The 57671-nt window shown below is 61.5% G+C and carries 38 protein-coding genes and 3 tRNA genes (2 of these 41 running past the window's edge); 20 read left to right on the top strand and 21 right to left on the bottom strand.

Translation table 11 applies throughout. The features are described 5' to 3' along the window. The 6 genes from kdsB to ISP15_RS00630 form a co-directional block, all read left to right on the top strand. Positions 1 to 534, top strand: the 3' portion of a protein-coding gene (kdsB, locus tag ISP15_RS00655) for a 3-deoxy-manno-octulosonate cytidylyltransferase (protein WP_404543924.1). Its footprint begins 243 nt before the window's first position; the window shows 534 of its 777 coding nt (coding positions 244-777); its start codon lies off the left edge, out of view; its stop codon occupies positions 532 to 534. Next, on the top strand, positions 531 to 995 hold the full coding sequence (locus tag ISP15_RS00650) for a low molecular weight protein-tyrosine-phosphatase (RefSeq protein WP_404543922.1): 465 nt from the start codon (positions 531 to 533) through the stop codon (positions 993 to 995). The genes kdsB and ISP15_RS00650 overlap by 4 nt, the downstream gene beginning before the upstream one ends. Before the next feature lie 54 nt (positions 996 to 1049). Beyond that, entirely contained in the window at positions 1050 to 2876 is a 1827-nt protein-coding gene (gene uvrC, locus ISP15_RS00645; protein WP_404543920.1) for an excinuclease ABC subunit UvrC, read from the top strand. Between the two features lie 107 nt (positions 2877 to 2983). Next, a complete protein-coding gene (pgsA, locus tag ISP15_RS00640) occupies positions 2984 to 3595 on the top strand; it encodes a CDP-diacylglycerol--glycerol-3-phosphate 3-phosphatidyltransferase (protein WP_404543919.1) in 612 nt (203 codons plus the stop codon). A gap of 37 nt (positions 3596 to 3632) precedes the next feature. Further along, positions 3633 to 3708, top strand: a tRNA-Gly gene (locus tag ISP15_RS00635). 146 nt (positions 3709 to 3854) lie between these two features. Then, positions 3855 to 3930 (top strand) — tRNA-Gly (locus ISP15_RS00630). A gap of 381 nt (positions 3931 to 4311) precedes the next feature. On the opposite strand, the gene ISP15_RS00625 is transcribed toward ISP15_RS00630, so the two are convergent. After that, entirely contained in the window at positions 4312 to 5043 is a 732-nt protein-coding gene (locus ISP15_RS00625; RefSeq protein ID WP_404543916.1) for a YdcF family protein, read from the bottom strand. A gap of 340 nt (positions 5044 to 5383) precedes the next feature. Between ISP15_RS00625 and ISP15_RS00620 the strand changes: the two genes are divergently transcribed. The 10 genes from ISP15_RS00620 to ISP15_RS00575 all read left to right on the top strand — a co-directional run bounded on the left by ISP15_RS00620 (position 5384) and on the right by ISP15_RS00575 (position 16743). After that, entirely contained in the window at positions 5384 to 6007 is a 624-nt protein-coding gene (locus ISP15_RS00620; protein WP_404543914.1) for an XrtA/PEP-CTERM system exopolysaccharide export protein, read from the top strand. Positions 6008 to 6074: 67 nt separating this feature from the next. After that, positions 6075 to 7619 carry an XrtA system polysaccharide chain length determinant gene (locus ISP15_RS00615; RefSeq protein WP_404543911.1) on the top strand — a complete coding sequence of 515 codons (1545 nt, stop codon included), beginning with the start codon at positions 6075 to 6077 and terminating at the stop codon, positions 7617 to 7619. Positions 7620 to 7621: 2 nt separating this feature from the next. Then, positions 7622 to 8401, top strand: a complete 780-nt coding sequence (locus ISP15_RS00610; RefSeq protein WP_404543909.1) for a P-loop NTPase family protein — start codon at positions 7622 to 7624, stop codon at positions 8399 to 8401. A 59-nt stretch (positions 8402 to 8460) separates the two neighbouring features. Further along, complete coding sequence (locus ISP15_RS00605) at positions 8461 to 9831, top strand: outer membrane beta-barrel protein (RefSeq protein ID WP_404543907.1); 1371 nt, start codon at positions 8461 to 8463, stop codon at positions 9829 to 9831. After that, positions 9828 to 10601 (top strand): alpha/beta fold hydrolase, encoded by a 774-nt coding sequence (locus ISP15_RS00600; protein ID WP_404543905.1) that lies wholly within the window; start codon positions 9828 to 9830, stop codon positions 10599 to 10601. The genes ISP15_RS00605 and ISP15_RS00600 overlap by 4 nt, the downstream gene beginning before the upstream one ends. After that, positions 10601 to 11428 carry an alpha/beta fold hydrolase gene (locus tag ISP15_RS00595; RefSeq protein ID WP_404543903.1) on the top strand — a complete coding sequence of 276 codons (828 nt, stop codon included), beginning with the start codon at positions 10601 to 10603 and terminating at the stop codon, positions 11426 to 11428. Before ISP15_RS00600 ends, ISP15_RS00595 begins: the two co-directional genes overlap by 1 nt. Continuing rightward, positions 11425 to 12429, top strand: coding sequence for a UDP-glucose 4-epimerase GalE (gene galE, locus ISP15_RS00590; protein ID WP_404543901.1), 1005 nt, complete (start codon positions 11425 to 11427; stop codon positions 12427 to 12429). The genes ISP15_RS00595 and galE overlap by 4 nt, the downstream gene beginning before the upstream one ends. Positions 12430 to 12570: 141 nt before the next feature. After that, positions 12571 to 14214 (top strand): AGE family epimerase/isomerase, encoded by a 1644-nt coding sequence (locus ISP15_RS00585; protein ID WP_404543900.1) that lies wholly within the window; start codon positions 12571 to 12573, stop codon positions 14212 to 14214. Further along, entirely contained in the window at positions 14211 to 15758 is a 1548-nt protein-coding gene (locus ISP15_RS00580) for an oligosaccharide flippase family protein (protein ID WP_404543898.1), read from the top strand. The genes ISP15_RS00585 and ISP15_RS00580 overlap by 4 nt, the downstream gene beginning before the upstream one ends. A gap of 34 nt (positions 15759 to 15792) precedes the next feature. Continuing rightward, positions 15793 to 16743: a hypothetical protein gene (locus ISP15_RS00575; protein ID WP_404543896.1), complete on the top strand. Its 951-nt coding sequence runs from the start codon at positions 15793 to 15795 to the stop codon at positions 16741 to 16743. Positions 16744 to 16841: 98 nt separating this feature from the next. Here the strand turns inward: ISP15_RS00575 and ISP15_RS00570 are convergent, their stop codons facing one another. The 13 genes from ISP15_RS00570 to ISP15_RS00510 all read right to left on the bottom strand — a co-directional run bounded on the left by ISP15_RS00570 (position 16842) and on the right by ISP15_RS00510 (position 42619). Beyond that, the gene (locus tag ISP15_RS00570) at positions 16842 to 17603 is read right to left on the bottom strand and encodes a glycosyltransferase family 2 protein (protein ID WP_404543895.1); all 762 of its coding nucleotides are present in this window, start codon (positions 17601 to 17603) and stop codon (positions 16842 to 16844) included. After that, positions 17600 to 18796 carry a hypothetical protein gene (locus ISP15_RS00565; protein WP_404543893.1) on the bottom strand — a complete coding sequence of 399 codons (1197 nt, stop codon included), beginning with the start codon at positions 18794 to 18796 and terminating at the stop codon, positions 17600 to 17602. The genes ISP15_RS00570 and ISP15_RS00565 overlap by 4 nt, the downstream gene beginning before the upstream one ends. Beyond that, complete coding sequence (locus ISP15_RS00560; protein WP_404543890.1) at positions 18796 to 19962, bottom strand: glycosyltransferase; 1167 nt, start codon at positions 19960 to 19962, stop codon at positions 18796 to 18798. The genes ISP15_RS00565 and ISP15_RS00560 overlap by 1 nt, the downstream gene beginning before the upstream one ends. Then, positions 19959 to 20600 (bottom strand): polysaccharide deacetylase family protein, encoded by a 642-nt coding sequence (locus ISP15_RS00555; RefSeq protein ID WP_404543887.1) that lies wholly within the window; start codon positions 20598 to 20600, stop codon positions 19959 to 19961. The genes ISP15_RS00560 and ISP15_RS00555 overlap by 4 nt, the downstream gene beginning before the upstream one ends. Continuing rightward, positions 20597 to 21769, bottom strand: coding sequence for a glycosyltransferase (locus ISP15_RS00550; protein ID WP_404543885.1), 1173 nt, complete (start codon positions 21767 to 21769; stop codon positions 20597 to 20599). Before ISP15_RS00550 ends, ISP15_RS00555 begins: the two co-directional genes overlap by 4 nt. Further along, complete coding sequence (locus tag ISP15_RS00545; protein ID WP_404543882.1) at positions 21766 to 22887, bottom strand: glycosyltransferase; 1122 nt, start codon at positions 22885 to 22887, stop codon at positions 21766 to 21768. The genes ISP15_RS00550 and ISP15_RS00545 overlap by 4 nt, the downstream gene beginning before the upstream one ends. Beyond that, entirely contained in the window at positions 22884 to 24242 is a 1359-nt protein-coding gene (locus ISP15_RS00540) for a phenylacetate--CoA ligase family protein (RefSeq protein ID WP_404543880.1), read from the bottom strand. The genes ISP15_RS00545 and ISP15_RS00540 overlap by 4 nt, the downstream gene beginning before the upstream one ends. 70 nt (positions 24243 to 24312) lie before the next feature. Then, positions 24313 to 25578 carry an O-antigen ligase family protein gene (locus ISP15_RS00535; protein ID WP_404543878.1) on the bottom strand — a complete coding sequence of 422 codons (1266 nt, stop codon included), beginning with the start codon at positions 25576 to 25578 and terminating at the stop codon, positions 24313 to 24315. After that, positions 25578 to 26678: a polysaccharide deacetylase family protein gene (locus ISP15_RS00530; RefSeq protein ID WP_404543876.1), complete on the bottom strand. Its 1101-nt coding sequence runs from the start codon at positions 26676 to 26678 to the stop codon at positions 25578 to 25580. Before ISP15_RS00530 ends, ISP15_RS00535 begins: the two co-directional genes overlap by 1 nt. Positions 26679 to 26857: 179 nt before the next feature. Then, positions 26858 to 33289 carry an amino acid adenylation domain-containing protein gene (locus tag ISP15_RS00525; protein ID WP_404543874.1) on the bottom strand — a complete coding sequence of 2144 codons (6432 nt, stop codon included), beginning with the start codon at positions 33287 to 33289 and terminating at the stop codon, positions 26858 to 26860. Positions 33290 to 33299: 10 nt separating this feature from the next. Beyond that, positions 33300 to 40625, bottom strand: a complete 7326-nt coding sequence (locus ISP15_RS00520; RefSeq protein ID WP_404543873.1) for a hybrid non-ribosomal peptide synthetase/type I polyketide synthase — start codon at positions 40623 to 40625, stop codon at positions 33300 to 33302. A gap of 63 nt (positions 40626 to 40688) precedes the next feature. Continuing rightward, positions 40689 to 41606, bottom strand: a complete 918-nt coding sequence (locus ISP15_RS00515) for a cupin-like domain-containing protein (RefSeq protein WP_404543871.1) — start codon at positions 41604 to 41606, stop codon at positions 40689 to 40691. A 230-nt stretch (positions 41607 to 41836) separates the two neighbouring features. Beyond that, a complete protein-coding gene (locus ISP15_RS00510) occupies positions 41837 to 42619 on the bottom strand; it encodes a hypothetical protein (protein WP_404543869.1) in 783 nt (260 codons plus the stop codon). Positions 42620 to 42785: 166 nt separating this feature from the next. On the opposite strand from ISP15_RS00510, the gene ISP15_RS00505 reads away from it, so the two are divergent. Beyond that, positions 42786 to 43445, top strand: coding sequence for a J domain-containing protein (locus tag ISP15_RS00505; protein ID WP_404543866.1), 660 nt, complete (start codon positions 42786 to 42788; stop codon positions 43443 to 43445). A gap of 57 nt (positions 43446 to 43502) precedes the next feature. Here ISP15_RS00505 and ISP15_RS00500 read toward each other — a convergent pair whose 3' ends face one another. From ISP15_RS00500 to tviB, 4 genes are all read right to left on the bottom strand, one after another. Next, a complete protein-coding gene (locus ISP15_RS00500; protein ID WP_404543862.1) occupies positions 43503 to 44903 on the bottom strand; it encodes a TIGR03013 family XrtA/PEP-CTERM system glycosyltransferase in 1401 nt (466 codons plus the stop codon). Between the two features lie 179 nt (positions 44904 to 45082). Continuing rightward, the gene (locus tag ISP15_RS00495; protein ID WP_404543857.1) at positions 45083 to 46762 is read right to left on the bottom strand and encodes a GMC oxidoreductase; all 1680 of its coding nucleotides are present in this window, start codon (positions 46760 to 46762) and stop codon (positions 45083 to 45085) included. A 56-nt stretch (positions 46763 to 46818) separates the two neighbouring features. Next, positions 46819 to 47829, bottom strand: a complete 1011-nt coding sequence (locus ISP15_RS00490) for an NAD-dependent epimerase (RefSeq protein WP_404543855.1) — start codon at positions 47827 to 47829, stop codon at positions 46819 to 46821. Positions 47830 to 47844: 15 nt separating this feature from the next. Beyond that, positions 47845 to 49122 (bottom strand): Vi polysaccharide biosynthesis UDP-N-acetylglucosamine C-6 dehydrogenase TviB, encoded by a 1278-nt coding sequence (tviB, locus tag ISP15_RS00485; RefSeq protein WP_404543852.1) that lies wholly within the window; start codon positions 49120 to 49122, stop codon positions 47845 to 47847. A 513-nt stretch (positions 49123 to 49635) separates the two neighbouring features. On the opposite strand from tviB, the gene ISP15_RS00480 reads away from it, so the two are divergent. Next, positions 49636 to 49709 (top strand) — tRNA-Cys (locus tag ISP15_RS00480). A 229-nt stretch (positions 49710 to 49938) separates the two neighbouring features. On the opposite strand, the gene ISP15_RS00475 is transcribed toward ISP15_RS00480, so the two are convergent. After that, positions 49939 to 50295 (bottom strand): response regulator, encoded by a 357-nt coding sequence (locus ISP15_RS00475; protein WP_404543850.1) that lies wholly within the window; start codon positions 50293 to 50295, stop codon positions 49939 to 49941. A gap of 5 nt (positions 50296 to 50300) precedes the next feature. Continuing rightward, positions 50301 to 53456, bottom strand: a complete 3156-nt coding sequence (locus ISP15_RS00470; protein ID WP_404543848.1) for a CheR family methyltransferase — start codon at positions 53454 to 53456, stop codon at positions 50301 to 50303. Positions 53457 to 53975: 519 nt separating this feature from the next. Here ISP15_RS00470 and ISP15_RS00465 point away from each other — a divergent pair. After that, entirely contained in the window at positions 53976 to 54434 is a 459-nt protein-coding gene (locus ISP15_RS00465; RefSeq protein ID WP_404543846.1) for a hypothetical protein, read from the top strand. Positions 54435 to 54464: 30 nt separating this feature from the next. On the opposite strand, the gene ISP15_RS00460 is transcribed toward ISP15_RS00465, so the two are convergent. Beyond that, on the bottom strand, positions 54465 to 56111 hold the full coding sequence (locus ISP15_RS00460; protein WP_404543843.1) for an MASE1 domain-containing protein: 1647 nt from the start codon (positions 56109 to 56111) through the stop codon (positions 54465 to 54467). Between the two features lie 503 nt (positions 56112 to 56614). Between ISP15_RS00460 and ISP15_RS00455 the strand changes: the two genes are divergently transcribed. Then, positions 56615 to 57671 carry the 5' portion of a cryptochrome/photolyase family protein gene (locus ISP15_RS00455; protein WP_404543840.1) on the top strand. 359 nt of this gene lie beyond the right edge of the window, so only the first 1057 of its 1416 coding nucleotides appear in the window; its start codon is at positions 56615 to 56617; the stop codon falls past the right edge of the window.

Here is a 57671-nt window from a genome sequence, read left to right as displayed (position 1 = left end):
CGCCTGGCCGAATGCGCCGCCCACTATGGCTGGCCGGCGGACGCCATCGTGGTCAACCTGCAAGGCGATGAACCTTTCGCGCCCGTTGCGGGTATCCGTGAAGTGGCACTCGCGCTGGCTGAGGACGAAGCGCCGATGGCCACCCTGGCCACGCCAATCGCCGATGCGCATGAGTTGTTCGATCCGAACGTGGTGAAGCTGGTCCGTGCGGCGGGCGGACGAGCCCTGTACTTCAGCCGCGCGCCGCTGCCGTGGGCGCGGGATGCCTTCGCGGCAAGCCGGCAAGTGTTGCCGGAAGGTCTGCCGTTCCTGCGCCATATCGGCATTTACGCCTATCGTGCCGGGTTCCTGCAGCGGTATGCCGGACTGTCGCGAACGCCTTTGGAGCAGGCCGAATCGCTGGAGCAGTTACGGGTGCTGGAACATGGCTTCCCGATCGCCGTTAGGCTGACGCCAGAACCGTTTCCGCCGGGTATCGATACCGAGGCCGACTTGCAGCGTGCCGAAGCATGGCTGGCCTCGCAGCAACGATGATCCGCAACATCCTGTTTGTCTGCCTCGGCAACATCTGCCGTTCACCGTTGGTCGAGGCTGTGGCGCGCCAGCACCTGGCTGATGCGGACCTGGATATTGCCGTCGGTTCCTGCGGTACCGGCGGCTGGCATGCCGGCGAGCAAGCCGATCTGCGTATGCGTGCCGCGGCGGCCAAGGCGGGCTACCTGCTGGATGGTCACCGCGCGCGGCAGTTGCAGGCGGTCGACTTCCAGCGGTATGACCTGCTGCTGGCGATGGACGGCGGAAACCTGCGCCAAATGCGGCGCAGGTCCGGGGCCTCCGCCCATGCGCGTTGCGCGCTCTTCCTGGTGTGGGCCGGCATGCCGGCGCCCGCTGATTTTCCAGATCCCTATGACGGTGAGTTGGCCGGCTTTACCCGTTCCGTGACACTTGCCGAGCAAGCAGTCAATGGCCTGGTCGAGCGCCTGCGCGGTTATTGAACCTGTTGCGGGAGAACAGCATCGGAAGCGCCCAAACCGGCTAAAATCACCGGCATGCAGCCCGTTTCCCCGCAGGCCTTCGATGGCAAGGCCTTTGTCAGCACGTTGACCACTTCGCCCGGGGTCTATCGTTATTTCGACGAAGACGGCGACCTGCTTTACGTGGGCAAGGCCAGCAGCCTGAAGAAGCGGGTCGGCAGTTATTTCCTGAAACCCAGGATGGAGCCGCGCATCGCCGCGATGGTGGCGCAGATCGCGCGCTGCGAAATCACCGTCACACGTACCGAGGCCGAGGCCTTGCTGCTGGAATCCCAGCTGATCAAGGCGTTGAAACCGCGCTACAACATCCTGCTGCGCGACGATAAAAGTTATCCGTATATCTACCTGTCAGGTGGCGAACAGTACCCCCGGCTTGCCTTCCACCGCGGCGCACGCAATCAGGCTGGCCGTTATTTCGGGCCATTCCCCAGTGCCTTTGCCGTGCGCGAAAGCCTTAACCTGATGCAAAAGCTGTTCAAGGTGAGGCAATGCGAGGACAGCTACTTCCGCAACCGCTCGCGCCCGTGCCTGCAATACCAGATCGGCCGCTGCACGGGTCCGTGCGTGGAACTGATCTCCGTCGAGGAATACCGTAGCGATGTGCGGCACGCCGAGATGTTTCTGGAGGGCCGCAGCAGTGCGGTGATCGACGAACTGGCCGGCGCCATGGAGCAGGCCAGCGCGGCATTGAATTTCGAACGCGCCGCGGCACTGCGCGACCAGGTCGCGGCATTGCGCAAACTGCATGCGCAGAACCATGTGCAAGGCGCCACCGCGGATATGGACGTGATCGCCTGCCGCATCGAGTCAGGCATCGCATGCGTGAGCGTGCTGTTCTTCCGCAACGGCATTAGCCTGGGCACCCGCGATTTCTATCCGCGCCTGCCGCTGGATGCCGAACCCGCCGATGTGTTGGCGCAGTTCGTCGCGCAGTATTACCTGGACCGGCCGGTGCCGCGCGAGATCATCCTCGGCGAAAGCATTCCCGATGAGCAGCTTCTCGGCGACATGCTGGCCCAGCAGAGCGCTCACGCGGTGGAGATCAAGACGCGCGTGCGCGGCGATCGCGCCCAGTTCCTGCAGATGGCCGAACGCAATGCGCAGGCGTCGCTCACTTCGCGCATTGCCAGCCGCCAGACGCTGGGCACTCGCTTCGAGGACCTGCAAAACCTGCTGAGCCTGGACGAACCGCCGCGCCGCATCGAATGCTTCGACATCAGTCACACGCAAGGCGAAGCCACGGTGGCCTCCTGCGTGGTCTTTGGTCAGGAAGGACCGGAAAAATCGCATTACCGCCGTTTCAATATCGCCGGCATCACCCCCGGTGACGATTACGCCGCCATGCACCAGGCGCTCACCCGCCGTTTTCGCAAAGTCGCGCAAGGCGAGGGCGTGCGTCCGGACATTTTGTTGATCGATGGTGGTACGGGGCAGGTGGCGCAAGCACTTGATGTGCTGCGCGAACTGGGCATCGCGGGCATCGAGGTGGTCGGCGTGGCCAAAGGCCCGGGGCGGCGCGCAGGCGAGGAAACGCTGATCCTGGCCGGATCGAACCGCGAGATTCACCCGGGGCCGACGTCGCCGGCGTTGCACCTGGTTGCCGCGGTACGCGACGAATCGCACCGCTTCGCCATCAGCGGCCACCGCAAGCGTCGTGAAAAAGCCCGCGAGCGCAGCGTGCTGGAGGATGTGCAGGGCGTGGGTGCGCGCCGCCGTACCGCTCTGCTCAAGGCGTTTGGCGGCCTGGCAGGCGTGGAGGCCGCCGGCATCGAAGAATTGATGCAAGTGAAAGGCATTGATCGCGGGCTGGCCGAACGCATCTATGACGCGCTCCATGCGTGATCCGATGAACATTTCCCGGCAAGCGGCCGAGGCGAGCCATCCCGCCAGGATCGCGACCTGCCATTGTGTTGGTATCGTGCGACACTGAGGGAAAACGGAAAGGACTTATGCGCATCAACCTGCCGACCTGGCTGACGCTGTTCCGCGTAGCGCTGCTGCCGGTCATGGTGCTGGTGTTCTACCTGCCGTTCCGGGGGCATAACCTCACCGCCGCCGTCGTCTTTACCCTTGCCGGCATCACCGACTGGCTTGATGGCTACCTAGCCCGCCGCTTGAACATGACGTCCAAGTTCGGCGCTTTCCTGGATCCTGTCGCGGACAAGCTGATGGTGGCCGTAACGCTGTTCATGCTGGTGGCCTCGCATCGTGGCGACTGGTCCGGCATCGTGATGGCGATTACGTCGGCAATCATCGTAGGCCGGGAAATCAGCATTTCCGCGCTGCGCGAGTGGATGGCCGAGATCGGTATGCGTGCCACCGTGCGAGTGGCCTTCCTGGGCAAGCTGAAGACCGTCATGCAAATGGTGGCCTTGATCGTGCTGATCATGCAGCACGAAAAAGAGGCCGAGGCGCTGCGCCTGTATCACATCGGCGAAGCGTTGCTGGTCATTGCCGGCGTGCTGACCATCTGGTCGGGCATGCATTACCTGCGGGCCGCTTGGCCGGCCCTGCATGGCGACACCCCGGTGCTTACGCCGGAACAGGACCGGAACGCTTGACGGCTCCGTTTCACACGCTAAAATGCGCGGCTCCGATGCGGGAATAGCTCAGTTGGTAGAGCACGACCTTGCCAAGGTCGGGGTCGCGAGTTCGAGTCTCGTTTCCCGCTCCAGTTTTAGACAAGGCCCCAGGTCTCGCGCCCGGGGCCTTGTTGCATCAGTACTTCAAGCATGTTCGGCAAGTCGCTTGAATCATTGAAAAAAAGCAGTCGCAGCTATTCACATGGAAGGCGCTTCTGCTATAGTTGCACGCTCCGATGCGGGAATAGCTCAGTTGGTAGAGCACGACCTTGCCAAGGTCGGGGTCGCGAGTTCGAGTCTCGTTTCCCGCTCCATATCAGGTTCTATGGCGCGCCATCGAAGTCCATAGGTCCTTCCACTCAATGGAAAATCATTCCTTGAGTCTTCCGGTGACCTCCGCTGGAAACCAGCCCCTCCCTCCTGGGTCCGTTCGCACTATCTGCGTAACCCGCGTTAGCGTTGCGTAGCTGCCACGCGGTAGTGGGGCTGCCACACAAGCCGCGCGCTGCCACATCGCGGCCACGCAACGCCTAGCCGAAGGGCCGGATCTGTTGCCCGCCAGCCGGCATCATCACCCGGTCATGTCGCGACCCGATCCCTCGCTCTTCCTTGTCTGCGAGCAAAGCTCTCGGCGCGGGCCACGCGAAGTCGTTCCTCGAGTAATCCATCCCTCTGAGTTCCAGGGCGATATACGCTTAGGTCCAGCCGCGCATCCGGTACCACCACATGCCGACATACTCGCGCAGGCAATGGCCACTCAGTCGTAGGGCGGCTCGCCGCGGCCACCAGGGATGAGCTTGCCAGGATGGGTAGATGGGATCGTAGGCAGGGGCGGGTATCACATCGAGTCCTTGATTCGTAAATGCTGCCAAGGCGCGCGGCATGTGAATGCTGGAAGTCACCAGCAGCACGCGCTCCCGACCTTCTCGCTTGAGTATGGCCGCCGAGAACGCCGCATTCTCATGGGTATTCATACTCGCGCTCTCGGTTTGTAAGGCGTCGACCGGCACGCCTTGCCGCTCAAGTCTTCGTGCCATCCGCCGAGCCTGGTCGTCGCCGGAAAGCAGCACCATGTCGGCTCGCGCGCTGCGGAATAACTGCAAGCCGAAACCGAGCCGTGTGACTGCGCCGTATGGGTCTTCCGCATCTGGATCCAAACCTGATTGCGGTAACGTGCCGCCGCCTAAAATCACAATGGCATCGGCCTTGGAATAAGTAGACGCCTCTCGCGGCGGATAGCGATGCTCCAGCGGCGCGCGCAAACATACGGCCATGGCGGGAGTGGCGCACAACCATAGCCAACCCACGCTGGACGCCAGCAACGCAAGGCCGGAGCGATAGCGTCGTCGACATAAGAAAAATAGGCCGGCAACGGCAAGTAAGGCTGCCTGGTAGAGCGGATAAATCAATTGCTCGATCAGATCCATCGGGTTCCCGGCAATCGTTTATGAGTAATGCTGGCGACATCGCCCTGCCCATGGACGCCGCACGGCTTTATGCGGAGGTGCCGCGCCGGACAATCGTTGCATGCCGTGGTTGTCGATCTTGAGTACGGAATTCAGGGAGGCAATGCTCCCACATCTGTCTGGCGGACAAACGGCTTGGGTGCCTCGGGATGCCTGGAACGAGGCGTTACGTCAAGAAGCATGCCAAATTCCTGATTTTATAAAAATTTAACTCTTTTATTTACGTCATAAATTTATTGCTTAAACCATTTGTCAAGGGCAATAATGAGATCTGGGTCACATTTTAATGACCGGGATCGCCATGAAGAACCTGAGTCGTTCTTTTGCGCTGTGTCTATCGCTGTTGCTCGCCGCATGTGCCACAACGGGCGGCTCCAGCGCGCCGCCGAAGCTCAACGCCGATGCGCAGGCCGTAACGAGCTACCACATTGGTGTCGACGACCAATTACAGATCACCGTCTGGCATAACCCGGACCTCAGCGTGAGCGTCCCGGTGCGGCCGGACGGCATGATCACCGTGCCTCTGATCGGCGACGTGATCGCCGGTGGAAAGACACCGGACCAGGTATCTGCCGAGATCAAGGGCAAACTGCAATCCTACGTTCGCGATCCGCAGGTTGCGGTCATTCTCATTGCGCTGCGCAGCAACGAGTACCTCTCGCGCGTGCGCGTCACCGGCGCGGTACGCAGCCCTATTTCCATTCCTTATCGCCAGGGCATGACGGTGCTCGACGCGGTACTGGCAGCTGGCGGCATCACCGAGTTCGCCGCGCCCGATCGTACCGAGCTTTATCGCAAAGGCGACGGTGGGAGTACTACGTCGTACTCGGTGCACCTGGAAAAGATCCTGCAGCAAGGCGACCTTGCCAACAACTATCCAGTACAGCCGGGAGACGTGATTACGGTGCCGCAACGCGCGTTTTGATCGCGCGCTCAGTGTTTTCAATGGGGTGTTTTTGGAGTTCTTGCGTTAGGGAATGGGGTGGGGAGTCATGGGCGAAGAACTTGCATCCATAGGCGGCATGCTGCCTGCGCTGGCGACCGAAGCGCGACGGCGTCGCATGGCTTTGGGCATCGCTTTTGCCCTGATCGCGGTTGTGGCTTTAATCGCCGGCATGGCCTGGCCGAAAAAGTACCAGGCCTCCACCACCATCCTGGCTCAGGAAAGCAGCATCATTACGCCGCTGATGGAAGGCGCGGCCTCGCCGACGGCCAATACCAACCGCGCGGGTATCGCCCGCGACGTGATTTTCAGCCGCAAAGTACTCGACCAGATTCTGGTCGTCGGCGGCTGGATGGCAACGCATCCGACCCCGATCCAGCAGGACCGCCTCATCGAGGGCATTCGTGCCCGCACCACGGTGCAGGTCTCGCACGATAACCTGATCACGATCAATTATTCCGATTCCGAACCACGGCGCACTTTCGCGGTGACCCAGGCGTTCGCGCGTCTTTTCATCAGCGAAAGCCTTGCATCGAAACAACGCGAAAGCCGCGATGCTTACGAGTTCATTAATAGCCAGGTGGAAGCCTATCGGCGCAAGCTGACGGATGCCGAAGACAAGCTGAAGGCCTATCGCGACTCCAACGCCGACGCGCGGCCGGGCAGCGATGTCGACACCAATTCGCGCATCAATCAATTGCGCACGCAAATTGATAGCACGCAACTCGAGCTGGCCGAAAAGCGCTCGCAGGAAGCTGCGCTGGAAGCGCAATTGTCGGGTGAGTCGGAAGTCAATGCGGTGCATACCACGCAGGGCATCTACGACACTCAGCTCGCCGATTTGCAGAGCCAACTCGATAAGTTGCTGCTCACCTATACCGATCAATATCCCGATGTGATCCGTATCCGGCATCAGATGCAGGACCTGCGGCAGCAGATTGCCCAGACCGATCAACGCAAGCAGGCGGCCCAGGCAGCCGGTACGCCGATACCTTTGGACAACGCAGTGCAAATGAATCCGCTCTACCAGCAGTTGAAGATCCAGCTTGCGGCCACCGAGGGCGACGCTGCGGCTGCCTCCGCACGGATCAGCGCCAGCGAGTCGATGCTCGATGCGGAACTGGAGCGCAGCAAACGCATCGGCAATTCGGAAAACGTGACCGCTGAGTTGACGCGCGACTATGACGTCAATCGCGACGTATACCAGGATCTATTGAAGCGTCGCGAGAACGCGCGCGTATCGATGAACCTCGATGCAGAACAACGCGGCCTGACGTTTCTTATACAGAATCCCGCTGTGATGCCGCTGGTGCCGTCAGGTTTGCGCTTCATGCATTTCGGCATAGCCGGCCTGGCATTGGCGATCGCCATCCCGTTCGGATTGTTGTTCGCTTTGGTGCGTTTCGATCCGCGGGTGCGTTCAGTCGAACAGTTGGAGCGTGCGATCGGTTTCAATGTATTGGCAACGATCCCATTCTATCCGACCCCGCGCGACCGTCGGCGCGAACGGTTGAATACCATGATACTGGTGTTGATCGTGGCCGGAGTCATGGTGTTTTACCTGATTCTTTTCTGGATCCGGCAAAAGAGCTGAGCATGAGCACCCACGACGACAGAATTTTTACCGAGCGCCGCGATGAGGTGATCGACGCCGCCATGCGCCGCGTCGAAGAGCGCCCCTCCGCCGGCCATTCGATTGCGCTGATGACTGAAGGCAGCCATGCACTGGCGCCGCTGCAGCTGGAACAGCGCCGGTTGATTCATCGCGAGGATTCGGTACGCCTGCAGTCCGATGCGTTTCGCGAGATTCGCACGCGACTGCTAGGGCTCGCGGACAACCAGAACTTCATCACCTTGGTGGCATCGGTCAGTCCGCACTCGGGCGGCAGCTTTGTTGCACGTAATCTGGCGGCGGCGTTCGCCTTCGATGAAACCAAGACCAGCCTGCTGATCGACTGCAATTTACGCTACCCGAGCCAGCACAGGGCGCTGGGAGTGGATCCGGCAAAAGGCGGCCTGATCGATTTCCTCGAGCATCCCGTTCGCGGCATCAAGTCGATCATTTATCAAACCGGAATTCCGCGTCTTCGCTTGGTTCCGGCAGGTACCTCCCGCGAAAACGGCGGTGAATTCTTCTCTTCGTTTCGCATGCGCGCAATGCTCGACTCGCTGCGCTGCCGATACACCGACCGTTATCTGTTTCTTGATGGTCCGGCCATCAAAGGTTCTCCAGACGCACGCATTTTGTCTGACCTGGCCGACTTTGTGGTGGTGGTAGTGGGATATGGGCGCGATACGGCGGCCGCCGTCAATCAGGCGGTCGCCAATTTCGAGCCAAGCAAGTTGGCAGGGGTGGTGTTCAATCAGTCGGTATAGGACGAAACGCGACTGCGCTTCAGGGCGATTCAACGCAATTCATCCAACGGGGAGGGGAAATGCCCGCATCCATCACGCTCGCTCGCGCAGTGACGCTTGCGCTTGTCGTTGCGCCGGTTGCGGCATGGGCCTCGCAGTTCGACTACTCGATCTACGGAAGCGTCGAACATAGCGACAACATCACCCTGACCGACAGCAGTCCCATCAGCCAGAACGTCTTCAGTCCGGGCATCAATTTCAGCTACGCGCAACTGGGTTCGGTGTTTCAGGCCAATGTAACCGGAACGCTGCAGTACAACGATTACCTCGGCCATCAATTTTCGGATCAGACGCAGACCGAACTGGCGGCTCAAGCCAATTGGACGATGTTGCCCAAGCGGCTGGATTTTACCGTCGAGGATTACGCCGGCGTCGAACCGGTCGATTCGCTGGCCAGTAATTCACCGGAAAACCAGCAGCAGACCAACGTGCTATCGCTGGGCCCGACCTTGCATTTGCAGTTCGGCGATATCATGCGCGCACAAATCGAACTTCATTATCTCAACAGCTACGCCTCCAAGGTCCAGGACTTCAATTCGAGCCGCGGCATGGCGGCATTCCGCCTGTATCGCGACCTCAACCCGACCGATACGGTTTCGCTGAATATCGAATCGCAGCGGGTGAAGTTCAACAACAGCGTCGCCACCGAATTGATCGATGGTGTCGACGATAACGTGGCGACTCCCAATTATACCCGTGACCAGATCTACGGACGGTACGCCAGCACGCTCGTGCATTTCGATGCCGATGTGCTGGTGGGATGGTCGAAGATTGATTTCGACCGGGCGCCCGGCGATTCCAAGCCTTTGGCCAGGGCCACCCTGGGATGGCAATTTACCTCGCGCAATGCGTTATCCGTCACCGGCGCCTATGAGTTTTCCGATGCCGCGCAAGACATGCTCTTGCAGCCCGGCCAGAGCATCGTCAACGCGCTGAGCGAAAACCCGACCGACTTCATCGACAACCCCGGTGGCGGCATCAGCACCGGCAACCTGGTGATCGATTCGGAGGTTTACCTGGAAAAAAGCCTGCAGGCGACCTACACCTATCACACTGAGCGCCTTCAGCTGTCGGTTGCGCCGATTTACGACAAGCTCTCGTATTTGAATGACCCTACTTTCGATCAGTCCACGCGCGGCGGCACGGTCAGCCTGGACTACCACCTGCGTCCGAATACCACGCTTACCGGATTCGTCAACGGACAAAGGCAGAGTTACGTGTCGCTGCAGCGAACCGATAAAACGTATCGCTACGGCGCCGACCTGGGCCATCAATTTACCCCGCACTGGAGCTGGCACGTTTCGTATATTCGCCAGCTGCGCAATAGCAATGCGATCGCCCAGAGCTATCACGAGAACGAAGTCTATTTCAGCGTGGTGTTCCGGCGATGAATATGCGTGCCCGGGCAGACATGCCGTTCCATTTTGGACCAGAGCGCGAATTGTTCGGCATGTTCCATGCAGCCGGCTCGCCGGCACAAAAGGCGGTCGTGCTTTGCCCGCCGCTGGGGCAGGATCAAATACGCTGCCATCGCCTGTATCGGCAACTGGCTCAGGTGCTCGCGGACGAAGGTGTTGCCGTGCTGCGCTTCGATTATTACGGCACGGGCGACTCAGCCGGTGACAGCGTGGACGTGGACTGGGAGCGCTGCAAGGTCGATACCGCCATCGCCGCCAGCGAATTACGCATGCGCGCCGGCATTGATCGGGTGTTCGCGTTTGGTGCGCGGCTGGGCGGGAGCATCGCATTGGCGTCGGCCGTGCAAGCGCGCCTTGCCGGCGTCGTGGCATGGGATCCGGTACTCGACGGCCGCGCTTACGTATCGCAGCTCGATGCCATGCAGTCCGCATTGTACAGCGACGAACAGCGCTTCATGGTGCCACGCAAGGCCACGGACGTCGCCACGCAATGGCTCGGATTTTCGATCAGCGACACCCTTCGCCGGCAGCTCACGAACATGCATATCGAAAGGCCGACCGTACCGACGCTGCTGCTCGATTCGCTTTTGCCCGAGGTGCCGCGATATTCAAGTGGTTTCATGGCCATGGCCAGGTCGTTGCAGCCGCCCACGCCCTGGGACGATATGCGGCGGCTCGAGGTGGCGGTTCTTTCGCATCCGCTCATTCAGGCCGTCACTCGCCATATGCGGGAGGTCGCGTGATGCAGGAGCAAGCCTTCCGTTTTGGTCGCGCGCGGCATCTGATCGGGATCGCTGGGCTGCCGGCTTCGACCGCGCCGGCAGCTGTTGGCGTGATCGTGCTCAATGCGGGGTTGGTGCACCGGATCGGGCCGTTTCGATTGCATGTGGAGTTGACGCGCCGGTTGAATGCGCACGGTTATCCGACCTTGCGTTTCGATCTTTCCACCATTGGCGACAGCGCTTCCAGCGGGGAGTCGCATACCCGCAAGCAGCAGATCTGTGCCGACGTCGGCGATGCGATGAATTTGCTCGGCGAGCAAGCTGCATGCAAACGCTTCGTACTGATAGGCCTGTGTTCGGGTTCGCAATGCGCGCACATGGTGGCTTGCGTCGACGACAAGGTGGCCGGCGCCGTTTTTCTCGACGGTTATGCATACCGAACCGTCGGTTATCGACTGCGTTATTACTTGCCGCGCCTGCTGGACGCGCAGCGTTGGCTGCGGGTCTTATCGCGTGGCCGTCGGGTACCGCAGGGCGGAAGCGGCGAGCCGGCCTTTACCGTGGCGCCTTTGCCGCAGGCGGTCGTGCGCGCCGATTTTGCCGGCATGCTCGATCGCGGACTCAAACTGTGTTTGATCTATAGCGGCGGCATCAGCCGTTATTTCAACCACGCGCGCCAGTTCCGCGAATGCTTCGGTCGCGTCATCACCCATCCCCATGTCAGTACCCGTTTTCTGAAAGAAGCCGATCACACTTACATCCTCACCGGCGATCGCAACCGCTTGCTCGAAAGCATCGAGCGCTGGCTTTCCCAAAGCTTTCCCGTCACCTCGGGTGCCAACCTATGAATACCGTTCTGGTCACCGGCGGCGCCGGCTATATCGGAAGTCATGTTGTCCAGCAATTGGTGGCGCGTGGCGAACGGGTGGTCGTTATCGACAATCTCAGCACCGGCTTTCGCGAAGCCGTGCGAGGCGCCGAGCTGGTGGTCGGTAACGTCGGTGACCTTGGCCTGGTCTGGCATGTGATGGCTGCGCACCAGGTGGAAGCAGTCATGCACTTCGCGGCGCATACCGTGGTGCCTGAGTCGATGTGCGATCCACTTAAATATTACGGCAACAACACGTGCAATACGCGCAACTTGCTTACCTGCTGCGCCGAGGCAGGCATAAAAAAATTCATTTTCTCGTCCACCGCGGCGGTCTACGGCGCGACCGATAACGGCATTGCCGTCGAGGATACGCCGACCCGGCCGATCAACCCGTATGGCACGTCAAAACTGATGTCCGAAACCATGCTGCGCGACCATAGCGCCACCGGCGCCATGCGGCATGTGATTCTTCGCTACTTCAACGTGGCCGGCTGCGATCCGCAAGGACGCATCGGCCATTCCACGCCCAACGCAACATTGCTGATCAAGGTATGCTGCGAACACGCCGTGGGAATCCGCGATAGCGTGTCCATCTTCGGTACCGACTACGACACGCCGGACGGCACAGGCATTCGCGACTATATCCATGTCGAAGATTTGGCTTCCGCGCATCTGCGAGCCCTCGATCACCTGCGGGGCGGCGGCGAATCGTTGACGCTGAACTGCGGTTACGGGCATGGCTACAGTGTGCGCGAGGTCATCAATGCGATCGTTCGGGCGGGCGGAAGGCCACTGAACGTCATCGAGCTGCCGCGTCGCGAGGGCGACATACCCATGCTGATCGCCTGTAGCGACCGGCTCAAGCGTGTGTTCGATTGGCAACCTCATTACGACGATCTGGATTTTATCGTCGGCACCGCGTTGCGCTGGGAACAGCAGCTTCTATGCAAACGTGTTCCGCTCTCATCGGTGGCATGAATGGGTGCAAGATGGTTTAACGGTGGCCTCGTGGCATGCCTGCCATGGCTGCGCTCGAGTGGCAGGCGAGTGATGACTGGGTATGCCTGGCGCGGCTTCGCCATGGCCTTGGGCAGCTTGGTCGCCTTTGGGATGGGCGGCATGCCGCCCTCCGCCCATGCGCTGCACGCACCAGCCGTGGCGCATGTTGCGCCAGCGAAAAATGCGGTGCCCGCGGATGCCACGCCGGACCAGCGCATCGTCGTGCATCGGAATGCAGGCAAGGATGCGGACGTGTTAGTTTCCGTCGGTATCCCATTTCCACCGGCGGCATTACGCGATACGCGCTTGCTGCGCATCCTTGACGCAAGCGGCGCGGAAGTGCCAGCGGCGGTGCAGACGACGCTGCTGTGGTACGCCAAGGACGGCAGCGTGCGCGCGGTTCGCGTTCAATTTCACGCTCATCTTGGCGACGACAGCCAGATATTCTATTTCTCGGTGGGCAAGCCGCGCCAACGCGATCTCCCTGGATGGCCCTACGCCAATGGCCTGGTGACCGGTGAACAAGGTTTGAAAGTGGCCGCCGCTCTAGCGACATTGAGTCCGGTATGGCTGTGCCATTCGCTGATCGCCGGCCCCCAGTTTCCGGCGCCGCCCAATGAGGCTTACGCCAATTACGTCGCCACGCAGTTTCAATGGGCACGGCCGCTGCCGGTGAACGATCCGACGGCGTGGCTGTTCGACCGACCTTCCACGCTGTTCAAGGCATACGTTCGCACCGGCCGCTTCGATTATCTGCAAGCGGCCGACCTCAGTTATCACTTTTATATGAAGTACATCCGTCGCGATGGCTGGCCGGTAAGTCCGTTTTGCGCCGGCGGATGGACCTATAACCAAAAGCCCTGCGACGTGAAATATGTCTATGTCGAGCCGATCCTGCTCTCGCTTGCGCTCACTGGCGATGACAGCGAGCACGACCTGGACACCGTCGACAAGATGATGACGCTGTGGGAGAACGGTGGCTGGAGCAATCGGCCGGGACCCTACGCCAGCCCGTCGCAACATTTCACCGAACGCATGGCCGGCCTGGGCCTGCTTGAAACAGTCAGTGCTTATGAATTGACCGGCGATCGCCGCTATCTGAAACGTGTCAACGATCGCATCGGCTGGCTGTACGACCATCAGCGCAACAACCCTGATGGACTCGGCAACGATGGCTCCTGGCGCAATAGCTGGAACCTCCACGAGGACGATGCGTGGAACCCCTCGACGGACGTGCGCGGCACATCGCCCTGGATGACGGAAAATATCATCGATGGCCTGTGGCATACGTGGCTGGTCACCGGCGATCCGCGTATTCCTCCCATGATCACCGCGTTTGGCCGTTACCTCGAGCAATATGGCTGGATCAAACCCGACCTGCTGCACTTCGAGCACGACTGGCGCAATCCATGTTCCGGTCCCGACGGTCAAATCGCCTGGTATTGGTCATCGGCGCATGTCAGCACGAAAGTGCTATCGCACATCGAAGAGTCGGATGGCTGGTATAGCGATGCACATACGGTCGAGATTGCGCTGCCGGTGGCCGCGGCCTATTACTTCGAGCAAGATCCCAAGCAAAGCACGGCGCTGAAGCATCGGCTCGAGGCGTTGGCCTCGTCTTACAACATCGAGTGCGCAAAATCGGCCGATACCTTGCGGCGATTCAACTGGAATAATCGCGGCAGCGGTGTCGTCGCGTGGTTGATTCGCCAGCCGGCCGGCAGCGGCGCGGCGCCAGCGCTGGCCAGGAGCGTGACGCCATGAAGCAGCGGATGGCTGTATTGCGAAGCGTTACCCTGGTATCGGCCGCTACGTATGTCGAGTACGCGCTGGGACTGGTCGTCAGCATCTGGATCGCGCGCACACTGGGCCCGGCGGACTTCGGTCGCTACGCTTTCACCGTATGGCTGTGCAGCTGGTTGATGACCTGCAGCAACCATGCGTTGACGACGTCGTCGACCAAGTTCATCGCCGAGGCGGATGGGGCGGGGCGGCCCGATATAGCGTCGCATATCGCCCATCGCCTGAGCCGATACCAGCACTTGAGTTCGTTTATCGTCGTGCTGCTGTTTGTCGCCGGGACCCTGGTCATCCGGCCGGTCGAATGGCGGCAATCGCTATTGCCGGTAACCCTGCTGGTGATTGTCGCCGTGGTCGCCAAGGCTAATTACGCCATGCTCGTGGCGATCGAGAAGGGGCAGGAAAGTTTCGAGCCGGTATCCATTGCGACGGTGCTTTCCGGAGTGATCGGCGTGGGACTTATTGGTGCGGCCACCGCGGTGCACGCCGGCATGGTGACTTTTTTCGCGCTGTTCGCAGTGGCCTGCCTGATGCTGAACTTGATCAACCGGCTCGCATTCCACCGTTATTGCCGGCCGTTTTCGGCGGGGCCGATTCCCGAGGACATCCGCAAGCGCCTTTCCCGTCACCTGCGCCTGACCGCAGCGCTGGTGCTATTGATTTCACTCAAATCGAGCACGATCGAGGTGTTCCTGCTCAACACCTATGCGACGTCCACGGCCGTCGGCTTCTTCGCGATTGCCGCCACGCTGACGCGGGGTGCTGTCGAACTGCTGTCAGTCGGGCTGACCACCACCTTGTTGCCATACATGGCCAAATCGTTCGGCAAGAATGGAACCGGGCAGGCTGCCCGGTTGCTCACCGAGGCGACCCGGTTTTATTGGGCCACTGGCCTGGTGATCGCCGGCCTCGGCCTGGTGACGACGCCGGAGATCGTCAGGTTGATGTATGGAAATCGATACGTGGACGCGATACCCGTGATCGAAACGACGCTCGTTCTCGCCGGATTGCTGCTGATCGGCAACAGCATCGCGGCATTCCAGATCGTGGTCGACCGCCAGGACGATCGCGTGCGTATCTCGGTACTTGCACTGATCGTCAACGCCGTGCTCGGCGTCGCGCTGGTTCCGTTCTTTGGTTTGGCAGGTGCAGTGCTTACCTACGCAGGAACGCGGTTCGCGGAATTGGGTCTTGCTATTTTCTACCTGCGCCGCGCGACGAGCGGAGGCTTGCCCATTGCGCAGATGGCGCGCCTGTTCGGTATCGCAACCGCAGCAACGGCATCAGCATGGCTGTGTGTTGCGATGATTCCCAGTCGTTTCGGCTTCCTCGCGGGGGGCATGGTGTTCTTGGCGATTTTCGTGCCGGCCAGCTTCCTCGTGCGCTATTGGAGCGACGACGACTATCGGTTGATGACGATGATCACCGATCGTCTTGGGCCACCCGGCCGCACGCTTATGCGCGGCTTGAGCATCCTGCATGGTCCGGCAGCCAAGGCACCCTCATGATGCCTTCGATAGCCATCGATGCGGAGGACGCTTGATGTATTGGAAGGCCAAGGCAACGCTACAAAATGCGGTGTCCCGATTGCCGTCGGAGTCATCTTATGCGGCCTACTATTGGCTTCAACGCCATTTCGGCGGATTGCGCAACATCGATCCGATGGCGCGGCTACGGGCCGGGGTCGAGACCTGGAGGCAGATCGAGAAACTGGGGCGCGAACCTGCCGACAAGATATTTTTCGAGGTAGGAACGGGCCGCGTTCCGATGACGCCACTGGCCTATTGGCTGATGGGCGCAAAAACGGTCATTACCATCGATCTGAACCCATACCTGAAAGCGGAATTGACCAGGGAATGCTTGCAGTACATCGCCGACCACGCCGAAGAAACACAGGCATTGTTCGGGGCGTTGTTGAATAGCAAACGGTTCGATGCCTTGCTATACCTTCAGCGTCAGGATGATTTTCGTTTGCAAAATTTGCTTGACCTATGCCAGATCAAATACATCGCGCCGGGCGATGCGGCGCGAACCGGATTGAACCAGGCCAGCATCGATTTCCATACTTCGTTCAATGTTTTCGAACACATCCCGGGCCACGTATTGCTCGCGATTCTTGCCGAAGGCAATCGCATCATCAGCGATTCGGGAATGTTCGTTCACCGAGTGGATTACTCCGATCATTTTTCGCACTCGGATATGCGCATATCGCCGATCAATTTTTTGCAGTACTCCGATGCCAGGTGGGATCGCTACGCCGGCAATCGCTACATGTACATGAATCGGTTGCGCCATGATGATTTTTTGGCGTTGTTCGAATCGGCGGGGCAGAGCATCCTCGCCACGGAGCCAATGGTTGATGTGGCATCCCTTGAGTTGTTGCGCAGGGGGAAGTTGAATATCGATCCGCGGTTTGGCGCCAAGGCGGTGGAAGTTTTAGCGACGACGGATTCGTGGATTATTTCCGCGAAGGCGGAAGCGGCTTTGGACTAGCTCCTCCGGCGGCGCTGCGTCGGAAGCTGAGGTACGTGCATATTGGCCAGGTTTTTGCGACCTGGCGCCACGGCCGCCGCATGGCAAGCACACGCGGGTCAGGCACGAACCCCGCGGCGCTTGATTATCGCATGCCGTGCATACCGGGCCATGCACACCGCCGATCGCATCATCCCCAGCTTCTCGATATGGCGGTAAATGGCCCACTGCCAGGATGCGGCCCGTAATTTATTGGCCGATAGCGAACGTTCGCGCACCAGATACCAGGCCAGCGGTTCGGCAGAGTCCACCCGCACGGCTTTGCCGGCGCGGCGCACCTGCTCCAGCCAGAACACATAATCCTCATGACCGATGCGCCGAAACGGCACGTCGCCAAGGCGCCGGGCATACATGCCGGTCAGCGTGCCGATGAAATTGCTGGCGAGCATGTCGCGCCAATCGACCTGCGCCGGCGGCGTCACTTTGCTCAGCACGCGGCCATTCTCGGCGACGCGCCAATACGAGGCATAGCTGATCAAGGCGCCGCTTTCGCGCATGCTGTTCAATTGGCGTTCGAGTTTGGCCGGATGCCACCAGTCGTCGGCATCGAGAAACGAGATGTAATCGCCGATCGCGGCCGCAATGCCCGTGTTGCGGGCAGCGGCGACGCCGCCGTTGGCCGGTTGCCGCAAGACGTGCACGCGCGCATCGAGCGCGGCATACGCCTCGAGCATGCCTGGCGATCGATCGCTCGAGCCGTCATCGACGACGATCAATTCCAAAAGAGCGTGGCTTTGCGCGAGCACCGAATCGATGGCCCGCGACAACCATGCTTCGGCGTTGTAGACCGGCATGATGACGCTGACCAGATCGTCGCTCATGCCGCCACATCGCGCGGGCTGTGCTTCGGTGGCGATAGCACGCCGGGCGGCGGCAGTTCGTAGTCGCGGTAATCGTGCGGATTACCGCTCAGTCCCGCTTCGGCGGCCTTGATGATGTTGTAGACCTCGCGTGCGGTGACATAATGCAGGACGTAACGTCTGCCGTCGTTATAGGCGTGCTCCAGATGACGGTGCATGCGGTGCGCGGCATCGCCGAGCAGCGTGTCCATGTCGCGCTCTTGCGTGCCATGCGTGTGTACCTTGACGAACACCCATTCCGGACGTCCTTCGACATGTATGCCCGTGTCGACCCAATTGTCGATCCGTTCCGGTGTTGGCGGGCATGCCCGGCGCACGTCGGCATTTTCGATGCGCGGCACGATGCCGAAGCGCCGGTTGCGCCAATTCAGTCCAAGTGGCCCTTGTACGATCAAGAGATCGCCACTGGGCTTGCCGCCGACGCGAACCGGTTGGCCCGTATCGTGGGACTTGGGTTTCCCTGGATCGTCCGTCGCGTAGTAGATGGCGTTGACCATGCGCGTCTGGGTTTCGCTCGGTGCCGAGGGCAGGGTGAAGTCGGCGTAGCAGCCAAGCTCGCGCAGCAGGACCAGCTCGTTATTGAGGCCGCACCAGCGCCCGTCAGCGCGCGAGTTGTCCAGGCACCAGTTGCCATGGATGAAGCCGAAGCGCAATTGGCCGGTGTTCGGATCGCGTGGCAACGCATTGTGCCGTTCATGCAGCAACCTGTTGAAGCGTTCGATGGTGGCTTTGAAATGCTCGGGCGTATCGTTGTCGTGATGCAGGTGAATCTCGATTTCGCCGTAACCCTCCGCACATAGCGATGCCAGCTTGTGCAAGTGTTCCTCGCGATATTCCTCTTCGGGATAGAAGAAGGTGTGCTGCGGTGGCCGTCCGTCGGCGTCTCGATGCGCGTCGGCAAGTTGGCGGTAATCGCGGCACCAGCGGTCGACCCTGGCGCGTTGCGTCGCGAGATCGACCTTGCCCCAGGCCGGTTCAAAATGATCGACGAAGCAGAACATCACGTGGACCGGCTTATCGGTTACGCGTGGCGGACGGCGCCGGAGATAGCTCCCCAGCCAGACTTGCATGTGGCGCGCGCGAATCGCCAGCGTCGTGGCGATCGCCAGCGTCAGCAGCAAGGCGAATGCGAGCAGCAGCGCCATCGTCCACATCAACGCGATCCTCCTGTGGGAAGAAGGGTGAGCAATTGTTCCGCGTTGTTGCGCCACTGGCGTTCGCGCTCGATATAACGGCGCGCAGCGGCCCCCACGCGCCGGCGCTCGTCTTCTTGCATCGCCAGATCTAGCACGCGCTGCACGCATGTTGTCGTCTCCCCGCGCGGAAACAGCCAGCCAGTATCGCCATCGCCAATCACCTCGGCGACGGGTGCGTAATCGGGCGCGACCACGGCGACACCCATGCCCATCAGCTCGAATAGCTTCATCGGCGAGCCGTAGTGATTGGAGTTGGGCAACACGGCGTAATCCATGCAGGCGATCCAGCTGGCGATATCGTCGTGCGCGACGCGGCCGGGCAGCAATACGCGGTCGGACAGGCCGCGGTCGGCAACAAGGGCGCGCACTGCCGGCAACGTCAGCCCATCCCCGACAAAGACCAGCGCAAGCTGCGGTACTTCGGCCAGGCGCGCGGCAATCGCCTCGACAAACTGGTCGACGCCGTGCCAATGCGCGAAGACACCGATATGGCCACATACAATGCGATCGGCCAGCCCGCGTTCGGCGCGCAGCCTGGCGACGTCGAAACGCGAAGGATCGAAGCGCGCCAGGTCGACGGCATTGGGCGAGATCACCGATGGCGCGATCCGGCCGTAAGCAGCTTGTGCCTGATCGCGAAAATAGCTCGATATGAACACCAGCCCGGTACAGTGACGCAGGCACCAGCCTTCGATACGCCGCGCCAGGTTCTTGAAGCGCAACGGGCGCACCCGCTCGACCAGCGCTGAATCGTTGATCTCCAGCACCAGCGGAATACCATGCCGCCGCGCCAGCCAGACCGTCGCGAAGAGAAAGAGCGAATAGCGTTCGTAGATCAACTGCGGTTTTTGCCGGCGGATTGCTGTGCCGGCGCGGAACAGCGTAACCACGTTGTAGCCGAGTTCGAAACATTCGAACAACGCGCCAGGCAAGCGGGTGATTGCCGCGGCAAGCCGGCCGCGCCTTGCATTGGCGTGCGTGGCCGATTCGTGTTCGGGATCGGCGCCCGGGAAAGACATGATCGATACATCGTGTCCCAAGGCCCGCAAAGCGTGCACGATGCCGCGGATGTGTACGCCTTCAACGTGGCGCCCGCGCGTGCGATGGTGATAAAGGATTCTCATCGCACGTCCTGCGACAGCGCGCGAAAGCTATGCCCGTTGAGCAACCATTCCGGCAGCAGCACGCTGAGCGCGTCATGGGCGCGCTTGCTGTCGTCATGCATCAGCACTATGTCGCCAGGCAGCGGTGGATCGGCGCGCAGCCTGGCCACCATTTCATGGGTGGGTCGATCCTGATAATCGAGGCTGTCGTAAGACCAATAGACAAAGCTGCGTCGATGCATGGCGAAATAGCACAAAATATCCGCGCCCACGTATCCGTGCGGCGGCCGCATCCGATGTTGCAGACGTCCGTCGAAGGCACTGAGCAATGCGTCGGTGCTATGGATCTCGCTGATTTTCTTGCGGGTCGTCATGTGTTTGAACGACCAGTGGCTATAGGAATGATTGCCCAGCATATGGCCGTCGGCCACGATGCGTTCGACCAGTTGCGGATGGCGCTCGATCTTTTGCCCCACCAGGAAAAAGCTGGCCTTCACGCCGTGCTTTGCCAGCAGGTCCAGCAGCGGCGGCGTGTATGTCGGATCGGGACCGTCATCGAAGGTGAGATAGCGTGCGAGACCATCGCGGGAGCCATTGGTCTGCACCAGGGCATCCGGGAGGAAGCTCAGCAATTGGTTTTTCCTGGGTCTCATATTCATGCGGATGCACCCATCGATACCGCTGCCCCGGTGGCGGCGGCGCACAAAATGGCATCCAGGTGGCGAATATTGTCCTCCCAGCGGAAACCGCGGGCATGCGTGGCGATCCGGGTGCGATTCCAGCGCCGTGCGCTGGCTTCGATGAGCGCGGCGGATAGTGCCTGCCGTTGATGGGGCGGTACCAGAATGCCGGCGTATTCGGGCACGACCTCCGGAATGCCGCCTACGTGGCTGGCTACCACCGGCGTGCCGCAGGCCATCGCCTCGAGCACTACGTTCGGCACGCCTTCGTTATGGCTGGGCAGGCAAACCAGGTCGGCGGCGCGAAACCAGTCGCCCAGTTCGGCATGGACCACCGCGCCGGCCATCTCGACATGATCCAGGCACCCTAGTGCCTTGGCGCGCGCGAGCAAGGCGGCGCGCGCGGCGCCCGTGCCGACATAGACCAGTCGTGCCAACGGCTGTGCGGCGAGCAGCGCCGGAAAGGCTTCGAGCAGATCGAGGCAGCCCTTGGATGCCTTCAGGTTGCCTACGAACAACAGCATTGGGCTATAGGTGGAAAAGCCGAGCCGCGCTCGCGAGCGGAGGCGCTCTTCGGGCGAAAATATCGAAGTATCGACACCGTTATAGAGCACATGTACGTTCGATGGATGCGCACCCAGTGCGATGGCTTTCGCCGCTAACGCCCGGCTGACCGCGACGACGCCGGCGGCACCGGTCAGCGCCGAGCGGATCTGGGGGCGGCGCAGCATATGGTTGGCCTGCACGTTGAGATCGTTGCCGTGCACCTTGAGCACGTAGGGGATGCCCAGCCGGCGCGCCAGCCAACCCGCGGCAGCGCCATCGGGATAGGCCCAGCTGACGAGCATGCAATCGTAGCCGGCTTTTCGTATCCGGCTTCCGCATTGCCACCACAGCGACAGCAGCCAGCAGAGCGCATGCAGCGAGCGCCCGATGCCAGGTGGAAACACAAAGACGAAGTGGCCGGTATGCAGATGGCCGGCGTCCACCTGGCCGCGCGGGTCGCCGAGCCGCTCGCGAAAGTCGACCGCGGTGATGACATCCACCTCGTGCAATTGCCCCAGGCGCTCGAATTGCTGGCGGTTGAATGCGCCGCGCAAGGGATCCCAGGGCGTGGGGAACAAGTTTGTCAGGATCAGCACTTTCATGGCTTTTGCCATTCCTTTGAGCCGTCATAAAGTTGGGCGTAGCGCATTGCCATCGTTTCCAGCGAACCGTGCTGCTCGACCCATGCGCGCGCCACCTGGCCCAGGGCCATCGCCTGCTGCGGGTTCCGCAACAAGCCAAGCATGGCCTCCGCTAGCGCTGCTGGATTTCCCGCCGGCACCAGGCGGCCGGTGATACCGTCGCGCACAATCTCGCCGTTGCCGCCAACGCTGGTGGCGACAATGGGGAGCGCCACGGCGCTCGCCTCCAGCAACGCCATCGAATAGCCCTCGCTCAGCGATGAGAGCACGAACATGTCCAGGCCCTGCAATAATTCGTGCACATCATTGCGATCGCCCAGGAAATGCACGCTGCCGGCCACGCCTTGGTCGGTGGCGCTGTGTTCCAGCGATGCGCGAAGCTCGCCGTCGCCGACCAACACCAGGGCCGTATCGGCATGCTGCTCATGCACCAGCTTGAAGGCGCGCAGGAGGCTGAGCTGGTCCTTGGTCCAGTTCAACCGTCCCACGGTGCCAACGATCCGGGTTTGCCCAGGCAGGTTCAGCCGGCACGCCAGTCGATCGTGCATGGCTGCCGAAGCGGGTTGGAACGCTTCCACACGAATGCCGTTGGGTACTACACGCGCCTTGGCGGACGGGACGATACCGCGTTTGACCGCATCGCTGCGCGCGGCTTCGCAGACGGTAACCACCGCGTCTGTACGTGCCAACGCGCGCCGGTACAGCCACTCTCTCCGGCGCGCGCGGCGGTTGACGCCCATGCCGTGACGGGTGTTGATCACCTGTCGCACAGGAAGGCCACATGTCGCCAGCACCGCTTGATAATGCGCGACCGCATTGTGGGTATGCAGTACATCCGTAGCGTGGATGCGCACCATCCGGCGAGCCTGCGCCAGCGCCGCCAGGTCGATCCCTTGCCGTTTGCCGCACACTTTCACCGCAATGCCCAGTTCATCCAGTTCATGCGCCAGAGAGCCGGACGAATACAAGCACACGACCTGGCAATGATGGCCTTGCCGATGCTGGTATTTCACCAGCTCCAGCACCATGCGCTCGAGACCGCCGCGATCCAGGCTTTCGACGAAATGCGTGATATTCACGGCGCGAGTTCCGATACCGTGACCCGCAATTTTCCACTTCGCGTGAGCGGAATATCATCGACGAAGTGGTAATGCAGCTGCACACTGTCGCCAAGCACTTTGCCTACTTCGCGACGGATGTAATCCAGCGATGCGTCGTTGAAGCCGGCGCCGCGCACGATGGAGAGATCGAGCCGGTCGAGATGGCGTTGCACCAGCTGAAAGCGTTGCAGGCCCGCTACGTCCTTGAGCATGTGCGGAAAGAACTCGCCAGGCAGCACATGTCCGGCCGGCGTGCGGATCGCATCGAGCACGCGGCCCTCGACACGTTTCAGCAGCGGCAAGCCGCGTCCGCAAGCACAACATTCCGTGGCTGCCGTCGCCATGTCGCCATTGGCGTAGCGCACGAACGGCATGCCGTAATTGAAAAGATCGGTGATGACGACATCGCCGGCCTGGCCGTCGCGTGCGGCGCCGTGCGGCGCATGCAGCTCCACGACCAGATGGTCGGCGTTGACATGCAAGCCATGGCGTTGCTCGCACTCGGCGGCGATCAACATGAATTCCCGGCAGCCGTAGGTATTGAACGCGGGTGCTCCGAAAGCTTGCTCGATCAGGTCGCGCTGGAATTCGTGCATCGCCTCCGCGCCGCCGATGATGGCTTGCGGCCGCCAGATTTTGCGGCCGTTGGCGATAAGCCACTGCGCCAGCTGCAGCAACGGTCCCACGTAGGCGACGATGATGTCCGGACGATAGCGATCGATCGCGTCGGCGTATTCGGGCATGTTTGCTTCGGTCATCTTGAAGCTGTTGAGCACGCGACGTGCGAATGCGGCGTTGTACAGGCGGTCCTTGAACTGGTGCGCGCGGGCAGGGTCGCCCACCGCGCCTCCCCACAGGAACAGGGTACGGCGTCCCATGCGTGAACCTGCCCATTCATAGCCGCGCCACATGACGGCCGTCCGGCGATCGTTGCTTTCGCGTGTATAGCCGAAACGCATCGGATCGCCCGTCGAGCCGCCTGTGGCCTTGTACAACAGGCGCTCGCGCCAGGGTTCTGCCTTGAGGTCGTCGAAATGGGCGCGGATGTCCGCTTTGGTCAGTATCGGAAGCTTTGCGTAGTCGTCGGGATTGCGAATGTCGTGGGGCGTGATGCCCAGTTCGCGCCATCGCTTGCGGTAGTACGGCACCTGGCGATAGCAATGCTCGAGCAAGCGTTGCAGCCGTGTCCATTGCAGCGCCGCGAGCTGCTCCGGATCCAGCCACTGGTCGCGCCGATAGCCGTCGAGATAGGCCAGTGTGCGGCGGCGTCTCAAACCCGTTTCATAGGCAGGAAACAGGACGCGCCGGAAGGCGGCTTCGTAGAGCGCACTCATGCCGCACGCTCCCCATGCCACGATGGATGCGTGGCGGCGGCTGGACGGTCAAAGACGGATCGGCGGATATTCATGCGGATGTGTGCAGCAATACGGCTATCAGAACGAAAAAGCCGGCGATACTTCCGATGGCTGCCGGAAACCAGCGCCAGCCGCTGTCTGCCAGCGTAAACAGGCGAAGTTGTGGAAATCGTTGCCGTGCGCTGACGTAGAATCCGACCACCATGGCGGCGACCAGGTACATCACCACCATATAACTGCGACTGAGGAAAAAAGCCGCCGAAAACAGGCCGCATAGCGACAGCAGCAGGGTCAGCGCCATGCGCCGTTCGCCTTGCCATGCTTTTGCGCGTTCGGGATCGTTGTCATCATCAGGCTTGTGGCGCAGCACGGCCAGCATCATCCAGAAGCTATAGCCGACAAAAGCCAGCCATAGTATGTAGCCGACAAACCCTGTCTCGGCCAGCACCAGCACGAATGAATTGTGCGCGGTGAGATCGTTGTACTCGGTGAAATTGCCGGCGCCGACTCCGAAGACCGGATGAGATAGAAACATGTGCAGGCCTTCGTACCATGCATCCACGCGGCCAAACGCCGACTCCTCGTCCGGATCCAGTTGCTGCATGCGCGACGACAATAGCTTCATGCACGCCAGCCCGACGACACCCAGCGTGCCGGCGGTAAGGAAGCCGCTTCGATACCAGACATACGCGCCGGCCACGACAAGTACGGCAAGTAACGCACCGCGTGAGTTGGTGAGATAGGTTCCGTAGAACAGGAGTGCCGCGCAGCCCAGCCAGAACAGCCGCAGTAACGATCCGCGTAACGTACTGAGAAATACCGCCATCGGTATGGTGGTGGCGAACAGCAGGCCTAGATCGTTCGGGTCGTTAAAAATACCCACGTATTGGATGCGCCCGTCTTCGGAGAGCGGCACGCCCGTCCAGCCCACCCCGTTCCTGGCCTGGCCGATGCCGTGCGCGACCAGCACCACCGAACAGAGCACGAACACGGCCATCGCATATATCACGCGCCGCTGCGTATTGCAGGCGGCGGCGAAGACAAAGAAAGCAATCACGATCGGGCCGAATTTCTCCAGTTGATCGAGCGCGCCGCCGGCCCAGCCATTGACCACCACCGAGATCATCAGGATCAGCAGGAAGATCGGCAGAATCACGAATTGCGGTGCCTTGAAAGTCTTGGCGCCCGAGATCATCCAGCACAGAAAAGCCAGGATCAGGACGGCCGGCAAAACCGGGATGCCAGTGAAGGCCGGCACGTATTCTTGCGGCCGGATGAGGGTCAGGATCACGTAGAGCATGATCAGCGGAAACATCAAGCGTGCGCCTGTTCGCGAGCGGGTTCGCGGTTGACGGTGGGATAGCTGACCAGGCGCGGCAATGCCAGCATGGCGGCAAACCAGCCCGGCCCCATCATGCGTTCCACCGGCAGACGATAAAGCGCGTAGCGGTTTGAAGCCGGCTGCGGATTGGTGCCGCAGATATAGCAGACGGCCAGCTGAAAGCCGGCTTCACGAGTGGCGTTCATCACGTCGACATCGAAGGCGCGGTCACCACCGACCGGGTAGGACATCAAGGCGGCCGGCGCATCCAGTTCGCGTTCCAGCGTTGCCTTGGATTGCCATACCTCATCTCTCATCCGCTCGCGTGGCAGCTTGGCCAGCATGCGATGGTGTACGCCGTGCGAACCCACTTCGAAGCCTGCGTCATGCATTTCACGCAGCTGCGACCAGCTCATCGGGCGGCAATCTTCCGGCCGTATATGGCTGGGTATCTGCCAAGCCTGCTCCAGCCGCTTGATCATGGCTTCCTGCGCGATCGCATCGATATTTTTCATGTTCTGCAACACGGCGCCGGCGAGCGAACGCCGCAAGTCGCGATCCCTTGGCATCGGTACGTCCATGCCCAATTCGGGCAACACCAATCGCGAAGCGGTGGTGAGCAGGATCATATGCACGAGCCAGTCGTAACCGAACGGCTTGCCGCTATCGACGTGGCCGGTCGAGACAAAGAACGTGGCGGGAACGCCCAGTTCGCGCAGGATCGGGTAGGCGATGCGATAGTTGTCGTCGTAACCATCGTCGAAGGTAACCACCACGGCATCGGGCGGTAATGCGTCGCCCGCGTCAAGTGCAGCGGCGACATCGCTCAGGCGCAACGGCAGGAAGTGTCGTTTCAGATGCAGCATCTGTGCGCGGAATCGTTCCGGCGTGGTGCTGATCAATTCCAGGTCAAAATCGAAGGCGGCGGGGTCAGGCAGGGGCATCACCCGGTGATAGGCCAGAATGCGCAGGTCCTTTTGCCACCATGAGCGTACTCGCTGCAACGGGTGAAGTGCGCCGGTGCTGTAGCAAAGTTCCGCCACCCGCCCGCGGATGCCGGATGCCCGGCCGTGGCCTTCTTCCTGAGTCAACATGGATGACGTTCCCGGCGCTGAGCGTGACGGACGGTCGCGTGCCCGATGACACCGCGATGAAAATAGACGCGGGCCGTGCAGCAAAGCTGCGCGCGCACGACCGATCGCGCGCCCAGCGACAACCTTTTGGCGATAGTAAAGGTGCTCATGTCGGCTTCCCCTGGACCGCCGCGTTCATGTCAGCGCCGCCCGAACCAGTGACGCAAGCGCGAGCCGAACTTTGCAGGCTGCGGTTCCCTGGCGACGTCCTCCGATAGCCCCGCCGCCAGCGTGCCCAGCGTACCGTTGGCGATGTCCAGCAGGTTCAGCGCCACGCCAGTCTGGCGTTGGACACGTGCGGCCATGTCGACGGCCATCAATGAATGGCCGCCGATATCGAAAAAATTGTCGCTGGTACGAACGCGCGGCAGGCCCAGCAGTTCCTTCCACAATGCCGCAAGCAACTGCTCGTTGGCGGTTTTGGGCAGGCAGCTGCTGTCGAGTTCATCCTCGCCGGATGATTCGGCCGGTAACGGCAACGCGGCGAGATCCACCAGGCCGTTCGTCATCAAGGGCAATGCGTCGAGCAACACCAGCCGCTGCGGTACCTCGTGCGCAGGCAGCGTTGCGGCAAGCGCGGCCACCAGCCGATCGGATTCCAGCCTATGGCCGGGCGCGGCAACGATGTAGGCGTGGATGCGGGTACTGCCGGCCGCGTTCCATCGCGCCACCGCCACGGCGCGCATGACCCCTGGCTGGTCGAGCAGTTCCGCTTCGATGGCCGCCAGGTCGGCGTCACGTCCGTCAACACGTGTGCGGCGATCGGTGCGGCCCGTTTCCTGGATATGGCCGTCCACCAGCCAGCGGCCGCGGCAGTGCGTGCGTCGCAAAGGTAGATCCGGCCATGCCGCCGGAGCGATCGGCAGCGTGTCGTGCGCCGCTTCGGCACGCATGCCGAAGGGACGGCTGAGCGATGCGCCGCCGACGTGGATGTCGCCGATGGCGCCAATCGGGCAGGGCTGCCGCTGATCGTCGAGAATCCACACCGATGTATTGCCGAGCAGGCGGCCACTGTGCAGGCTTTCCGCCGGACGCTCGATGCGGCCGCAGGTGGCAGCCAGCGCGCCGTCGGCGCAGCCCGATAGACTCCAGATGCCAGCGCAGCACGCGGCCAATCCTGCGGCCAGCTCAGGCGAGGGCAGGCTGCCGACGCAGACAGCCTTCATGTCCGTATTTCCCGTCCAGCCCGCGGAAAACATCAATTGCCATGCGCTGGCTGCTCCCAGCATTGCGGTGGCTCGATGGTTTTGCGCCAATTTGACCAGCGCTTCGCCATCGCGCGACTCACGCTGGCTGGCGAGAATCAATTCCGCACCGATCGCCAGCGGCAATAGATTTTCGATCAGGGCGTTGCTCGTCGCCGGCGAGGCCGTTGCCAGGATGCGGTCGTCCGCCGACATGCCGAGCGAATCCCGCACCCCTTGCAGCGCATTGGCGATGGCGCGATGCGTAAACGCCGTGCCGCTGATATGCCGGTCGGGACCGGGCACATGGACGGCGATCGCAACGCTGTCGCCGATGCCTTCGATCGTCGACGTTTCGCGATCGTCCGGCGCGGCAACGATTTCGGCGGTATCCGCGTCGAACCACAAGGCTTGCGCGCGTGACCACTGCAGCGGGCTTTCCAGCGCGCTGTCGCCGGTCAGCAGGGTAATGCGCGCATCGGCGATGATCTCTTTCAGGCGTGCAGCCGGATCGGCGGGATCGAGCAGCACGCATGTGCTGCCGGTTTTGAGAATGCCGAGCATGCCGGCCAATCGATTCGTCCCGGGTTCCGCGCCGAGTCCGATAACCGTGCCCTGGCCCGCGTTGCGTCGACGCAGGCAATGAGCGATACGGTTGGCACGTTGTTCGATCTCGATGTAGCGCGTTCCCCAACTGCCGAATGTCAGCGCCACCTTGTCCGGCGCCCGGTCGACCTGCAATTCGAACATGGCAGGCACGCTGCCCGGCAGCTGGAGCGCCGTGGCGGTCGCGTTCCAGTCGCGCTCCTGTGCCAATTCGGCGGCACTGATGGCTGTGAGTGAAGTGATGAGCTGCCCTGGATCGTCGCTGACGCGCGCCATCATCGAGAGATAGCGATCGCGCAGCAGGCGGGCCGTTTCGGCTTGCAGGATATCGGCGTTATAAGTGACGCCGCCGACCATTCCCTGGTTGCTTTCGAGGAACCACAGGCCAAGATCTTCGGTGGCGCCGCTCTGGAACAGCAGGATCTGCTCGTGTGCCAGGCCGCCCCAGTCGACGGCGCGTTGGCGCGCATCCTGGAACGAGAACAACGCCTGATAGAGCACTGCGCCGCTACCGGCGCCAATGCGCAACTCGCGTTGCAGGTATTCGAGCGGGACATCGGGGTGGCCGAAGCTTTCGATCGCGTTGCATTTGACGTGACGCACGAAATCGATGAACGAAAGTGCAGTGTCGACCCTGATATGCAGTGGCAGCAAATTATTGAAATAACCCATGACCGATTCGACTTCGGTCTGGTTGCGCGCGCGCACCGGCGTGCCGACGACCAGGTCGCTTTCGCCGGCCATGCTGCTGAGCAATACGTAGTACAGCGCCAGCAGGGTCATATTGAGCGTGGCGTCGGCCATCCGCGCCACTTCATGCATTGCGTCGGTCGCTTCCTTGGTGAGGCGAATCCATTCGGTGCGACCTATGCCCGACATGCCGGGCCGCCGTGGCTGATCGGTGGGCAACGCGCGTATATCGGCCATCTTTGCCAGGCGCTCGCGCCAGAAGGCGAGTTGTGCCGTGAATTGCGGCCCGTCCAGCCACTGCGCATGCCAGGCGGCGAAGTCGCCGTAGCTGACCGGCAACGGGGGCAGCGGCGACGGCGCACCCTCGATAAACGCCCGATACAGCGACGAAAGCTCGGCATACAGAATGTCGAACGACCAGCCATCCCAGATGATGTGATGGGGCATGAAGAAAAAAACGTGGTCGTCATCCCCCAGGCGAAACATGCGAGCGCTGAACAACGGCGCCCGGGTGAGATCAAAGGGCGTATCGGTGAGCGCCTGCAAACGCTGCATCAGTGCGGATTCCCGCTCGTTTTCCGGAAGTCCGCAAAGGTCCTCGGCGGGAAACAGGTCTACCTCGATGTGTGGCGCGACGATCTGCTCGACGCTGCCGCCATCGCGGCGGAACGCCGTGCGCAGGATCGGTTGGCGTTGCAGCAAGGCTTGCAGCGCGCGCTGGAATGCGGTTTCGTCAAGATGGCCGCGCAATCGATGCGCAGAGGGAGCGTTATAGGTAACGCGGCCAGGCTGCAGTTCTTCGAGCGACCACAGCCGGCTCTGCATGAGCGATAGCGGCGCACGACTTTGATCCGCACGCGGCACGATGGGCTGCGTGGCAGGCGCGGTGCCGCTCGCCAACTGGGTGTCGATCGCCGCGGCAAGCTCGGCAATCGTCGGCGCATCGAACAAAGTACGGAATGACAAAGTGACGCCGAACTCGCGATTCAGGCGAGCGGTGAGCTGCGCGGCCAGCAATGAGTGACCGCCGAGGGCGAAGAAATCATCGCGCACGTCCAGCTCAGGTAGCGACAGAATGCTTTCCATCGCTGCCGCCACCCGGCGCTCGCCATCGTTGCGCGGTGCGATGCGCGACGTTTCCGACGCGATCGAATGCACTTGCGGTGCGGGCAGTGCCTTGCGGTCGATCTTGCCGTTCGGCAACAAAGGAATCGCATCGAGCCGGATCACGTGCTGCGGCAGCATGTAATCGGGCAGGCGCTGCTTGAGTTGATCGCGCAGGGCCGTTTCATCGAAAGCGGCGTGCTCGCGCAACACTACGTAGGCGGCCAGCCGCACATCGCCTGGCCGATCTTCCCGTGCCATCGCTGCTGCGCGTTCGATGCCGGGCAGGTCGGCGAGCACGGATTCGATTTCGCCCAGTTCGATGCGGTAACCGCGTACCTTCACCTGGAAATCCAGGCGTCCCAGGTGTTCGAGCAGGCCGTTGGCGAGCCAGCGGCCGCGATCGCCGGTGCGATACATCCGGGCATGTTCCTGTCCGGCGAATGGATCGGGCAGGAAGCGCTCGGCATCCAGTTCCGGGCGATTCAGATAGCCCAGGGTGACGCCGGCGCCACCGATGTAGATTTCGCCAGGCACGCCCAGCGGACACTGTGCACCACGCTCGTCCAGGATATGGATGCAGGTATTGGCGATGGGACGTCCGATAAAAATCCCGGCGCGCGGATGGCTGACCCGCCAATACGTCGAGTAGACGGTGGTTTCGGTGGGCCCGTATCCATTCCAGACTTCAGCACAGCGTTGCAGCAGCGCCTCGGCGAGATCGATCGCCAACGGTTCGCCACCGGATACGGCGCGGAAACCTTCGCGGCCGCGCCAGCCCGCTTGGATCAGGATGCGCCAGCCGGCGGGAGTGGCCTGCATCATGGTCGCATCGCTTTGCTCCACTAAACGGCGCAAGGCGGCGCCGTCGCGGACATCGTCGCGGTCGGCGATGATGACTTCGGCGCCGACGCTCAACGGCAGCATCAATTCCATGAAGGCGATATCGAACGATAGCGTCGTCACGGCGACCAGCCGGTCGTCCTTGGCGATACCGGGAGTGCGTTGCATGCTGGTCAGGAAGTTCGACGTCGCTCGATGGGGGACGCGCACGCCCTTGGGCCGGCCAGTCGAACCGGAGGTGAAGATCAGGTAGGCCACGGAATCGGGGTCCGCCGCCGCCGCGTCGCCTGGCAGCCGCGCGGGGGAAGCCTGTTCGATGGCGTCGGCGTCGCGTTTCAACGACAGCACGCGCGAGGGCGGAAATTCGAAAGCCGATGGCGTGGCGTCATCAACGATGAGCGCGGCCAATGCGGCATCGTCGACCATAAAAGCCAGCCGCTCGGCGGGAAAGCAGGGATCGAGCGGCACATAGCCCGCGCCGGCCTTGAGCACGGCCAACAAGGCCGCCACCATATCGGCGTTCCGCGGCAGCGCGATGCCCACCAAGCTGCCGCAACCGACACCGCGCTCGCGCAAGACATGCGCGAGTCGGTTGGCGCGGGCCTCCAGTTCGGCATAGCTCCATTGCCGTGCGCCGTGGCGCACGGCGGCGCGGTTCGGCGCCCGGTCGACTTGCTCTTCTACATATTGGTGGGCGAGTTTTTGCTCTGGATAAGGCGTGCGTTGCGGTTGCAACGACGCGATTTCACGTTGCGCCGCCTCGGACAGAAGTCCTAGCGCCTGCACCGCGATGGTCGGCGTGGCGGCCGCGTTGCGAAGCAGGGTTTCGTAAGCGTCGAGCCAGCGACGGATCGTTTCGCCACGGAACAGGTCGCTGTTGTATTGACACTCCAATCGCAGGCAGTCGCCCACTTGTACCGCATTGACGAACAGTTCGAAATTCTCGAACGCACGCGCATTCGCGGAAAACTCGAAATGCAAGCCGGGAAAAGAGACGGTGCGCTCGTCCAGCGCCTGGTCAAGATTGAACAGGACGCTGGCCAGGGGAAGCCGGCCGGGATCGCGCGGCATGGCCAGGCGGGCGAGCAGGCTGCCTAGCGTGTATTGCCGATGGTCAAATGCGTCGAGCAGATCGACGCGCAACTGATCGAGCAGGGTCGTGAAGGGCGCTTGCGGATCGATCGTGGCGCGCAGCGGCAACACGTTCACGCAATGGCCGACCAGGCGATCGCCGCCGTCGACCGCTTGTCCGGCGGTGGGAATGCCGACGACGACATCCTCCTGTGCGGTCAGGCGGTACAGCAGGGCGCTGAAGGTGGCCAGCAAGGTGGCGTAGAAGCTCGCGCTGCGTCGCGCTCCCATGCGCTTGATATCCATGACCAGGGCTGCGTCGAGCGTGCGATCTTCCCTTTGCGAAGTGAAAGTCCGGCGACGCTGGCGTGTGCCATCGGTCGGAAGGTCCAGCGACGGCAACGCGCCGCTGAACCGGCTCGACCAATACCGCTCGTCCGCGCGGCCGGTATCGGCCTGGGCGCGCGCCGCTGCCGCGATGGCATAGTCGGTAAACGTGCCTGCAGGAGGCGGGCCATCGCCTTGGCCCAGCCGTTGAGCGTATAGCGAGGCAAGATCGCGCATGATCACGCCGAACGACCAGCCATCGCAGATAATGTGATGCGCAGTAAAGACCAGCAAGTGTTCCTGTGCGCCAAGGCGCAGCAATTGGGCGCGCGCCAGCGGCCCGTGTTCCAGATCGAACGGGGTGCCAACGGCCAGCGCGAGCGCCCTGGAAATGGCTTCTTCGCGCCTGGTTTCGTCGAGCATGGACAGATCGCGTGTGGCGCAATCGAAATCCACATGGGTGGCGATGCAAAGGTCATTGCCGTCCACGCTAAAGGTGGCACGCAGTGCTTCATGCCGGTCGACCAGGTCGTGCAGGGCGGTTTGCAAGGCGGCAACGTCAAGCTCGCCACAGAGCCGTATCGACACCGATTCGTTATAGGCGAGCGATGCTTCCTGATCGAGTTTCGCGGCCAGCCATATTTCGCGCTGCGACTCTGTCGCGGGTGCGACGCGAGCGAGCGCGGCCCCGGCAAACGGATCGTAGTCGACCGCCGTGGCGGCCATGCTCACATCACTGGCATTCATGGACTGATCCTCACGCGCTTACCATCATGAATTTGCCTGGCACGTCGGGGTTCGGCACGAACCAGGTCGGCTTGCCTTCCGCGTCCTTGCCAAGGCGCGCACCGGCAACGGGCGGCCTGTTCGCATCGAGCGAACGAGGTTCGGTGTTTTTACGGCGGGGCAGGAACTCGTCTTCCTGCAATTCGAGCACCGATTCCTTGAACGCCTTGGCGATTGCGACAAAGTCTTCCTCGCCATGCGCCGTGGTGAAGAAGCAGGGAAAATTGTCGAGGATATGGATGCCGCGGCTGCGCATCATCGCAAACAGCAAATCCTGAAGCGGGTGGTCTTCAAGGAAGCTGGTTTTCCATACGGATGCAAAGTGCGTCACCTTGATCGGGGCGCCTGCCCCTGCGCAGAACGTGTTGAGTTCGTCGGCCAGGGATGAAGTGCGGGCATTGAGCCGTTCCTGCAACGAAGCGCCCGAGGTCTTGAGATGGTCGAGCACCGCGTGCGCGGCAGCCAGTGCCAGCGGATGGCGCACGAAGGTGCCGGCGAAATAGGTGACGCCGACCGTCGGAATCGATGCATCGCCGAACTGCCAGCTGCCACCGTCGAGCGCGTCCATGAATTTTCGCTTGCCCGCAATGACGCCGATCGGAAAGCCGCCGCCGACGACCTTGCCGTAGGAAGCCAGGTCGGCGTCGATGCCGAGCACCGCCTGTGCACCGCGCGGATGGGCGCGAAAGCCGGTGACCACTTCGTCGAAGATCAGCAGCGCGCCGGCATCGGCGGTGATCGCCCGCAGTTCCTGCAAGAATTCGCGCGGCTGGAAATCGGGACGTCGGCTCTGCACCGGTTCGACCAGCACGGCCGCGATGGTCGCGGCGCGCTCGCGGATGATCGCGAGCGACTCGGGCGTGCCGTAGTCGAGCACGAGCACGTTTTCCGCGGTATTGCGCAGTATGCCCGGCGCAGCCGGTACCGAGCGCAATCTCTTGGTGCCGCGCACGATCACTTCATCGAAGATGCCATGGTACGAACCGCTGAAGATCACCAGCGTATCGCGGCCGGTGACGGTGCGCGCCACGCGAATGGTCCCCATGACCGCTTCCGAGCCGGTATTGCATAACGCGGCGCGCTCGAATCCGGTGAGCTCGCAGATTTGTTTGGCGACCACGCCGGCAAGGGGGTGTTGCGGGCCGATTTCGTAACCGGCATCCAGTTGTTTGCGTACCGCATCCAATACAAAATCCGGTTGCCAACCGAACAAATTCATGCCGAAGCCATTCAACGCATCGACGTATTCGTTGCCGTCCAGGTCCCACACTTTCGAGCCCTTGGAGCGATCGACCACGATTTGGTAAATCATCTCTTTCAGCAGCGGGCGGAATCCGTTGACCACACGGGGATCGGCCAGGTGCGCGCGATGTTCCTGCGTGTATGCCTTCGATCGGCGCGTGCGCGCGATGTAGCGGCGCATGAATGCTTCCAGCCGCGCGCGTTGGCGGCCGGTCAGCTCGGTTGAGCTGGAGTGGATCCGCGCGATCGCGCCGAACGCCTTTTTGACGTCGTAGGTCGTATGCGCCAGCGCGGCTTCGTCGTCTGGCGGCGGATCGGCCGCAGGCATGACCGCGGGTGCCGCAGCGGGTGTTTGCGTCGCAGTGATGGTGGCTGCGGATGCCGTTGCGCCGGGTGTCGTTGCCGGGACCTGCGCATGAGCGAGCAACGTTAATTGCTGCTGCATGATCTGCATTTGCTGCTGGATCACATCTTGTATCAGTCCACCGCCCGCCGGCAGGGGCATCGCCGTTACCTGGCTTGTTCGCGCGGCAGGGGCGGCCGTTACCGTGGTGGCGGCCGCATCGGCGGTGGTGGCGATGGCCGCGGCGTCTGGTGGCAGCCATCGGTCGATATGCTGGGCGAGGCTGTTGAACGAGGAACATGATTCCATCAGTTCGCGGAACGTGATCTTCAAGGCGAAGGTCTTTTGCAGCTGCAAGGCCACCTGGGTCAGCGATAGCGAATCGAGGCCGAGTTCGACGAAATGCGTGGCCGGATCCACGCCGTCGAACTCGGTGCCGGCAACGTCTTCGAACAGTGCGTAGAGTTGGGCGACCAGGCGCGTGGCGCGCGTGGAAGTGGCGGTCGAGGCAGCGGCCATGGCGGCCTCCGGGACAAGAATGGGTGGAATGGCGGCTGTCGCAGCCAGTTCGCTGCGCAACGGCAGCGTGATGACGTTGGATGCGACTGCCGACGAGGATGAGGCGGGCGCCGGCGCTGCCTCGATCCAGTGGCGCTTGCGCTCGAAGGGATAGGTCGGCAGGCGCACCCGACGCTTGCGCTGCCGGCGATCCAAGCGGTCGACCGCGAGATCGACGCCGTATGACCATAATTGCCCGAACGCATCGAGCCACGCGGCCCGTTCGCTGGATGGCCTATCGGCCAGCGAGGCCAGCACAAGCCTGCCGCGGCTCTGCGGATGCTGCCGTACCAACATGCTGAGAGTGGTGCGCGGCCCTGCTTCGAGGAAGGCGTGTCGCGGTTCGGCGAGCAGGTTTTGCACGGCGCTGGAAAAGCGTACCGTGCCGCGCAGGTGCCGGGTCCAGTATTCCGCCGACGTCGCTTCCTGGTCGCTCAGCATGAGGCCGGTCAGCGTCGAAGCAATCGGCGTTTGTGGTGCCGACAGCGCGATATGCTTGAATTCGCGCCGGAACGACTCTAGCGCGGGGTCCATCATGGACGAATGGAAGGCGTGCGAGGTGTGCAGCAATCGGCAGGCAACGCCGGTTCGCTCCAACTCTGCCTGAAATGCCTGGATAAGCGGTGTTTCGCCCGACACGACGCACGCATTCGGGGCGTTTTCGGCTGCGAGCGACAAGCTTGCCGGAAGGCGCGCCGCCAGTTGCGCGGCATCCAGGCGTACCGACAGCATCGAGCCGGCCGGAAGCGCCTGCATCAGGCGGCCACGCCGGGCCACCAGGCGTGCGCCCTCGGCAACGTTCATCACGCCGGCGATCACGGCCGCGACGAATTCGCCCACGCTGTGGCCGATCATGGCCACCGGTGTCACGCCATAGTCCAGCCACAGGCGTGCGAGTGCGTATTCCATTGCAAAGATGGCCGGCTGGGTCAGCCCGGTCTCGCGCAATGCGTTCGCATCGTCGGCAAATAGACGCTCGCGCAAATCGAACCCAAGCTCATCGCGAAGAATCTGTGCGCATTCGTCGAGCGCTGCGCCAAAGGCCGGTTCCGTTTCATATAGCTGGCGGCCCATGCCAGCGTATTGCGCGCCTTGGCCCGGGAACAGGAATACGATGCCTGGCGCCGGATTGAGCGCGGTTTTCAAGGCCGGCGGCTGGGGCGGATCGCGCAGTCGTTTCGCAGCCTCTTCGACGCTATCGGCAACCAGGTGGATGCGCTGCGCGAAGATTTTTCGGCCCTGGCATAGCGTCCAGGCGACATCGGCGAGTTGGACATCCGGTTGGGTTGCGAGATGGTCGCCCAGACGGGTCAGTGCGTGGCCGAGCGCCGCATCGCTGCGCGCGGAAAGCAACAGCAACTGGGGGCCGCCGGCAGCATCGGAGGCTTCGCGTTGCGGCGGCTCTTCGAGAATGATGTGCGCGTTGGTGCCGCCGACGCCGAACGAACTGACGCCCGCGCGCAACGGGCCGCCATCGGAGGTCCATTCGCGCAACGTATCGTTGACGAAGAACGGGGCGTGGGCGAGATCGAGTTTCGGATTATTGGCACGGAAGTGAAGCGATGGCGGCAAGCGCCGTTCGGTCAAGGCCAGCGCCGTCTTGATCACGCCGGCCACCCCGGCTGCCATGACCAAATGGCCCACATTGCTCTTGACCGAACCGATCGCGCAGCTGCCGTGTTCGCTCGTATTCCGGCCGAATGCCTGGATTAACCCTTCGATCTCGATGGGATCGCCCAGCGGCGTGGCGGTGCCGTGGGTCTCCACATAGGAAATCGTGCCCGGTTCCACCCCGGCGTTCGCCAGCGCCATCGTGATCACCGCCGCTTGTCCGGAACTGCTGGGCGCGGTAAAACTCGCTTTGATTCCTCCATCATTGTTCACCGCGCCGCCACGCATGACTGCGTAGATCGGGTTGCCGTCATGCAATGCGTCGGAAAGGCGCTTCAACAAGACAACGGCGGCGCCATCGCTGAATACCGTGCCTTGCGCGTCGATATCGAAACTGCGCGTATGCCCATCGGGCGACAGCATCGAGCCTTCTTGCGAGACGTAGCCGCTACGCGGCGGACACGTGACCGACGAGCCGCCGGCAAGCGCCATGTCGCAGTGTCCGGCGCGCAAGGCATCGAAGGCCTGGCAGATGGCGACCAGTGACGTCGAGCATGCGGTATTGAGGCTGATCGCCGGACCGGTAAGGTTGAGTTTGTGCGCTACGCGCGTGGCGAGATAATCCTTTTCGTTGCCAAGCATGACCTGGAAAGCGCCGAGTTTATCGACCAGCTCCGGCCGGTTGCTGAGGTGGCGCTGGAAATAGGTCGCGTTATGCATGCCGCCGAAGACCCCTATCGGCACGTCGTGCTTGTCCGGTACATGGCCGCCGCGCTCCAGGCATTCCCAGCAAAGCTCGAGGAAGATCCGCTGCTGAGGGTCCATCAGCTCCGCTTCGCGCGGCGAGATGCCGAAAAACGCGGCGTCGAACTCTTCCACGCCATCGATAACACCGCGTGCCGCGACGTAGGCCGGATCGTTGCGCTGCTCGGCCGGAATGCCGGGATCGAGCTGGTTGGCGTCGAAAAAAGTGATCGATTCGCGGCCGGCGCAGAGATTGTCCCAGAACGCCTCGACATCGTTCGCGCCGGGGAAGCGCCCGGCCATCGCGATGATGGCGACCGGTTCGGCGGCATCAGGGGAGCGATGACGCGGAAGACGTGAAGCCAGCGCGGCGCGTTCGCCGCCACGGTCGAGCAGGGCGGCAAGTGCGGCAGGCGTTGGCGCACCGAAGAAGGCCGCGATCGTGAGTACGGCCGACGGCAACTCGCTGCGAATGCGTGCCACCGTGCGAATGGCCAGCAGCGAGTTTCCGCCAAGATCGAAGAAATGATCGTTGCGGCCGACTTGATCCAGGCCCAGCAGGTCGGCAAATAGCTCGCAAAGCCGTTGCTCCGTCTTTCCGATCGCCGGTACATAGACATCGGCGAGTTCGGGACGGCGGTGGTCCGGCGCGGGCAGGGCCCGGCGATCGAGCTTGCCGTTGGCCGTGACGGGTAGCGCATCCATCGCGATATAGATGGCCGGAACCATGAAATCCGGCAGCGTGCGCGCCAGTTGATCGCGCAACGCGCGCGCGGTGATGGTTGCATCATCGGTAACGTAATAAGCCACCAGCCGCTTGTGCCCGGGGCGATCTTCGCGTAACAGCACGGCGCACGCGCGCAAACCAGGCTGGCGTTGCAGGGCCGATTCGATTTCGCCGATCTCGATCCGGTAGCCGCGAATCTTGATCTGGCTATCGGCCCGGCCGATGAACTCGATCGCCCCTTGCGGCAGCCAGCGCACAAGATCGCCGGTGCGATACAGGCGCTCATTTTTATCAACGCCAAAGGGCTGGCCGACAAACCGTTCGGCGGTCAATTCCGGGCGCGCCAGGTAGCCCCGCGCCAGCCCGGCGCCGCCGATATGCAACTCGCCGATCACGCCTGTCGGCACCGGTTCGCCACGGCTGTTCAGCACATACAGTGTCGTATCAGCGATCGGGCCGCCGATCGGGATCGAGCGATCATCAGCATCGATATCGCGTGGTATGCGATAGGTCGCGGCAAATGTGGTGCATTCGGTCGGACCGTAGCCGTTGATGAGGGTGATATCCGGCAATGCGGCGTAGGCCTTGCGCACATGCGCGACCGACAACGCTTCGCCGCCGATCAGCAACTGTTCCAGGCCGCGCAATTTGCGCGCATCCTCATCGACGATGGCATTGAAAAGCGCCGCCGTCAGCCACGCGATGCGTGCACCATGGCGTTCGATGGTGTCTTCCAGGCCGCAACCGGTGGGAATGCGCTCGTCGTGCACAATGCAGGTGCCGCCATTGAGCAAGGCTCCCCATATTTCCAGTGTCGATGCGTCGAAACCGAGCGGCGCGGCGTGCAACATGCGGGGTTTGCCGCTGAGATCGACATAGGTCACATCGCGTACCAGCCGGATAATCGAGCGATGGGTGATCTCGACGCCTTTAGGCGTGCCGGTCGAGCCGGACGTATACATCACATAAGCCAGTGCGCTGCCGTCGATGGAAGGCGGTTGATACGGCGGCGCCTCGGCGCGCTGCAACTGCTCGAGTCGCAGCATGGGGACGTGAACGCCAGGTAGCGCAGGCAGATTGTCACCGGCAATGACCAGTGCGGCATGCGCGTCGTTGATCGCAAAGGCGAGGCGTTCTGCCGGGTAGCCTGGTTCGAGCGGCAGGTAGGCCGCGCCAGCCTTGAGAATGCCAAGCATGGCAATCAGCGCTTCGACGGAACGCTCGAGCAATAAGGCGACTGGCGCGCCGACTTCGACGCCGGCCGCCATCAGGCCCGCTGCGATGCGACTGGCGCGAGCATCGAGTTCGGCATACGAAAGCGTGGGGCCAATGGATTCGATCGCCGGCGCATCGGGATGCTGGTGAGCTACCTCTGCGAACAGGCCATGCACGGTATCGGTGGCGCGACGCGATACGGCCGTGGCATTCCATTCGAATAGCAGGCGATGGCGTTCGCCCGGATCGCAGATATCGAACGACGACAGGTCGTCGTCGGGGGCGGCGCACAGCCAGGTGAGCGCGCGTATGGCACCGGCGGCAAGCAGGTCGATCGCCCCGCCACTCAGCGGCGTGCGGAATGCTGCCTCGAGCCGGGCAGGGAGGGTATGCATGGTCCAGCGACTGTTGATGGCGCCAGCCATGTCATCGCATTGGGCCTGGACATCGAGCAAATGCGGATCGTTGCTTACGGCCCATGCGGCAGGAACGGTGATGGTTGTCGCGGTACCGAGCGAGGCGCAGAACGCCTGGAGCCAGGCGTTGCGCGCGCCGGCACGCGGTACGTCGATGGAGAGCTGCCTGGATCCTTCCGCATCGATGTGGGTGGCGATTAAGGTCTGCGCGCCGGTGAAGCGAGATTCGGCCAGCGCCAATGCAGCGCACAGGATCGCCGCCTCGCCGACGGTGTGCCGTAGCGCCGTTTCGTCCAATGCCGCGGCAAGCGACTCATCGAATGTGTATTCACGCCGCGTCCAGCCGGCTGCGCAGGCGCCGGTTTTTTGCGATGGCAACACGTCGAACAGCGGGATGCCTTCAGCCATGCCATCCTGGTTGTGGGCCGCACGTGTGTTCATGAGGCTTTCGCGATCTCCGTGCAGGTGATGGCTGTCGCCAGGTTGCGTTAGGCGATAACGCGATCAATCGGCCACCGCATAGGCGCTTGGATGCGCCAGCGATGGGCAGGCAGGTGGACGGCTGCCGACTCCATGGGCGGCAACCAGGGCCGACGCGGTGGCATACGTCAGCGTGTCGACCAAAGGACGTTTGCCCACCGGGATCGGTTTGATGCCTTTGCGGTAAAGCAAATCGTTCATGACGTGTCGCATGGCGTTCCGTCGCGTTGCTGCGGTGCTGTAAGTCAGGCTGATGGTGATCGACGGCTCGTCGGTCGTTTCAACCATGTGCGGGCTGGTGATCGGCATGTAGACACCCATGCCGGGACCGAGGGTGAAGACGTGGGCGCGTTCGCGAAATTCTTCGTTCCATTTCACCAGTTCCAGGTCATGCCGGGCGTGGAATACGTCGCGTGCGCGTTCGCCGCATACCTGCGTGTCATCGGCATCCCAGACGTAAACTTTCTTGGTTCCGCGGACCTGCAGCAAGATGCCGTGATTGCGGTCGATATGAAACGGCGTGACGGTGCGCGGCGAGGCTACGAAAATCCATCCCGCGCGGTAGTGCATGCCCGGATCCTTGCGCTCGATCAGCGGCTGGATCGGGTCCATCGCCAGGTCGACCAGGCTGCGGTAGGTGGGGTCGTCCTGTACGTGACGCAGCAGCATCCACGCCTTCGCATCGGTGATGCCTTGCAGCGTGTCGGCGGCGGATTTCCGGTTGGGGTATAGACGGCCGACGTCATCGAAGTTCGCGTCGGCACCGGCTTCGTTGTTGAAGGTAAACAATCGCGTGCTGCCCTGGAAGCGCTTGCCCAGGGCCACCAATTGATCGGGTTGCAGCAGAGGGTGATCGGACAACCGGTGGCGCACAGCCTGGATGCGCCACGGATCGAAGGTATCCCAATCGAAATCGATAAGTGCCGCCGCACCGGTGTTCATGATTTCAACCTCCCCGGCCCTACGAAAGTTAGCGAAGAACGTGAGTGTTCCTTGCGCCCGCACATCGCGTATGCCGTTCGCTATGACGCCGCTTGATGGCGCAGCGAGCTTCGATACCAATGCCTGGCGCTGTTACGCCATTCCCCAATGGACTTCTCGTTTGTGTCTTTCCATGTTTTGACCAGCTCGCCAGCGCACCACGATTCGAAGGCGCATAGCCAGCTCGATATTCATTTGGACTGAAAAGCCAGCAGCCACAAAATGGCGCCTTGAACAGGAGCACCCGTCCAACTGACGTTGTAGGTACCTGCGGCAGCGACCTGTTTGTACGCCACCGCACATTGCACGCCGCTGTTGTCGGGCAGCGTCAGATAGCTTTCGATGACGGCGAATCCGTTATTGGGGACGGCCGTCATGCGCTTGACGCCACCGTCGCCCCACCACACCGCGATCAGGGTGGCCGGGCCGGTCGTGGTCACATTGCCGCTGGTCAGCTGAAGACCGGTGGGTGCGTAGTTTTGGCTCACATCCCGCAAGACGCCCGCATGTCTTATTTCAATGAACGGGATGGAGATTTCGCCCGTCGCGTTGCCGTCTTTGGCAAAGCTGACGGTGTGGCCCGGCCCCCCCTTGGCATCGAGCGCCACATAGGCCTTCACGTTGAAGCGATCGCCATAGCCATTGCCGAATGGCACGTCGTTGCCCAGTTGCTTCCACCGGTTGCCGTAGCGGTCGCGAGGACCCGCCGCGTTGCTGGAGTAACCGCCGTTGAAAACGATCAACGAGCTGCCGTGGGGCTGGGTGGTGAGCGGCGCGGTGACAGCCGGACTGGCCCCGAGTCCTTCGGACTGGGTCAGCAGGGTATGGGCACCGAGCGAAGGCGACGGGATAGCGCCGTTGGCTATCCCGGCAGGCGTTGCCTGGGCCAGCGCGGCGATGGGGCCTGCGACCAGAAGCGCGGCAACAGTGGTCCCGCGGCAACAGGCAGCAACGTACTGGCGACAGTCCTGCATGGGACCCCTCCTACCACAGGTATCAGATTTTGAGAACTGCATCACATTAAGTCAAGCGGAATTATGCTTGCAGTTGCGTCAAACCTGCGCGAGGCTAGTCCGGTCCCCCGCATGTTGGCCCGGGTCGCCAAGCGTGTACGGGGGCACCATGCAGTAGGGGAGCGGCGTGGCTAACGAGATCGATTTTCTGCACCTATACCGGCAACTCAGGCTGAGTCCCGATTGCGACCTGCAGGAGTTCAAGCAGGCCTACCGCCGCCGCGTATCGGCATTGCATCCGGACCGTAAACCTCAGGACTATGTCGACTCGCGCGCTGCGCAGCGACTGCAACAGCTCAATGCCCACTATGAAGCGGCGATGGAATTCCAGCGACTTCATGGCCGTCTGCCCGGGGCGACGCCGGTCGTGCGAGGCGCCTTGCCGGACAGGGCCAGCCGGTCGCGGCATCCGTCCCCTTCGGCACCATCGAATGCGCCACGCCGCCCGCATGTGAAATGGCTGGTCCCGATTGCACTGGTCGCGATCGGCATTCTGTTTTGGGGCGTGTCCGCGGTACCGCCGCCGTCGAACGACGCCTCCGATAGCGTTGCCGGCGACAATGATGCCAGCCTTGGCGAAACCTCGGCGGCGCCGGCGTTGACATTGGGCATGTCGGAGGAAAATGTGCGTGCCATCGAAGGCGACCCTGTCATGATTCGCGATGATGTATGGGAGTACGGGCCATCATGGGTACGTTTCGACCACGATTCGGTGGTCGATTGGTACAGCTCGCCGCTGCATTCGTTGAAAACGGCTCGAACACGGCCATCTGCCGCGCGCGACTGAAGAACCGATTCCGTTCGACCCGTGCTGGATTTCCGGATGCCGGCATGCGCGCAGGCCTCAACGTGCGCCGCGATTGAACAAGACGACTTCCACGGTTTCGATCAGGATCACCATGTCCAGCAGCAAGTTGTGATTCTTCACGTAAAACAGGTCGTATTTGAGCTTTTCGGCCGCGTCGTCTTCCGACGCACCGTAGGGGTAGCTCAATTGCGCCCAGCCGGCGAGGCCTGGTTTCAAGCAGTGGCGCAAGCTGTAGAAAGGAATCTTGGTGGCCAGATCGGCAACGAACTGCGGTCGTTCGGGACGCGGTCCGACGATGCTCATCTCACTCTTGAGCACGTTCCATAGCTGCGGTAATTCGTCCAGCCGCAGCTTACGGCAAACGCGACCGACCCGCGTCACCCGGTCGTCGTGCTTGCTGGCCCAGCGCGCCACGCCGTCGCGTTCGGCGTCGGTGCGCATGCTGCGGAATTTCAGCAGCCAAAACGTCTTGCCGTCTTCGCCGACGCGCTCCTGCCGATACAAGATGGGTTGTCGGGGGCCCGATTCCAGCCGGATGGCCAGGGCTACCATTGCCATCAGTGGCCAGCACAGCAGCAGCAGTACTGTGGCTGCCACCACGTCGAAACAGCGTTTGGTCAGCCGATGCAACGGCGTGGCGTTGAAGCCGTTGGAGAAAACCAGCCACGACGGCTCCAGCCATGACAACTGCACGCGACCGGATTCACGTTCGAAGAAAGTGGTGAGATCGGTAATCATCACGCCTGCCTGCCGGCATTGCAGCAAGCCATCCATCGGCAGCCGGCCGCGGCGATCGTCCACGCCCACCACGATCTCGTTGATCTGTTCGCGCTTGGCCAGGCTGGATAGCGGAATATCCAATGCAAGAAGGTTCTCGGCAGGAACGCAGATTTCTTCGCCGGGGCAGGGCACATAACCGACGATCGTAAAGCCGCGGCGATCCGAACGCCGGCGCATGCGGTTATGGATCTGCGCGGCTCGCTGGCCGGTGCCGAGAATCAATACGCGCGGCTTGAGCGACTCGATCTCCACCAGCCGCATAAAAAGCAGGCGAAACGTCATGACCGCGAGGAAGCCGATGACCAGCGCCATGCCTAGCACGCCGCGACCGACATAGGCTTGCGGCACGATGTAATAGCCGATGACCAGCAACAGGCCGCCGATGACGAAAGCCACGGCTTGCCGCGCCACCGCGCCCAACCAGCTGGTGCGCAGATGGGTGCGATATTCCCCCAGCGCAGCCATGCCAAGCATGATGACCGATGCAAAGATGAAAGATCGCAACGACAAATAATGCGAAAATTCGATCAGTTCATAGGGGTTGCGAAAGTAGCGCAGATACATCGCCAATTGCAGCGAGGCTGCAAGCAGCAGCAATTCGGTTATGCCGAATAGCAGCAACCATCGCACCGTTTGGCGTCGCAGAAAGCGAAGCATAAGTTTCCCCTTCAACGCTATATCCGTATAAGCGAAGGCCGAAGTTACGCCCTTTTTTTGGTGGTGTCGATGCTCTTTTTAAGCGTTTCTACGCGGCCGGGAACGTGTGTTTACAAGGTGTTGCATGCCTGATACAGGTGTGCGCCATTGCTCCGGATGGCACCTGCACCGACCCTGTTTCATATCGCTTCGGAAAGGGTGGCATGGCGCAACTGCATGCGCAGTTGATCGGCTAAACGCAGGCTGAGGGCGACGATCGTAAAGGTCGGGAAGGCCCAGCCGCCGGTTGGAAATACCGAGCTCCCGGCGATGTGCAGATTCTCGATGCCATGCACGCGGCACTGGCGGTCGACGACACCTTGCCGCGGATCATCGGACATGCGCGTGGTGCCCAGGTGATGTGCGGTGGTATGGACCTGGGCAGTTGCGTCGTCACCGTCATTGAGCCATGCAGCAGGCCGGTAGCTGCCACCGGCCGCGCGGGCAAGCTCGGCGCCGAACAGCGCAGCTGCGGTGCGGTAGGTATGGCGATCGAGCGCGGTAAGGCGCCAGTCGACGCAGACCTTCGGCAAGCCCAGCGGGTCGCGTTCGTCGGCGAGTGTGATACGGCTGTCGGGATTGGGAGCTTGCTCGAAATACCCGATCAGCTCGACACGATTGCCGCGCACGGTGGGCTTGCCGCCACGCTTCTGCATAAGCGCTCTGACGATGTCGGCGGAGCCAAGCCCGATCCGTAGCGCCGCCATCGCTATGTTGGCGCTACGTGTGCGCGTGTCGTCATCATTGGAGGGAGCGTTTTTCAGTGCGGCGCACAGGCGCGCTTCCAATATCGCATTTTCGTCTTGTGCGGTCGGCCGCAAGGCGGCGCGAAAATCGCGCAGGGCGCGAATGCCTTTTGGAACGGGCCCCTCGACGGAAAATGGGTGCACACGTCCATTCAAGATGCGGTGCGCCTGCTGGAATGCGGGCGACAAGCCGATTTCAGGAAACGCCGGCGCGAGGCCTTTTCCCTGGGTTCGATCATAGGGGCGCGTAAGCCGTTCCGGTGTATCGGTGATGACAGTGCCCATGCTGCCGCAAGGATGGTCCATGAAATAGCGGCCGACCAGGTCGTATTCATTACCCAGCCCGCGCGGGCGAATGGAGTTGGAGAGCAGCAGCATTCGTGCATTTTCGATGCCGCCGCAGGCAAGCACGTAGTGTCGTGCCCGGACCGCGCTCCTGCGCCCGTCGATGGTGCCGATACGTGCCTGGCGAACAGAGGCGCCACTGGCCGAGGCGTGCAGTTCGAGCAAGTTGGCATGCAATACGACGGTGATATTAGGGGCCTTTTCCAGCTCGGACCGATAGGCGTTACCGAACAGGATCGGGCTGCGCGCAAAAACTTGATTGATCAATTTTTCGGCGTCGAAGGGAATGGGCGCGCGTGCAAGCGGGATCAGGAAGGAGTTGTCGGTGAAGGGGTGCGCATCGATCCGGCAATATTCGCGCGCGCGTTCGTAATAGGGCCTCAGTTCGTCGTAGGCGATGGGCCAGCCGCTGTGCGGCACCCAAGGGCGTTCAACCAAGTCGTGTTTGCCAAGCGGCATGCAGCCGCCGCCCCACAGGTTGCAACTGCCGCCAAACACGCGCATGCGCGACGTGCCGGCATCGAGGGGCGGGGTGCCGATTGAGGTGCCTTCGTACAGGGCCTGGCTTTGCTCCTCGCCGGTAGCGCCGCCGCCTTCGACCAGGCAGACGGTGGTCGATGTGCCGATGAAGCATCGTGCGATCGCAATGCCGGCAGCACCGGCACCGATGACGCACAGGTCCGTGTCGATGTCGGCCGAGGCTGGGCTATCCAGATAGTCGATGATCAATTCTCGCCCCCAAGACGCTCACGTTTGCGTGCGCAGGCTACTGCGAGCTGCATAAACTATTCGCGGTAGTAGTCCCGGTACCAGCTTACGAAGTTGGCGATACCCGTGGCTATGGGAATTTTTGGCGCATAGCCAACCGACTGTATCAGTTCTGTTACATCCGCCTCGGTATCGGGTACGTCGCCGGCCTGTAATGGAAGCATCTCCATCTGCGCTTTGCGGCCCAGGCATTGCTCCAGCACCTCGATATAGCGCAGCAACTCCACCGGCTGTTCGTTGCCGATGTTGTATAGCCGATATGGTGCCACGGCGCTGCTGGCAGGATCGGGCGACGTGCCGTTCCAGTCGGCGTTCTTAGCGGGAAGGGTGTCCAGGGTGCGTATGACGCCTTCCACGATGTCGTCCACGTAGGTAAAGCTGCGCTTGTGCCGCCCATGGTTGAAAACCCTGATTGGTTCACCGGCAAGAATGGCTTTGGTAAACAGGAACAGCGCCATGTCCGGACGGCCCCACGGGCCGTAAACGGTAAAGAAGCGCAGGCCGGTGCTGGGAATGCCATACAAGTGCGCATAGCTGTGCGCCATCTGTTCGTTGGCTTTCTTGGTGGCGGCATAGAGCGTAAGCGGATGTTCGGTCGGCTGGTGTTCGGAGAAAGGCATCGCGGTGTTGGCGCCGTAGACCGAACTTGTCGAGGCAAACACCAGGTGTTCGACCGCATGTTGCCGGCAGCCTTCGAGGATATGCAAAAAACCCGTAACGTTGCTGGCGGCGTAGATATGCGGATTTTCCGCGGCGTAACGCACCCCCGCTTGCGCGGCGAGGTTGATCGCGCGTTGCGGCCTATGCCTTGCGAAGGCGCTTTCCACGGCGGCGCGATCGGCAAGGTCGGCATGGATGTGCGTATAGCGCGGATGTTCGATGAATCGCGCCAGGCGCGCTTGTTTCAGGCGGACATCGTAATAATCATTGAGGCTGTCGAAGCCGATAACGTCGTCGCCGCGTTCGAGCAACTTGAGCGCGACATGCGAACCGATAAAACCGGCCGTGCCGGTAACAAGCACTTTCATGGCGCGAAATCCTATTCAAAGACGCCCATCGACCGCTTCGCGGGGAAGCACGTATTTCACGTCGTAGATCACCGATGATGGCTTGCCAAAAGCGCGTATGCCTTCCGCGCCCATCGCGACAAACTCCCGGTGCCCTACCGCGACGATCACCGCGTCATAATGGCCGGCCCGTGGTTGCATTACCGGCGTGATCGCGTATTCGTGTTCGGCTTCGGCGGCGTTGACCCACGGATCGTGGATATCGACCTGCGCGTTGTAACCGCAAAGCGCTTTCAGGATATCGACCACGCGGGTATTGCGCAGGTCCGGACAGTTTTCCTTGAACGCCAGGCCCAGCATCAGGATGCGGGCATTCACCGGATTGATGCCTTTGCGCACCATCAGGCGGATCACTTCGCTGGCGATATACGGCCCCATGCTGTCGTTGGTGCGCCGGCCGGCAAGGATGACATCCGGGTGGTGCCCGACTTCCTGTGCCTTGTGCGTGAGGTAATACGGATCGACGCTGATGCAATGGCCGCCGACGAGGCCGGGCCGAAAGGGCAGGAAGTTCCATTTCGTGCCAGCCGCTTGCAGGACTTCAAGCGTGTCGATGCCCAGCTTGTTGAACAGGATCGCCAAGTCGTTGACCAGCGCGATATTGAGATCGCGCTGGGTATTCTCGATCACCTTGGCTGCCTCGGCCACTTTCAGCGAGCTGGCCTTGTGCGTGCCGGCGGCGATCACCGAGCCATACAGGCGATCGACGAAATCGGCCGTTTCCGCGGTGGAACCGGATGTGACCTTCAGGATGCTGGTGACGCGATGGTGCTTGTCGCCGGGATTGATGCGTTCGGGACTGTAGCCGGCGAAAAAGTCGCGGTTGAAAACCAGGCCGGAGGCTTTTTCGAGGATCGGAATACAGACCTCCTCGGTACAGCCCGGGTATACGGTCGATTCGTAGACCACTACATCGCCGGCCGCCAACACCTTGCCGAGGGTTTCGCTTGCCTTGATCAATGGGGTCAGATCGGGGCGCTTGGCATTGTCGATCGGCGTCGGCACGGTGACGATATACGTGTTGCGATCGGCCAGATCAGCCAGATCGGCGCTAAATCGCAATCGCCCGGCGCCAGCCAGTTCGGCGGCATCCACTTCCAGCGTGTTATCGCGACCGGCACGCAGTTCGTCGATGCGGCCTTTATTGATGTCGAAGCCGACTGTGTCGTAGTGCTTGCCAAATTCCACCGCCAGCGGAAGGCCCACATAGCCGAGTCCGATGATCGCGAGCTTGGTGTTTTGCAGATTCCGCATGCGAGCTTCCCGGTCGTTGTGCTTTCCGTTACGAAATGGATCGACTGACTGACCCGCGCAGTTGACACCAGTGGCGAATCGGCTGCAACAGGGCCGTGAGGTCCGGGTGCGATCAAGCCAGGCAGTACGACCTCACTGCAATCCCGCCATGTGCCAGTCCGTTCTGTCGGCATCAAGCCCCTTGTTCCGCCGCTTCCCTCGCCCCAGGCAGCGCATGGGTGGTTCCGGGCAGTGCCTGCCATCCTGCAGGGCGACCTTGCTCGGTTGCGTTGCGTGCATGCGTTCGTGCCCAATGGGTACTTTCGCTAGTGCCCACAGTGCTTGCCAGCAACCATCAAGTAGTAGATAATTTTGTACTTCGGTTGGGCGGCCCTCCTCGTGAGCGCCGAGCAACTCGGGAGATTAGAGCGCAAACATCTGGCCTTTCCTCCAGTTTCAGCCAAACCTCGGTAGGCCGGGGTTTTTGTTTTTTAAAGCCAGATCTGGCCTGCCATGGCCACGATTCAGCGCATTGGCCAGGTGGCAGAGTGGTCATGCAGCGGCCTGCAAAGCCGTGTACGCCGGTTCGATTCCGACCCTGGCCTCCAATGTGCAACATTGAATCAAATACTTAACCGCCGTATGGCGGTTTTTTATTGCACAAAATTCTGCGGAAAGGGCCGCGTCGCAAGCTGATGCAGCTAATGCTGCGGCGACGCTGGGTTTTCTCCGTGTTCCCCGGGCAACAAGTTGGACAGTTAGCCGACACTTTCCCCATGCCCTTATCGCTGCTCGCGCTCGCAGTGGCGTTGGCGTCACGGTTCTGCGGCGCTCGCATCATTCCTTTACCAGCGCCGCCAGAAGGGCCTGCACTCGGAATGGCTTGATGCATCGCGGATAATGCTGGTATTCGGCTCGAATGGTGCTGTAGCCCGTGCAGAACAGGACCTTGACGCCACGTTCCGTCAGCAGGTCGGCGACGGCATACGTTTCCTGTTCGTGCAGGTTGATGTCCAGGATCGCCGTATCGAATTGCGTCTGGCGATCGGTGGCGATGGCCAGCGCTTCTGCCAGCCAGCCCACCGTGCCGATGATATCGGCGCCGGCTTCTTCCAGCATGTCGGCCAGCACCTGCGCCAGCAGGTAATCGTCTTCGACGATCAGGATTTTCCGACCAGTGAGTATCTTGGCCATGATGCTTAGGCGGTTGCGTCTTTGCGTGCGAGTTGAATGGAAGACAGCGCGGGCAAGGGAATCTCGACGTAGCACGTGACGCCATCCGCGCCAAAGGTCAGCTCGGTCCTGGCGCGCAAGGTAAACGCCAGGGCCTTCTCCAGCAGTTCCCGGCCGAAGCCCTGGCGCGTTGGCTGCTTGTGAATCGCGACGCCGCTTTCAAGCCAGCGCAAGACCAAAATAGCGCCCTTGTCGGCATCGTCTTGGACGGTCCATGAAATGTCGAGGTGACCATCGGCATTCTTGAGCGCGCCGTACTTGACGGCGTTGGTGGCAAGTTCATGCAGGGCCAGGCAGAAGACCTGGACCGAATCGAAGCGAAGCGCAACGGATGGACCGGAAACCGAGATTTTGCCCTCGCCGGTGTTGAGCGCCTCCAGCTCGAGCCTGACCACGTCGCGCAGATCGATGCTTTCGTCCAGACTTCCGCCGAGCAGGCTTTGCGCGCGGCTCAGCGCGGCCAGCCTGGCATAGAAATCGGGCAGCGCATCATGTTTTCCCAGCGTCTTGTACGCAATGGATTGCACGAGTGCCAGCAGGTTGCGCGTGCGATGCTGGAGTTCCGCGATCAGCAGCTTCTGGCGCTCGCCCGACCGCGTGATGGACGTGATGGTCGTGACATCAAGGAACGTCACCACCACTCCTTCGATCTTGCGCTGGCTGTCCTCATAGGGCGCAAGGCGCACCAGGTAATGCGCGGTGTGGTTATCGTTCTCCACGTGTTTCTCGACCGTCACGCCGCTTTGGAGGGCGGCGTGGATGTCATCCATGAACCGCGCCAGGTTGAGGTGGCTGGCCAGGTCGGTAATAGGGCGTCCGCGGTCGCCGGGCAAGATATTGAAGATCCTGTTTACCGCGGGCGTGAAACTGCGGATGGCCAATGAGTGATCGAGGAAAACCGTCGCCACGTTGGTGCTTTCGAACAGGTTGAGCAGATCGCTGTTGGCGCGGTCGAGCGCTTCAACCTTGCCATTCAATTCCGTATTGACCGTTTGCAATTCTTCGTTGACCGATTGCAGTTCTTCCTTGGATGCTTCCAGCTCCTCGTTGGTCGACTGCATTTCCTCGTTGACGGAAACCAGTTCTTCGTTGGAAGACTTGAGCTCCTCCAGCGCGGTCTCGTATTCCTCGATCATCGATTGCAGGCGATCGCGCGTGTCGCGCAACTCGTGTTCCAGGTGCAAAGCGGGGCCGCTCTGCCTTGCGTAGGATTGGTCGAGCGCTTCTTCGCGACTCAGAAGCGGTCCCTGGTCGATGAAAAGCACGAGGAACAGGGGTTCCCTCATGCCGCGGTCATGCAATGGCTCGACCGACAATCGGATGATCTGGATCCGGCCATCTTCGATTTCGATCGCTACTCCTTCGCGCGTGGCCGGCTTGCCGCTCTCGACCGTTTCGCGAAATACCGCGTGCAGGTCGAGGCGAAGATCCCTGCGCGTCATGGTCAGCAGCTGGCGCGTAGGCGCGCCGGCCGGAGCCTCGAGATACTTGCCCGTGCGGCTGGAAAAATAGACCACGTCGCCGTCGCGGTTTACCAGGACATGCGGTGGTGCAAAGCGCTCCAGCACATGCTGATCGACCGCTTGCCGCAGCGCCATGCCGCTGAGCGTGACCCGCCGGGGTATCAGCTCGGCAACCGAACCGGAGCGCAGGGGGCTGAGTGCGGCGGGAAGCCGCAAGTTGGTAGCAATGTCCGAACGCCGCCGGAAAATGCGGTGCCGCTTGTCTATCGCTGCGAAAAGTTCGTCGAATTGGCTGACGTTTTCGGCCGAGCCCAGGAACAGATAGCCGTCCGGACGTAGTGCATAGTGAAACGTGGGAATGACCTGGCCCTGTACGTCCGGCCCCAGGTATATCAGCAAGTTCCGGCACGAGATCAGGTCCATGCGCGAAAACGGCGGGTCACGGATCACGCTATGCGGCGAAAACATGCATAGCTCCCGTACCTCCTTATTGACTATGAAGCTGTCGCCCTCGGCATTGAAGAAACGACGGCGCCGCTCCGGCGATACGCTTTCTAGCAACGTCGCCGGATAGCATGCAGCACGCGCCACGGCTAGCGCCCGTTCGTCGATGTCGGTGGCAAATATCTGCACGCGCGGAACGGCCGACTGGGTTGCCAGGTACTCCCGTACCAGAATGCCAAGGGTGTATACCTCTTCGCCGGTTGCGCATCCCGGCACCCAAATGCGCACGGTATCATTGGCGCCGCGGGCCTCGAATAGCTTGGGAATGACCTGGCTGGCGAGCGCCTCGAAAGCTTCGCCATCGCGGAAAAAATTGGTGACGTTGATCAGCAGGTCACGGAACAGCGCAGCCAGTTCGTGCGGCTCCTGCCGCAGCACTTCCATATAATCTTTCACGGACGGCAGTTGCTTGACGTGCATGCGCCGTTGCACGCGACGTATGAAGGTTTTCTTCTTATAGCCGCTGAAATCATGGCCAACCTGGTTGCGCAGGAGTGCGTAGATGTCCGGCAGTGCATCCTGAAAGGCTTGCCCGATAGCGGAAGCCGTATTCTCCGCCTCGCTGCTGTCCGGCGAGATGGTAAGCCGGGCAAGCTCCGCCAGTTTTTCGCCCATTTTTTCAGCCGGCAAGGCGAAATCCACGAAGCCGGCCACAATGGCCGACTCGGGCATGTCCGGATGCTGCGGCCCGAATCCATCGGCGACCTGGGCCATGGTCATGCCGCCATGCTCCTTGATGGCTTTCAGTCCGAGTGTGCCATCGGAGTCGCCGCCGGACAGGATGACGCCAATTGAACGCTCGCCCGCATCCACGGCGAGCGAACTGAAGAAGATGTCGATAGGCTTGCGTTCGCGATAACACTTTTCGCGCAAATGCAAATGCCCCTGTTTGACGCTCAGTACCGCGTTCGCGGGCAATACGTAGATATTGTCCGCCTCGATCTTTACTCCGTCGGTAGCGACGTGGACCGTCAGTGACGTATGGCGCGCCACGATTTCGTGCAACAAGCTCTCGCGGTCGGGCGGCAAGTGCGTGACGATGGCGAACGCCAGCCCGGCTTCGGCGCTCACGCCGCGAAAAAAGCCTTCCAATGCCTCGATGCCGCCCGCCGAGGCCCCGATGCCGACGATAAGGAATGTTTCGGATTTGATCATGTCGGTATCGTTCCGGGCTCAGCTGGCAAGGAGGATAGGCCTGCCCGACGTAGAAACCCGGCTGCGCCATTCGTCGTCTCTCCCGCATGGCACAGCGGGAGTCGGGGATGACCCTGGCGGGCGCAGTCGACGCAAGCGTTGGATGCTTCCTCCGACGTTCAAGAGGAGGGCGCGAGCTCACGCAACTATGATCCGATGTCGATCAGAATAAGATTTTCAGATTACACCCTATAGGTGCGACTTCAACCCAAGTTTTGCCGGTGCCTGCGAAGCGGGGGATATGATGAGCGCTTATGGCGGTTGCAAGTATTTTCGGAGTTTTTCGGCCGTAGCCATCCCTTGCGGCGGCAAGCGTATGGGTTGCCTGGGCCACGGCGTCGAGGAGCCGTGAAAAAAAAGCGGGCCGGCGATCACGTTGCTGAATATTCGGGCAAAGGCGCAAAAAGCACTCTTCTCGGGTGCAACGGGCCTGCTACATTTCGGTTTCCGGTAGCCAACTACCATTACAAGGGGAAGCCTATGTCCCGCAATCAAGGAAGCTTCATCCGCAAAGCGGCAATCAGCAGTCTGTTTGCTCTTTGCGTGACCTCGACGGCCTTTGGCCAGACCGCAACGCCCGCAACCGGACTGGGTCAAGCGTGGCCGAATGTGGCCGACGTGAGCGCCAATCCGAACTGGCATGTGTATGTGTTCGTGCTCAATGGCATCAAATACGTCCAGGTCAACGATCTGAACGGCATCGTGCATGCGGCAGTAGGTACGGCCGGCGGTACGGCGATCGTGCTGCCGATGGGTGTTGATTCGCAGAATGTATCGACATCACCGGCGCCCGCGTCGAGCTCTTCAAGCGCGACGCAGACGGTCTACAGTGACAGCAGCACGACAGTAACGGCTACGCCGCAGAACAATGGGGCTACACAGTTCGATGTACAAAGCGTTTGTACAGGGAAGAATTGCTCTGGCAGTGGCGGCGCATGACTGGTAGTAGCGACCAATAAGCAGGGGAGGCTATTTCACCCACAAGCGCACCGGTGCGGAGGGAACTCTCCGCGCCTCTTGGGTTATATCTTGCAACAAGACGGTGATTTGTAGCCGATCCTGGGGTCTGCGTACATGCATTCCGCCATCGAAGATGCTGACGTGGTCACGCATCTCAGCCACATCAAGTGCACTTGCTCCCAGCTTGGATGCCAATCGCTGACGTTCCTCGCTCAGATACACCGCGTTAGCAACACCGGTATCTTCAAGTATGCCTTCTACACGTAGCACGACCCAACGCTTGCCATTGGTTTCTCCGCCACGAAGCATCAGTTTCACCCTTGTGCAGGCTAGTCTGGAGCTGACATAGACGACTGCCTCGCAGGCAGCTCTATATGTGGCAGTGAGTACCGAAGGGGCCAGTCGGCTAAATCCGCGGCCGTTGATTTCGCAGCGGTATGCAATACCTGCTTCGTCCAGCGCCCGGGCAATGGTCTCGTTAAGTGCCGCAGGCAAGCCTCGTTCGCGCCATGCAATAGGGTGCATGCTTTCGGCCAAGCGATAGACCTGGTTCTGCGTAGCCAATGCCTGCTTATAGAAAGCATGGCTTTCTATATTCGGTACGATCCGGCGCATTTGTTCAAGTAAACGTCCGTTCGTGATGTGCAGGTTGCCGGCAAGATACTCCAATGCCTGTGACGTCTGCCGCATACGTTGCTCACCAAGTTGGAAGCTCTGTCGGGCAAGGCGCTGCACGTTCAATGCGCTGTGTTTTTCTTCTTCCTCTTGCAAAAGTTGAGCGCTGATGCGTGCCCCAAGCGAAAACAAGCATGTGATGGCAATGACCAAGAATGTTTGTGTCGCAACTGTTTTCGGATCGGGATAATCCACGAATTGACTTGACAGCGAAATACAAGCGATTGCCAGGGGGCCGCCAACGGCGGCGGCGCGCCAGCCATGTTTGATCGTAAGCCACGCTATGGGCAGGAACATGATCATGGGAGCTACTTGCTTGAACTCCACGCTTCCTATGAGGTTCAACCAAGAAAGGACTGCAAGTGTGGGAATCAACAGTACTACGACATCCAGCGACAGCCTGCTGGACAATATCTTATGTAGCTGCTCGCGCAGGTGGCCTGGATGGTAGTCGAGCTTCGCCATCAAGACCCATGGCAGGATTGAAAAAATAGCCAGATATGGGCCTAGGAAATAGCCGAAGGCAATGACCGGCTCAGCGGAAAGTGTTTCCGCGTTGTCAAGGGACACCGAATACGCCAATGAGCTATAAACCATCCCTCCAAGCGCTACCAGCAAGGCGCAGGTGATCATGGCTTTCATGTCAATAAGGCGATGGGAGGGAAACGGAGGCATCCGGGTCCGGCACCACCAGACGATCGGCATGGCCACCGCAAACGGCGGCAGGGATCGCACCGCCACCCAGGTAGGGCCGAGCGAGTCCAGGCAGGGAAACACTTCGTAGGCATTGGGCAGCGCTTCGCCGATCAGCAGCGCGGGCCAGAATCGATAGGGCATCAGCAGGAGACAGGCCAGGCGTATGCCCGCATGAACCGGCCAATGAGCGCTGGATAGAGGGTGGATCAGTACATATAAAAGCGCGTAGCCGACGGCAACGCCAAGCTGAACAAGCCAGTCGTTAGTCCACCACTGCTTTTTCATGCACTTTGTCCCCTGCGAAGACCTGCAATGTAATAGCTGCGCCGTTTCAGAAATCGGGCTGATGCAACCCAAGGATAAAACAATCCGGGCCGTGAAGCTTCCGTGAGTAAAGCCGGTCGCCGGCATGCTCAGGGTCACAGAATGAGACCTTCGTTGAAATAAACCGGAACCGGGTTATCTATCGGCCAATTTGGCCCGGGCCTTAGCCCGCCCTTGGAGGCGGGCGCCAGCGGTAGCCGGCCGGTCGCCGCTGTTCGCCGCAACTGCAGCGGCTTGCCGTTAATAAAGGGGCTCGGTTGCGCGGACGGGGTTGTCCGGCAACGAGTGCCAGGGGCGGGAAAACGAAATGCCCGCTACCGGCTCCGGCCTACCTGGGCGGGTCTGGTGGAAAGGCTCGGCGAGGATGCCGGCTGCTCGATTGGCCTGCCTGCGCCTGCCGACGCATCGCACATAACCACGCGCCGCCGCTTTGCCGCCACGCCAAATATCGCCAAACTGGCGGCATGAGTATTGCCATCGTCTGGTTTCGACGCGACCTCCGCCTCGCCGATAACCCTGCGCTACATCAAGCCTGTTCCAACCATGCGGGGATAGTGCCGCTCTATACCCATGCGCCATCGGAAGAAGGTTCGTGGCAGCCGGGGGCGGCCAGTCGCTGGTGGCTGCACCATGCGCTGCTGGCGCTGGACCACGATTTGCGACAGCGCGGTAGCCCGTTGCACATCCGCGAAGGCGACAGCTTGCAAGTCCTGCTTGATGCCGTGAAACAAAGCGGTGCGGATACGGTGTACTGGAACCGCCTGTACGAACCGGCGGCCATTGCCCGCGATACGCGCATCAAAGCCGCCTTGCGTGAACGAGGTATCGCAGTGCATAGCTGCGGCGGGGCGTTGTGGCGCGAGCCCTGGCAACTGCTTAACCAGGAGGGGCAGCCGTATCGCGTATTCACGCCTTACTGGCGCAAGTTGCGCACGACGCTCGCGATCGATGCCCTCCTGCCGGCACCCGCCGCATGGCGCGCCGCCTCGCTGGAGGGCGGATTGCCGGTCGCCGCGCTGGGGTTGCTGCCACGCATCGCTTGGGACGCCGGCTTGCGTGACACCTGGCAGCCCGGCGAGCGGGGCGCGCAAGCCATGCTCGAATTATTCGTGGACGACGCCGTCGATGCATACGCCGTTGCGCGCGATTTGCCGGCACGGCACGGTACCTCCCGCCTTTCTCCGCACCTGCATTTCGGCGAAATCACGCCGCGCCAGATTCATCATGGCTTGACGGGTTTGCTGCGCAAGCGCGGCGGCCGTCACCGGCCGGACATCGAGCCCTATTTGCGCGAGCTTGGTTGGCGCGAGTTCGCGCATTACCTGCTTTATCATTTTCCGAAGACGCCGACCGAAAATTTCAATACGCGCTTCGATACGTTTTCGTGGGCCAATGACGACGAACTTGCCTTGCAGCGCTGGCAAGAGGGCCGTACCGGTATTCCGCTGGTCGATGCCGGCATGCGCGAGCTGTGGCACACGGGCTGGATGCACAACCGTGTGCGCATGGTGGTGGCGAGCT

This window comes from Dyella jejuensis, assembly GCF_044904675.1.
Classification (GTDB): Bacteria; Pseudomonadota; Gammaproteobacteria; order Xanthomonadales; family Rhodanobacteraceae; genus Dyella_B; species Dyella_B jejuensis.
Note: the sequence above shows the minus strand (reverse complement) of the source record. Positions and strands in the feature narration are given on the sequence as shown.

What these genes read in the sequence shown, in the direction of transcription:
- ISP15_RS00565 (WP_404543893.1), bottom strand. Translation starts at nt 18,796, where the DNA reads ATGTGGACGATGGCGCTGCTGCTCGCATTCGCCTTGCTGCTGACGCTG.
- ISP15_RS00615 (WP_404543911.1), top strand. Translation starts at nt 6,075, where the DNA reads ATGGGCGAAGAACTTGCATCCATAGGCGGCATGCTGCCTGCGCTGGCG.
- ISP15_RS00620 (WP_404543914.1), top strand. Translation starts at nt 5,384, where the DNA reads ATGAAGAACCTGAGTCGTTCTTTTGCGCTGTGTCTATCGCTGTTGCTC.
- ISP15_RS00530 (WP_404543876.1), bottom strand. Translation starts at nt 26,678, where the DNA reads ATGTTGACTCAGGAAGAAGGCCACGGCCGGGCATCCGGCATCCGCGGG.
- ISP15_RS00580 (WP_404543898.1), top strand. Translation starts at nt 14,211, where the DNA reads ATGAAGCAGCGGATGGCTGTATTGCGAAGCGTTACCCTGGTATCGGCC.
- ISP15_RS00465 (WP_404543846.1), top strand. Translation starts at nt 53,976, where the DNA reads ATGTCCCGCAATCAAGGAAGCTTCATCCGCAAAGCGGCAATCAGCAGT.
- ISP15_RS00460 (WP_404543843.1), bottom strand. Translation starts at nt 56,111, where the DNA reads ATGAAAAAGCAGTGGTGGACTAACGACTGGCTTGTTCAGCTTGGCGTT.
- pgsA (WP_404543919.1), top strand. Translation starts at nt 2,984, where the DNA reads ATGCGCATCAACCTGCCGACCTGGCTGACGCTGTTCCGCGTAGCGCTG.
- ISP15_RS00520 (WP_404543873.1), bottom strand. Translation starts at nt 40,625, where the DNA reads ATGAACACACGTGCGGCCCACAACCAGGATGGCATGGCTGAAGGCATC.
- ISP15_RS00625 (WP_404543916.1), bottom strand. Translation starts at nt 5,043, where the DNA reads ATGGATCTGATCGAGCAATTGATTTATCCGCTCTACCAGGCAGCCTTA.
- ISP15_RS00575 (WP_404543896.1), top strand. Translation starts at nt 15,793, where the DNA reads ATGTATTGGAAGGCCAAGGCAACGCTACAAAATGCGGTGTCCCGATTG.
- ISP15_RS00470 (WP_404543848.1), bottom strand. Translation starts at nt 53,456, where the DNA reads ATGATCAAATCCGAAACATTCCTTATCGTCGGCATCGGGGCCTCGGCG.
- ISP15_RS00535 (WP_404543878.1), bottom strand. Translation starts at nt 25,578, where the DNA reads ATGTTTCCGCTGATCATGCTCTACGTGATCCTGACCCTCATCCGGCCG.
- ISP15_RS00475 (WP_404543850.1), bottom strand. Translation starts at nt 50,295, where the DNA reads ATGGCCAAGATACTCACTGGTCGGAAAATCCTGATCGTCGAAGACGAT.
- galE (WP_404543901.1), top strand. Translation starts at nt 11,425, where the DNA reads ATGAATACCGTTCTGGTCACCGGCGGCGCCGGCTATATCGGAAGTCAT.
- ISP15_RS00490 (WP_404543855.1), bottom strand. Translation starts at nt 47,829, where the DNA reads ATGAAAGTGCTTGTTACCGGCACGGCCGGTTTTATCGGTTCGCATGTC.
- ISP15_RS00650 (WP_404543922.1), top strand. Translation starts at nt 531, where the DNA reads ATGATCCGCAACATCCTGTTTGTCTGCCTCGGCAACATCTGCCGTTCA.
- ISP15_RS00605 (WP_404543907.1), top strand. Translation starts at nt 8,461, where the DNA reads ATGCCCGCATCCATCACGCTCGCTCGCGCAGTGACGCTTGCGCTTGTC.
- ISP15_RS00560 (WP_404543890.1), bottom strand. Translation starts at nt 19,962, where the DNA reads ATGAGAATCCTTTATCACCATCGCACGCGCGGGCGCCACGTTGAAGGC.
- ISP15_RS00600 (WP_404543905.1), top strand. Translation starts at nt 9,828, where the DNA reads ATGAATATGCGTGCCCGGGCAGACATGCCGTTCCATTTTGGACCAGAG.
- tviB (WP_404543852.1), bottom strand. Translation starts at nt 49,122, where the DNA reads ATGCGGAATCTGCAAAACACCAAGCTCGCGATCATCGGACTCGGCTAT.
- ISP15_RS00515 (WP_404543871.1), bottom strand. Translation starts at nt 41,606, where the DNA reads ATGAACACCGGTGCGGCGGCACTTATCGATTTCGATTGGGATACCTTC.
- ISP15_RS00555 (WP_404543887.1), bottom strand. Translation starts at nt 20,600, where the DNA reads ATGAATATGAGACCCAGGAAAAACCAATTGCTGAGCTTCCTCCCGGAT.
- ISP15_RS00570 (WP_404543895.1), bottom strand. Translation starts at nt 17,603, where the DNA reads ATGAGCGACGATCTGGTCAGCGTCATCATGCCGGTCTACAACGCCGAA.
- ISP15_RS00500 (WP_404543862.1), bottom strand. Translation starts at nt 44,903, where the DNA reads ATGCTTCGCTTTCTGCGACGCCAAACGGTGCGATGGTTGCTGCTATTC.
- ISP15_RS00525 (WP_404543874.1), bottom strand. Translation starts at nt 33,289, where the DNA reads ATGAATGCCAGTGATGTGAGCATGGCCGCCACGGCGGTCGACTACGAT.
- ISP15_RS00510 (WP_404543869.1), bottom strand. Translation starts at nt 42,619, where the DNA reads ATGCAGGACTGTCGCCAGTACGTTGCTGCCTGTTGCCGCGGGACCACT.
- uvrC (WP_404543920.1), top strand. Translation starts at nt 1,050, where the DNA reads ATGCAGCCCGTTTCCCCGCAGGCCTTCGATGGCAAGGCCTTTGTCAGC.
- ISP15_RS00610 (WP_404543909.1), top strand. Translation starts at nt 7,622, where the DNA reads ATGAGCACCCACGACGACAGAATTTTTACCGAGCGCCGCGATGAGGTG.
- ISP15_RS00585 (WP_404543900.1), top strand. Translation starts at nt 12,571, where the DNA reads ATGCCGCCCTCCGCCCATGCGCTGCACGCACCAGCCGTGGCGCATGTT.
- ISP15_RS00595 (WP_404543903.1), top strand. Translation starts at nt 10,601, where the DNA reads ATGCAGGAGCAAGCCTTCCGTTTTGGTCGCGCGCGGCATCTGATCGGG.
- ISP15_RS00540 (WP_404543880.1), bottom strand. Translation starts at nt 24,242, where the DNA reads ATGAGTGCGCTCTACGAAGCCGCCTTCCGGCGCGTCCTGTTTCCTGCC.
- ISP15_RS00550 (WP_404543885.1), bottom strand. Translation starts at nt 21,769, where the DNA reads ATGAAAGTGCTGATCCTGACAAACTTGTTCCCCACGCCCTGGGATCCC.